This is a genomic window from Sphingomonas jejuensis, assembly GCF_011927695.1.
In the GTDB taxonomy this organism is placed as follows: domain Bacteria; phylum Pseudomonadota; class Alphaproteobacteria; order Sphingomonadales; family Sphingomonadaceae; genus Sphingomonas_K; species Sphingomonas_K jejuensis.
Genome location: NZ_JAATJE010000001.1, coordinates 1834849 through 1878747, shown reverse-complemented (window position 1 = coordinate 1878747; position 43899 = coordinate 1834849). Strand labels below are relative to the sequence as shown.

The window sequence follows — 43899 nt, the reverse complement described above, 5'->3', positions numbered from 1 at the left end:
GACCCGATACGACAAGACCGCCGACAGCTTCCTCGGTTTCGTCCTCGTCGCTTCAATCCGCTTGTGGGTCAGGCACTTTGTCCACACCACCTAGTCGGTCCGCTAACTATTCCAAGATGACGAGATCGTTCGCAGCACCGCCCCAAGAACAGGCGGCAAGATTGGCGTCGAGACCCGCACCGTATCGCCCTACGGATCCCAGGGCTTCATTTCGCTGGTCTAGAACGGTTAGTTTTTCTCGCGCCGAACGATATTCCGCACAGGCGGTGTCCCGGTCGCCGGCGGCTCTGGCGATGTTCGCCATTGTGACGTGTGCCAGCACTAAGCGGTTCGACCGCGCGGGTGTCGGGTTTCGGCGCAGCACGTCTTGGTGCATCGCGATCACGCCGCGCTGGAGGGCGATGGCTTCGCTGTGCCGCCCGTCCGCGCTCAGCGCCTGAGACCGGGCCTGCTGCACGTTCGCGGCGAAGGCGCGCAGTCCATCGTCGTTGCTCTCGATTTGCAGCAGCCGGTCGAGGATGCTCGACGCCTGGTCGAGGAAGCGGCGCGCCTGTCCGGCGAGCGCGGGCGATTGGGTGGCGGAACTGTAGCCGACGTTGGCGTTCCAAGCCAAAGCATAGAGGATGTTGGGATCGCCGGGGTTCGCGCGCTCAGCTTCGCGAAAGAGCCTCTCGGCTTCCAATAGATCGGCCACCGCGTCATCGGGCTGGTCGAGGAAATAATGGTGGATGCCGCGATAGTAGCGTGCATAGGCGCGGTCGAGGGATGCGTCTGAGCTGTCCCGCATGGCCGCCGGCCATTCCGCGATTTCCGCTTCAAGAAGGTCGGACAGGCGCGGCATGTCGTCGAGCGAGGCGGTCAGCGTCGTCATGTCCAGTTCCGCCTTGCGGACATTCCGGCGCGCCATGTGCCAACGCCGGTCCCGTGCGGCGGACGGCACGGCGGCCAGAACGGCGTGCGCCTCGACGAGGCGCGCGGCGGCGGCGTCCGTCTTGGAGTCGATGTGCCCTAGGATCATCGCCAGCGACGCCTGGGCTTCGGCGAGGTCCGGCGCGGAAGGCTCTCGCAGGTCGCGGATCATGCCGATCGCGCGCTCCAGGTTGGCGCGGGCGCTTTCAATCTGGCCGAGATGCGGTCGGTCGGGAACGCCTTGGGCGCGGGCGAGCGCGATGAAGCCGCGTGCCGCCTCCAGCTTCAGCGCGTCGTCGGCGCCGGGCGAGGCGGCGAGCGCGGACAGATAGCGGCCGGCTTGCTCGGCCAAGTCGGCGCGCGCCTTGGTCGAGCCCGCGATGCGCTCCAGCTGGCTGTTGAGGTCGAAGATCATGTAGCCGGCCAGGGCGCGCACTTCCTCGAACCGCTGCTCCTCGGCGACACGGGCGCGCTCGGCGCGGCAGTAGGAGACCAGCGCGACGATCAGCGCGGCGAGGATCAGCGCCAGCGCGACGGCGGCGGCGGTGACGGGCCAGCGGTAGCGGCGCACGAATTTGCCGATCGCATAGCCCCGCCCGCCATTGCGGGCGGTGACGGTGCGGCCGGTGGCATGGCGGTCGAGATCGTCCATCAGCGCATCGACCGAGGCGTAACGATCGGCGGGGTCGAGCGCGGTGGCGGTGGCGATGATCGCCTTCAGGTCGGCGTCGGGCGCGTGGTCTTCCACCAGCACGTCGAGCAGGCGGCCCAGCGAAAAGACGTCGCTGAGCGTGGTGGCGCCGACGCCCGCCATGCGCTCGGGCGCGGCGAAGCCGGGCGTCAGGCTGAGGCCGGCGAGCGAGGGATAGGGCGAGGACGCCGCGCCGTCGCCGCCCTCCGCCTCGGGCGGCTTGGCGATGCCGAAGTCGATCAGGCGCGGCGCGCCATCGGCGGCGACCAGCACGTTGGACGGGGTGATGTCGCGGTGGACGATCAGATTCTGATGGGCGAAACGCACCGCGTCGCACACCTGACGGAACAGCGCGAGGCGCGCGGGGATGCCGAGCGAGTTGTCCGCCGCCCAGTCGGTGATCGGGCGGCCATCGACATATTCCATGACGATGTAGGGCTCGCCCCGCTCGGTCGCGCCGCCGTCGTGAAAGCGGGCGATGTTGGGATGGACGAGGTCGGCCAGCGTCTGCCGCTCGGCCAGGAACCGTTGGATCAGCGCGTCGGACAGGACGCCCGGTTTGACCAGCTTGATCGCGGCCTGATGGCGGAAGTCGTCGGATGCCCGCTCGCCGAGATAGACCGCGCCCATGCCGCCCTGGCCGATGCGGCGGACAATGCGATAGGCGCCGATCCGTTCGGGCAGCGGCGCGTCTACGCTGGCCTGCGCGCCGCCGGTGTGGACCGCGACGGACGCCGCCCGGTCGGCGGCGAACAGCGACAGGACGCGGTCGGCGAGAGCCTTGTCGGCGCCGGCCTGCTGCATGACCCAGGCTTCGCGGGCGGCGGCGGGAAGGTCCAGCGCCGCCTCGAACAGGGCGAGCGCGCGCTGATCGAGCGAACGGTCGGTCATTCCGGGCGCTCCTGCATGGCTTGCATCAGCCAGGCGCGGGTCGAGCGCCAGCGGCGCTTCACGGTTGGGGCGGACTGGCCGGTGACGGCGACGATCTCGTCGATCGTCATCCCGCCGAAATAGCGCATCTCGACGAGGCTCGCGCGGTCGCGGTCCCAGCCTTCGAGTTCGATGAGCGCGGCGTTGAGATCGAGCAAGTCCACCGGCGGCGCCTCGGCGCCCATGCCGGTGACGAGGGTCACGCGGTGATGGTCCCGCTTTTCCGTCAGACGCGCGCGGGCGTGATCGACCAGCACCTGCCGCATGACGCGCGCAGACAACGCCAGGAAGTGCGCCTTGTCGCGCCAATCGATCCGCTCCAGCGGGATCAGGCGCAGCACGGCCTCGTTGACCAGGTCGCCGCTGGACAGAGAGCTATGGCGCTCGCGGCGCAGGAGAGCGGCGGCGACGGTGCGAAGTTCGTCATGCGCCAGCGCGAACAGCCGGTCGCCCGCCGCCGCGTCGCCCGCCTGCCAGGCGTGCAGCAGTGCGCGGCTATCCTCGTCCCCGGCGATCCCGTCCCCGTCCCCCATAGTCGGGATGCTAGCGAGACGCGGGCCGCGCGGGAAGCTTTGGCGCAAACGCGGCATCGGGCGGGCGCTCATCGTGCGAGCCGGGCAAAGCAGAAGGTGGCGTCGTCGCGGCTGGGTCCGTCCGCCTTGTGCGCGAGCCATGTCGGCAGGGCGCCGGCTTCCACGGACGCCGCGCCGTAGGTGAAGGCTTCGCGACAGGCGAACGACTTCGACACGCCATCAGTCGAAACGGAGACGAAGTCCGGCGTCTCCTCGGCGATGTGGAGGCGAAAGCGCGACAGCGCGTCGGACTGGCACAGCGAATAGGTGCGCTCGCCGTCCAGACCGTCGTCGGGCAGCGGGCGAACGATCCGGCGCGCGCCGAAGCCGAGCAGCGCGTCGCCGTCGCCGATCTGGACCACGACCGTCCGGCGCCCATCGCCGGCGGCTGCGACCAAAGTCGCGCCGTAGGGGACCATTGGGCCGCCGCCCAGCCGGGCGGTCACCAGGTCGAGCAGATTGGGGTTGTCGGCGGCATAGGCGCGCACCGCGGTGCGCCAGTGGTCGAGGATGGATGTGGGGATCCGATGCGCGTCGGCGCCGTCGCGCGCCGCGATCCAGTCGGCCAGCACCGCCGCCGCCGCGTTCACCGCGAAGGCCGCGCCGATCGCGGAGCGATAGTGGATCGGGGAGCCGTGGCCGTCCGCCACGGCGATGACGAAGCAGTCGCCCTCGGTCCAGGCGTGGAAGGCGTCCTGATTGTCCTGCCCGGCGTCAGCGTGGCGCGCGCCACGCGCGGATGCGCCGGCGACGCGCCAGAAGGACGAGGTTTCCCGCGGCGCGACAGGGGTTGGGCGGCTCAGGGCGACGGTTGGACTCAAGCGAGTTACTCCAGCGCGCAAGTGCGCTCGACCCTGACAGGCGCGATCGTCGGTCAAAACGGATCACCCCAATGATCCGTTTTTTCAAAAATCACGCCTCTCTCAAATGACCCCCCGGTTTTCGCGGTGGTCAGGAGAGAGAAAGGAAGGATCGATGAACTTCGATGAACTGCCCCCGTCGCAGTCACACCGTCTGCTGCCGCTCGGCGAGAGCCGGATCGAGACGCGCGACGGCCAGCCCTGGCTGATCGTCACGGGCGAGGCGCCCTGCGCCAACATGGAGGTCGCCCTGCACCCCTACTTCTACATCGAGCGGCCCGACTGGTGGTCGATCGAGCTGGTGGGGAACGTGCCGGGCGGCTTTTGCCTTGAAGCGATCACGCCCTACACCGTCGCCCGACCGCTGCGCGGGATCACCGGCCACAAGGGCATCACCGTGGTCGGCGCCGACGAAACTCGCAACCACGCAATCCAGGACGACTGACGTCGCCCGATCGCATCTGCAAATCACAGGAGAGAGACATGACAAACAGTCACGATGCCGATGGCGGCTATTCCACCCGCAAAGTCGAAGGCGGCTTCGATCTGGAGTTCAACGGCAAGGTGGTGATGCACCTGCGTGGCGAAGACGGAAGCCTGACGGCACAGGCCCCGACCGGCCTCGCCTCGTCCGATGACGACAAACAGCGGTGTTTCGACAACTGCTTCGCGAACTCCGACCAGACGGCCGGTGCGGCGAAAGCCTGCGCGAAGAAATGCGGGCTGGAATAAATCCCGGAAACGCGGGGCTTTCGACGGGGTGCGAACTTTTTTTCGTGCCCCGTCATTTTTTTTGATCCGTTTTCCGATCGATCCCGCCTCTCCGGGGTGAGGCCGCATTTTCGCGGTTGGCGAAACCGCGTCCGGGCGGCGCAACAGGGAGAGAGACATGGGTCAGGGGATCGTCGCGGGGATCGCGCGGGCGCGGTCGGTTCGAGCGCGGATGCTGTTGGGCGGCGCGTCGGCGGTGGCGATGCTGGCGGCGGGGCTGGCGGCCAGCCCGGCGACGGCGCAGCAGGTCACGCCTGGAAGCGCGCAATGCCCCGTGGTCGATGGCGTTGTGACGTGCAGCGGCGATATCCGCAGCGGCTTCAACAGTGGTTTCAACGATTCTCTTCGGCGCTTCGTATTCCGCGACTTGACCCAACCAATTCAGCCGCCCAATCGTGCCAACGGCATCACGATCAATTCCTCGCGTCCGGATGTCGAACTCGATTCATCGGTTCGAGTAGATATCAATAAGACACTCCGCGAGTCCGGCTACGTCAGCGCTCTCTACTTGGGAGGTGGGGCCAACACGGTCTTGAACAACGGCTCGCTGACAGCAAGGGGTTTCGGAGACACGGTAGGGATCTACGTGAATGGCCGGAGCCGGGTCGGTCAGCCACTCGCGATCGTCAACAATGGTACGATCGATCTCCGGACTACTGCGGGAGATAGCGGGACCACCAACTACTTGAACTACGGAATCCTAGCCGAGCAGGCTGAATCTCTCACAATCCGCAATGCTGGTCTGATTGATGTTGCGGGAGTGCGTGGAAGCGCTGGCATCCGGGTTACCGACAACGACCTTGGCACCTCAATCCCGTCAGTCCTTATTGAAAATACGGGGACGATCCGCAGGGCAGATTTGGATTTTGCTTGGAACGCCTCGATACGAGATGAGAATCCCGACGCGATCGCAATCGTTCTTCCGTTCTTCAACGATGTAACAATTCGAAACTCCGGCAGGATCGAAGGCGGTGAAATTCTTGTCCAACGAATCGACCGAAGCGGCACTGCGACTACTGCCAACGGCAGGATTTCGATTGATAACAGCGGTGACTTGATAAATTCAAGAATCTTGGTGGAGGACGCCAATGAACTCAACCGGCGGCGTGTTCAGAATTACGATATTCAGATAACGAACACAGGAACGATTGAGAATGGGGGGATAAACTTCCTGCACACATTCCGAGCGGAGGGGAGTGATCTGAACGTCCGCATTTTGAATGACGGGAACATCACTAATCGCCCTAGTACCGGATTATTTGGTCCGGCTGGCTCGACCCAGCAAGCCATCTTTGTCAACACTGAGGCGTCGTCTATATCCGATCCGCGCGAAAACGTGGAAGTTATAAATCGCGGAAACATCACGATATTCCCTACGGCGCAAGGCACGTCCAATATTTCGAGTGCGGTTGATTTACGTGTTCTAGGGAATCTATCGCTGCTGAATGAAGGTTCCATCAATAGTGGGAGTAATCCAGCAGTTCTGGCAGCCGCTTTTGGCCAGAACAGCCTCGTCAAGGTTTTAAACCGAGGTTCCATAGATACTAACGGCGGCGATTCGGCGTTTTACGGCTTGCAAGCCTCATCACGAGCCGGAACCGTTGATCTTTCCAACAGCGGCACAATCAGCATCGCTAGCACCCGAGCCAAGCCCCGTATGTTCGACGGTGACGTGGATGGCACCCGCTATACATTCTACTATGGGCCGAGCGGTCGAGCAGGCCTGAGCGCATTGAGTCAGGTAGATATAGCCCTTCAGTCCGATGGCGACATCACAGTGGCGGGCGCTGATAGTGCAGGAATTTATTTCAAGTCTATCAGTTATAGCGAAGCGAATTATCAGGATTTCCTGAGCAGAGGAAATTTGCCAGCTGGCTATTCGCGAGACGCAGATTTAGGAAGCATCGTTTCAGTTAACGTCACGCGAAACATCACCGCTTCCGGAAATGCTTCATTCGGCATATTCGGAGTGCTTGGGCTTTCGCAAGATAGGCCCAATTTTGCGAGGGGAGAGTTCGCAGTTGATAACGATGGAACCTCAAGCGTAATCGCGGTTGCGCCCGGCGTGACCATCACTGGAGGCAGCGGCATGGGGTCCGGCATCTACATAATGGGTGCTGGTAAGATGACGTTGAATAATCAAGGTTCCATCGCGAGCGCGGGCAGCGCCGGCACCGGCGGCGTGCTAATCGGCGATACTCTGTTCTCCGGGGATGCTACGACACCGGGAGAATTTTTCGTCGCTCCTAACCTCCGCCTGCACCTAGTCGACAGCGTCAACACCGGCAGCATCATCTCGACCGGCGGCTATGGCGTTCGTGTCGCCAATGGTGGTTTGCTAAACTTCCGCAACGACGGTCTGATCCGGGGCGGTGAAGGTTCGATCGGCGCCAGCCATACCAGCCAGATCGTCAACGGCGGATCGGGGATTCTGGACGGCCGCATCGCGCTGAATGGCGCGGGAAGCGTGCTGACAAATCACGGAGCGATCCAGGTTTCGTCGCCCGGCTTCGTCTCGCACACGATCAACGGTGACTATACACAGAGCGCGAGCGGCCTGCTGTCGCTACGCTCCGGTGCGGGCGGGCGCGATACGTTCAACGTCACCGGGGATATGGTGTTCGACGGCCAGCTGAGGCTGGCTCTTGGAGCACCGTCCAGTTCGGCGCTCATCAATGTCGGGGGCAACCTGACGCTGGGCGGCACGCTTTCCGTCACGGACGCGGGCGGGTTCGGTGACGGCGTGTATCGCATCTTCAACTATGGCGGCACGCTGACCGACAACGGCATGACGCTCGGGCCGCTTCCGGCAGGGGCGAACGGCAACATCCAGACGGTGTTCGCCGGACAGGTCAACCTGGTGGTCGGGCGCGGCCTCCAGTTCTGGGATGGGGGCAACACCACCGCGAACCTGGCCGTCGATGGCGGATCGGGCGTCTGGAACAACACCACGACCAACTGGACGCGCAGCGAAGGCGATGTGAACGAGGCGTGGCAGGGTCGCGGCGCGGTTTTCCAAGGAACGGCGGGCACCGTGACGATCGCGCCCGAGGGCGTGTCGGCCAGCGGCCTCCAGTTCGCGGTGAACGGCTACACCCTGACGGGCGGTGTGCTGACGCTGGCGACCCCAGCTTCCGTGCGCGTCGGCGACGGCAGCGCGGCCGGGGCTTCGATGAGCGCCACCATCGCCAGCGTCATCGCGGGCACGTCCGGTCTCGATAAGACCGACTTCGGCACGCTGATCTTGTCGGGCACGAACACCTATACGGGCGGCACGACCGTCAGCAGCGGTGTTTTGCAGGTGTCGCGCGACGCCAACCTAGGCGCGGCCTCGGGAGGGGTCACGCTGAACGGCGGCACACTGCGATTCAGCGCGGAGGGCAGCTCGGCGCGAAACTTCACCGCCGGGGCATTGGGCGGCACGCTGGAGAACGGCAACGCCCTGCTGCTGTCCGGCGTGATCGACGGCGCGGGCGCGTTCCGCAAGATCGGCGCGGGCAACCTGATCCTGACCGGCGACAGCTCCGGGTTCGGCGGCACGTTCAACCTGACCGCCGGGGCGATGCGGCTGGACGGTCAGCTTGGCGGGACGCTGAACGTCGCCTCCGGCACGCGGCTGAGCGGCGCGGGGACGCTGCGGAACGCGGTGATCTCCGGCACGGTGAACCCCGGCACGGGCAACGGCATCGGCACGTTGAACGCCAGCGGCAACGTGACGTTCGCGGCGGGCTCGACCTATGAGGTCGACGTCACCGTGGACGGGCGCGCCGACCGGCTGAACGTGACGGGCACGGCGACGCTCCAAGGCGGCAACGTCTCGGCGTTGTTCCAGGGCACGAACAACGATGCCTGCGGGGCATCGATCACCTCGACGATCCTGACCGCGCAGGGGGGGATCAGCGGCACGTTCGCGGGGGTCAGCACCAACTACGCCTTCCTGACCCCGACCCTGAGCTACGACGCCAACAACGTGCGGCTGACGCTGGCGCGCAACGCCGCCACCTTCACCGAGCGCGGCGTGACGGCGAACCAGCAGTCGAGCGCGGCGGCGGCGGAGCGGCTGGGCTGCGGGAACGCGGTCTACAACGCGATCATCCCGCTGGAGGTCGACACGGCGCGCTACGCCTTCGATCAGCTGTCGGGCGAAGCGCACGCCAGCGCGCGCAGCGGCCTGCTCGACGACAGCCGCTTCTTCCGCGACGCCATGCTGGCGCCGGGCGAACGTCGCGGCGCCTGGGGCAACGTCTACGGCTCGTGGGGCCGGATGGACGGCGACGGCAACGCCGCGCAGGTCAAGCGCGACGGGACCGGCCTGTTCGCCGGCGTCGACGTGCCGCTGGGCGAGACGTTCTCGGCCGGGATCGGCGGCGGCTACAGCCGTTCCGACTATGCCGTCGCCGACCGCGTGTCGTCGGCGGAGGTCGAGAGCTGGCACCTGGGCGCGCGCGTCGGCGTGCAGGCGGGCGGGTTCGACCTGTCGGCCGGCGCGGCGATGGCGTGGCACAGCTTCGACATGGAGCGGGCGATCGTCTTCCCCGGCTTCAGCGAGACCGCCTCGTCCCGCTATGACGGCGAGACGCGTCAGGCGTTCGGCCGCGTGGGCTATGCGATGCGCCTGAGCGACGCGACGGCGGTCGAGCCGTTCGCCGAGGTCGCGTGGGTCGAGGTCAAGACCGACGCCTTCGCCGAGACCGGCGGCGCGGCGGCGCTGTCGGGCCGGGCGGAGACGGACGACGCGGTGTTCACGACGCTAGGCGCGCGCGGATCGACGCAGGTCGGCGGGCTGAGCCTGTCGGGCCGGCTGGGCTGGCGTCACGCCTTCGATCTCGATCCGGCGCGGAGCCGCGTGTCGTTCGCGGGCGGCGACGCCTTCACCGTCACCGGCGCGCCGATCGCCGAGGACGCGCTGGTGGTGGACGCCGGGGCCGAGTTCACCTTCGGCCGGGGCGCCCGCCTGAGCGTCGGCTACAGCGGCCAGATGGGCGACGGCGTCCGCGATCACGGCGCACGCGCGATGCTGCGTGTTCCGTTCTGAGGAAAGGACGGCCGCTCGGCCGTGAAATGAGCGATGCCCTTTGATATCCGCCAGCTTCGTTACGCGATCGCGGCGGCCAATCATGGGAGCCTCTACAAGGCGGCCCGCGCGCTGGACGTCGAGCAATCGACGCTCAGCCGCGGCATCCTCCGGCTGGAACGATCGCTGGGCGCGCCGATCTTCAATCGCTCGCGGGCCGGCGTGACGCTCACTCACGCCGGCATCGCCTTCATTCAAAGCGCGACGCCGCTGGTCACGTTGAGCGATCGGCTCGTGGCGATCATGCGATCCGCCGGTCAAGGCCGGCTCGGCGGGCTGATGCTGGGGCACAATGGGTCGATGTCGGCCGGCAACCTGCGCGCCACCCTGCTCGGCTGGCGCGACGCGAACCCCGACGTGGACGTGGATGGGGTCGAGGCCGATCGGAGCGTGCTGCTCGCCGGGCTGGACACCGGCGAAATCGACGTGGCGATCCTGATGGGCGCGGCCGCGCACAACGGTTTCCGGTGCGAACCGCTGTGGAGCGAGCGCGTCCTTGTCGCCCTCCCCGCCAGCCATCGACTGGCCGAGCGCGACATCGTGCAATGGACGGATCTTCGCGGTGAACAGTTCCTGTTCACCGTCGCCGACCCGGGACCGGAGAAGCGCGACATCCTTCTCGGTAAGCTGGGCTCATCGGGCTGCACGCCCGCGATCCGGATGCACCGCGCCAGCCGCGAGACCATCCTTAGCATCCTGGGCGGCACGACGGCGGTGACGCTGGTTTGCGAGAGTTCGACGGGGGCACGCTATCCCGATGTCGTCTATCGCCCGATCGACGGCGAGCAAGGCCAGGCCCTGATTGGTTATTCGGGATGTTGGCGCGACGACAACGCCAATCCCGCGCTGCGCCGGTTCCTCCAGTTCATCAAAAATCGCTACGCGCTGTCTTTTGAGATCGCGTCACGAATGAGGTAAAATGGCGGGCGTCATTTGGAGTGCATCCGATGCAGAACAGTAAAGCCGTCATCGTTGCCGCGATCGTCTGTCTCATCGTTGGTTTCACCGCTGGGTTCGTTCTTCGCCCGGTCATCGCACCGCCGACCGCGACCGGCGAACGCGCGCCCGGCGTCGTCAGCGCGTCGGCGTCGAGATCGTCGGAGCCACGAGGCGTCCAGTATTTCGAGGCCAACATCGAGGAGGCGCGGCGCGTCGTTGCGGGCTGCACCCACGGCTCGATCCGGGGCGGCGAGTGTGCGAACGCCGAACAGGCCATCGTCACCGTCGACTCCGCCGAGCGGCGTCGACGTTTCTTCGATCGGTAGTCCGTCGCACTCAGCCGCTTTGCGGTCGGCGATTGCGGACGAAGCCTCGATCGCTGCCCATGAACCGCGTCAGCATCGGTGCGATCAGCTTCTCCGGCGGGATCGCGTCACCGCCGGATTCCGCTGCCAGCGCCGCCGCATAGGCGGTGAGGTCACGGTGGACGTCGGCGGGCAGTTCGACCGTGATCTTCACCGGACGGTCATCGACCAGCGGCCCGAGTTTCAGCTTGGTCATCGCGGCGTTCCTATCGGTTCGAGAATGAGGTCGCGGGTGATGAGCACGCGCAAGGGGTGGCCGGGACGGATAGTGAGCGTCGGCTGCACGTTGAGCTGCCGCCCGACTACTTGCTGGCCGGTCTGATTGATCGTGTCCTGAGAGCCTCGGCGCAGCGCCCGGATCAGGTCGTCGTCGCTGTCGCCGCCGAGTTCCGTTCCAACGCCGAGCAGCGTCGAGATGGCTGCGGCGCGCAGAAGGCGTCCCCAATGCTGGTTCACTCGGTCCTGTAATCCGGTGTAACCCGAAGCGTCGGTCGCGGACTGACGCTCCAGCGTGATCGAGCGTCCATCGGGCAGGATCAGCCGATCCCAGGCCAGCAAGACGCGGCTCTGCCCAGCGTCGATCTGGCTGTCATATTCGCCGATCAGGCGCGCGCCTTGGGGGATCAGCAAGATGCGGCCAGTCGGGCTGTCATAGACGTTCTGCGTCACCTGCGCGGTGATCTGCCCCGGCAAATCGGAGCGGATGCCGGTGATGAGCGCGGCAGGGATGATGCTGCCGGCCTGCACGATGTTCGGAGATGCCGGAGCGCGCAGCCGCTCGGCACTGACCGTCTCACGATTTGTAGGCCGCGACATGAAACCTCCACCCGGCGTGGTGGTCTGATTGGATGCGCTGCTCGATTGCGCGGCTTGAAGGCTAGCGAGGTCAAGGGCTCCGCCGGGTGACACCTGCTGGGGGTACCCGGCTCCGCTGCCAGACAGAAAAACGCTGCTGGTGCGTGCGGCGTCGCGCTCTTGCTGGGCACGCTGCATGGCCGCTTCTCGTGCTTGCGCGGCAGGGTCGGCCTGCACGGTCTCGCCGCCGATAGGCGGCACCGGCACCTCCTCGCCGCGCTGCTGGGCGGACAGGATCGGCCCACCGAGGTCGCCGGGAAGCGGCGGGCCGAGGCGGGGCGCCTGCGCGTAGTCGCTTGGTCCCGATGTGATGGTCTCCGCCGTGGCCCGCCCCTCGGTGTTGTAGAGTTCTTCGGTTTGGCGCTCTCCGGCCGGGGTGAGCGCGTAGATGAGCGACCCGCCGATCCCGAGGCCGGCGGCGACGCCCAGCACCGTCAACGCCCTGCGTGACAGGCGCATGACCGAAGGCGGATCGCCGCGAAGCTGAAACGGGCGAGGATCGGCCGGCGGCTCCGGCGCATCTTCCGCGACGCTGGGGAAGTCAGTGTCGGTCACGACCGCCCCCTCCGGCCCTCGTCGCGCACGATGCGGACGCGCTGTGCGCCGCGTCGGTCGCCCAGGCGTAGTTCGGCGACCTCGAAACGGCGGTCCACCACCATGTAGCGACCCTGAACGCGGTAGTTGACGAGTTCGGCGTCACCGGCCGCGCTGGTGATGAACAGCGGCGGCATCTCCCCCTCGGAGATCCCAGCCGCAAACTCGATGAACACCTGTCGCCCATCATCGAACACGCGGACGGGCCGCCACGGCGCCCGGTCGCCCTCGATGCGATAGCCGAAGTTCAATGCGGCCGGATCGATGCCGGCCGCGACCGGCTGGGCCGCAACGGCCGCCTCGCTGGCCGCGCGCAGGGCGATGAGCTGATCTTGCGGATAGGTCCAGGATACCGACGCCATATAGGTCGAGGGCGTCGCGCGCAGTTCCAGATGATAGGTCCGGCGATCGGTGTTGATGACCAGGTTCGTGGACAGGTCGGGGCGGGTCGGCTTGACGAGAATGTGGACCCGCGCGGTCGCGCCCGTGCCGCTGATCGTGTCCCCAATGATCCAGCGGACGGTGTCTCCGGCCGCGACCGGACCCGGCCCAACAAGCTGCTCGCCTTCCTGCAAGGCGATGTCCGTCACCTGCCCCGGCGCGGTATAGACCTGATAGAGCGCGCCCTCGGTCCAGTGATATTGCTGGATGGCGTTGAGGAAGCCGTCGCGCACGGGCTGGACGCGCGCGGCGTCGTTCGCCGCGCCGATCCGCCGACGCGGGTCTGACGCCTCCGGCGTCCGACTGGCGGTCGCCGGTGCGGGCATGAGCTGGCCCGGCAGCGGGAGCGGCTCCGCGATCACGACCACCTCGACAGGGCGCGACGGTTCGGCGGCGGGGATCGCCATGATTTCGAGCGGCGGGCTGGACGTGGCTGGCGAGGCCTTGGCGAACGCGGCGCAACCGCTGAGCACGGCGGCCGACGCCAAGACGATGGCCTTGCTGGCCGGACGATGCGTCATTGGGAAAGCTCCTTTGACCAGTTGAGGGCGTTGACGAACACGCCGAGCGGGTTCTTCCGCAGGGCGTCCGGGGTGCGAGGCGGCTGAACGACGACGGTGAGGATCGCGGACCATCGCTCGGTCGTGGTTAGCGTGCCGTCGGTGTAGCGACGCTCGGTCCAGGCGACGCGAAAGCTGTCGGGGGACGCGCGGATGACGCTCGATACGTCCACGGCGACCTGCACTCGTCCGACATTGGCGAACGGGTCGTTGGCGCGGGCATGATCGTTCAACGCGATGGCCCCACGATCCGTGGTGAAGTCGTAGGCCCGTAGCCAGTTTTGCCGAACGACGACGGGATCGGCGGACAGCCCGCGAACCTGTTCGATGAACCGGGCGAGGTGGAACGCGATCTGCGCGTCGGTCGGTCGGTAGCCAGCCTCGGCAGGCGCGACCGCCTGGGCCTCGCCGAGCTGATCGACCTGCACGACCCACGGCACGATATGTCCCCGCGCCGATTGCCAGACCAAGCCGCCAGCCAGCGCGCCGGACAGCGCGAGCGTGCCGAAAAAGGCCAGACGCCAGTTGCGCGCCTGCACGCGGGCGGAGCCGATCCGATCGTCCCAAGCCTGCGCGGCGCGCTGATAGGGCGTCACCGGCTCGGGCGTCTGGCCGTAACGGAGAGAGGGACGTCGAAACATCGGACTTAATCCTTTTGGCTGAGATCGACCGACGCGCCGCTGCCGCCGCCGTCGCCGGAGCGCAGCGTGTGGGCGGCGGTGGTCGCACTGTGGGTCATGGACTGGCGGCGCTTCATCGCGGCCGCCCAGCCTGGCGCACCGGCGGACGCGGTGTCAGCCGGAGTTGAAGCGGGCGCCGACGCGCCGCCGGTGATGCTGCCGCCCGTCGCTGAAACCGCCGCCCGCGCACCGGAGCGGTGGCTGTCCTTCAAGGACGACGCCGCGCGGCGCAGCGGCGAAGCGGCGGCGCCCATCGCGGCCGAGCCGACACCGCCTGCGCCGCCGGCCACGGCGGACGCCCCGGTCTTGCCCGCCGATCCGAGCGCGTAGGCGCTCTGCGCGCCGCCGGCGGCGAAGGCGGCGCCTCGCGCCGTTCCAGCCGCCGCGCCGGCAATGGCTCCCGCGCCAAGCCGAGCGGCGGCGACCCCGCCGACCAAGGCGCCGCCAGCGGCGAGCGCGGCCCCGGCGGCGGCGCCTGCTCCGAGCGCGGGACCGCCCGAGACGATGCCGTTGGCGACGCCAGGACCGAAGATGGCGAGGCCAAGCAGGCTGAGCGCGGCCAAGGCGATCGCCATCACCTGTTCCATGTTCGGCTCCGCACCGACCGCAGCATTGGTGAACTGGCTGAAGAGGGTCGTGCCGATCCCGGTGATGACGGCCAACACCAGCACCTTGATTCCGCTGGAGACGACGTGCCCGAGCACACGCTCCGCCATGAAGGCCGTCTTGTTGAAGAAGGCGAACGGCAGAAGGACGAAGCCGGCCAACGTGACCAGCTTGAACTCGATCAACGTCACGAACACCTGGATGGCGATGATGAAGAAGGCGAGGACGACGATCACCCAGGCCAGCAGTAGAAGCAGGATTTGGACGAAGTTGGTGAACAGTCCGATCGGGCCGATCAGTTCCTCCGTCGCCGCGAGCATCGGGTCGGCTGCATCGAGGCCAGTGGCCGCGATCATTCCGGGCCGCATGAAGTCCGCGATCGTCATCGCGCTGCCGCTCGCTTGAAGACCGAGGCCCGCGAAGCTCTGGAACACGATCGTCGCCAGCGTGCCGAAGTTGCCGATGATGAAGGCGAAGACGCCGATGTAGAGCGTCTTCTTCACCAGCCGCTGGATCACGTCCTCATCGGCGCCCCAGGCCCAGAACAGACCAGCGATGGTGAGATCGATGGCGATCAGGGTGGTCGACAGGAACGCGACCTCCCCGCCCAGCAAACCAAACCCGCTGTCGATGTAGTTGCCGAACACACCCAGGATGGTGTCGATGACGCCGGTGTCGTTCATGGCAGTATCTCCCGCCCGAAGAAGCGGCGGCGTTTGGCTTCCCAGGCCGCCTCGCATCCGCTGTCGGGCATGGTGATGGTGCGGCAGCGGCGAAGATCGACGGCGGGCGTTTCCAACGCCGCCGCGACCGGCGCGGACGCGGGCGCGACGGGTTGCGCGGGCCGGGTCACGGACACGATCGCCACCGTGAGCATGAACCCGGCCAGCGTAGCGACGCTGGCGATCTTTGCCGTGCGTCCCATGTCAGTTGCGCGTGCGGAAGCGGCGGAACCGCTCGCGGCCCTCGGCTTCGATCGCGGCCTGGCGCGCCGACTCCAGCGCCTGCGCTCGGCCCTGCGCGGCCAGCAGGGCTGTTAGATCGGCGAGCTGCTGGGCTTGAAGGGCCACAAGCTGATTACCGGCTTGGGCCGCTTGCAGAGCGCCTTCGGCGGACTGGCTCGCGCCGACCAGCCGATCGAGCGTCGCGCGCGAGCCGTCGATATTGCCGACGACGCCGGCCTGAACGCGAAGCGCGTCCTCGAACGCCCCCACGCTGTCGGCCCACCGCGCATTGGCGTTGGCGACCATCTGGGCGTGGCTCCCGGTCAGCGCCGAACCCCGGTAGCGGCCCTCGAACGCCTGGCGAACCTGCTGCACATCATAGGCGATCCGCTGCGCCTCGCCGAGAAGCTGCTGAGTGCGCTGGACCTGCTGCTGGAGCTGGCGCAGTTCGCTCATCGGCAGGGAGGCGAGATTGCGCGCCTGGTTGGTCAGGCTCGCGGCTTGCTGCTGGATTTGCTGGACCTGATTGTTGATCTGCTGGAGGGATCGCGCGGCCGTCAGCACGTTTTGGGCATAGTTGCTGGGGTCGTAGACGACGCCGCCAAGTTGCGCGTGGGCGGGCGTCGCCACGGTCAGTCCGATCCCGCCGCTGATGGCGATCACGCTCGCCATGACGGCGGCCCGGAGGATGTTGGTGGTCATTGGTCAGTCTCCTGCTGGCTGGGGAGTAGAAGATCGATCGCCCAGGCGGAGCCGCGATGGCGCAGCCACTCGGCCGCGAAACCGGCCGGACCGTGCTCGTTGACGATGTCGGCGATGCGAAGCTGGTCCGCCTTCGAGGAGGCGGCGGCGAAAGCGAGCGCGACTTCGCCCAGGCCCAGCTCAAACAGCCGGTTTCCGTGGCGCGACTGACAGTAATAATCCCGCTTGGGCGTGGCCCGGCTGAGGATTTCGATCTGCCGCTCGGTCAGGCCGAACCGCTCGTAGATCGCCGCGATCTGCGGCTCGGCGGCCCGATCATTTGGGAGGAAGATGCGGGTGGGGCAGGACTCGATGATCGCCGGCGCGATGCTTGACGTCTCGATGTCCGCCAGGCTCTGCGTGGCGAAAACCACGCTGGCGTTTTTCTTACGCAGCGTTTTCAGCCATTCGCGAAGCTGTTGCGCGAAGCCGGGACTGTCGAGCACCAGCCAGCCCTCATCGATGATGATGAGCGTGGGCGAGCCGTCGAGGCGGTCGCCAATGCGATGGAAGAGATAGGACAGGACGGCCGCCGCCGACGCGGCGCCGACCAGCCCCTCCGTCTCGAACGCCTGCACGACCGCATCGCCGATCCGCTCGGCCTCCGCGTCCAGCAGCCGGCCCCAGGCCCCGCCGACGCAATAGGGCGCGAGCGCCTGTTTCAGCGTCTGGTCCTGCAACAGCACGGCGAGGCCGGTCAGGGTGCGTTCGGCAACCGGCGCGGACGCCAGCGACCCCAACGCGGACCACAGACGATCCTTCGCCAACGGGTCCACCGTGACGCCCTCGGACACGATGATCGTCGCCAGCCAGTCGGCGGCCCAGGCGCGCTCGGCCGGCTCGTCGATGCGGGCGAGCGGCTGCAGCTGCACGCCGTCTTCCGCGTCGTCGGCAAGCATCCCGCCGAGATCCTGCCAGTCGCCTCCCATGCCGATCGCCGCCGCCCGGATCGATCCGCCGAAGTCGAAGGCGAAAACCTGCGCCTCGCGATAGCGGCGGAACTGCATCGCCATCAGCGCCAGAAGGACCGATTTGCCCGCCCCGGTCGGGCCGACGATGAGCGTGTGGCCGACATCGCCGACGTGAAGGGAAAACCGGAACGGGGTCGAACCTTCGGTCTTGCCGTAGAGCAAGGGGGGAGCACCGAAATATCCGTCCCGTTCCGGCCCCGCCCATACAGCTGACAGGGGGATCAGGTGGGCGAGATTGAGGGTGGAGATCGGGGGCTGACGGACGTTGGCGTAGGTCTGGCCGGGAAGGCTTCCCAACCACGCCTCGATCGCGTTCATGCCTTCGGGGATCACGGTGAAGTCGCGTCCCTGAATGATTTTCTCCACCAAGCGGAGTTTCTCGGCCGCAATGGCCGGATCGCGGTCCCAGACCGTCACCGTGGCGGTGACATAGGCCATGCCCGCATAGTCGGCGCCCAGCTCCTGCAAGGCCAGGTCGGCGTCGGCCGCCTTGTTCGAGGCGTCGCTGTCGAGCAGCGTGGATGCCTCGTTCGTCATCACCTCCTTCAAGATGGCGGCGACCGATTTGCGCTTGGCGAACCACTGGCGACGGATGCGCGAGAGCAACTTCGTGGCGTCGACCTTGTCGAGCATGATCGCGCGGGTGGACCAGCGATACTCGAAGGCCAGCCGGTTCAACTCGTCGAGCACGCCGGGGAAGGTGACGCTCGGAAGGCCGATGATGGTGAGAGTGCGAAGATGTTGATCGCCCAGCCGCGGCTCCAGCCCGCCGGCCAGCGGCTCGTCGGCGAGCAGCGCGTCGAGGTGCATCGGCGTCTCGGGCATCCGCACACGCTGGCGCCGGGTGGACACGGTGCTGTGGAGGTAGGTCAGCGTCTCGGCGTCATCGAGCCAGCGGACTTCCGGCATGAAGCCCTCGACTAGATTGAGAAGCCGGCCGCTGCGGTCGATGAAGCCCGTGAGTGTTTCCCTGGGATCGACCCCCGGCGCCGACCGACCCTCGTAGAGCCAGCCCTCGGCGCGGGTGGCGTCTTCGGCGGGCGGCAACCAGACCAGGGTGAGAAAGTAGCGGCTCTCGAAATGCGCGCCTTCCTCGCGGAACTGCTCCCGCCGCTCGATATCGACCAGAGCCGAAACCGGGTCGGGGAAGCTGTCGGCCGGATAGTCGAGCGCGGGGATGCGCTGCGCCTCGACGAAGATGGCCCAGCCCGATCCGAGCCGACGCAAGGCGCTGTTGAGGCGGGCTGTCGTCGCGATCAGCTCGGACGGCGTCGCTGAATCGAGGTCGGGACCACGGAACCGTGCGGTCCGCTGGAACGAGCCGTCCTTGTTGAGCACGACGCCTTCGGCGGCCAGGGCCGCCCACGGCAGGAAGTCGGCGAGGTGCGCCGCCTTGCTGCGATATTCGCGCAGGCTCATCATGGCCGCATCCAGGTCGGGAAGCGGAGATGACGCCGGGCGACGTCGACGAACTGCGGGTCGCGGCGCGCGGCCCAGACCGAGACGGCGTGCCCGATCGCCCAGATGACGAGGCCGGCGATCCAGAGGCGCAGACCAAGACCGATCGCCCCGGCCAGCGTCCCGTTGACGATGGCGAGCGAGCGCGGCGCTCCGCCCAGCAGGATCGGCTCGGTCAGCGCCCGGTGGACGGGTGCATAGAAGCCGGCGATCGGTTCGGCGCCCGGCAGCATCAGACCAGCGCCCCGCCGCCGAAGCTGAAGAAGGAAAGGAAGAAGCTCGACGCCGCGAAGGCGATCGACAGGCCGAAGACGATCTGGATCAGGCGACGGAACCCGCCGCTCGTATCGCCGAACGCCAGCGTCAGTCCGGTGACGATGATGATGATGACGGCGATGATCTTGGCGACCGGCCCCTCGATGCTCTGAAGGATCGATTGCAGCGGCGCTTCCCAGGGCATCGACGAGCCGCCCGCGTGGGCGGGGACGGATATCGTCAATGCGATCAGGCTCGCGGTGGCCGCGAGCGTGGCGCGGCGAGCGCCACTGCGAAGGACGTGGATCATGGTTGGTCTCCGGTGTTGAGGGTTCCGAGTGACGTCAGTCGGTAGTCGCCGGTCGCCGGATCGAGACCTTCGACGCGAGCGAGTTCGATAAGGCGGCGGCCGCGAGCGTCCCGCGCCAGCACGGCCACCATGTCGATGGTCTCGGCGAGCAGAGCGCGCGGCACAGTGACGACGGCTTCCTGGATCAGCTGCTCCATGCGACGCAGCGCGCCCAGCGCCGTGCCGGCGTGGATCGTGCCGATGCCGCCGGGGTGTCCGGTTCCCCACGCCTTGAGGAGATCGAGCGCCTCGGCGCCGCGCACCTCGCCGATCGGGATGCGGTCCGGGCGGAGGCGAAGACTGGAGCGAACGAGGTCGGACAGCGATGCGACGCCGTCCTTCGTCCGCATCGCCACGAGGTTGGGCGAGGCGCATTGCAGCTCGCGCGTATCCTCGATCAAGACGATGCGGTCGGAGGTCTTCGCGACTTCGGCCAGCAGAGCATTGACCAGCGTCGTCTTGCCCGATCCGGTGCCGCCGGCCACCAGAATGTTCGCCCGGGTCTCGACGCCGTGGCGAAGCGTCTCGGCCTGGACGGGCAGCATGATCCCGCCCGCCACATAATCGTTCAGTGTGAACACGGCGACGGCGGGCTTGCGGATGGCGAAGGCGGGGCCTGCCACGACGGGCGGCAGCAGTCCCTCGAACCGCTCGCCGCCCTCGGGAAGTTCAGCGGAAACACGCGGCGCGCGGGCGTGAACCTCGACCCCGACATGGTGAGCGACCAAGCGAATGATGCGGTCGCCATCGGCGGCGCTCAGCACTTGGCCGGTCTCGCTTACGCCCTCGCCGAGGCGGTCCAGCCACAGACGGCCGTCCGGATTGAGCATCACCTCGACCACGGCCGGATCGTCCAGCCAGGCGGCGATCGACGATCCCAGCGCCGTCCGCAGCATCCGGGCGCCGCGCGACTGGTTCGCTTGGGATTTCGTGGAAGCGGTCACCGTCTTGGCCCCTGAGAGGAGCCGGACGGAAAGGCCGCCCGGCTGTCGGGGCACAGCAAGAGAGCCAGAAACGACGCCGTCGCAACAGTATTCGAGCGGCGTAGCAGCGGCGGCGGCAGATACGCCGCTGGCGTCGACTCATCGCCGCGGCAGCGCCGACGAAAAGTCTGTGACTCGGCCGGCCTTATCGAATCCCGCTGCTAGCCGGAGAGGTCGATGACGTTCGCTCTATCGGCTCGGCGGGGCCGGCGGAGAGGCGGGATCGCGCAGATGCGGATATTGCGTGTGGAACCGCTCCGTGGATTCCGGCGAACCGACGATCAGGATCTCGCCTGAACCACATTCGCGTCGAAGCGCCTGCTCCGCGACCGGATCGATCTCGGCGCTGGCAGGGCCGGCCCAGCTCATGTTCTCGCCGAGGCGCGCGAGCGTCTGACCACCTATCCGATCGCGCAGGATGAAAAAGCCTGCTGGATCGATGTCGAGTCCCACTTCGGCGTGAAACCAGGCGAGTTTGTCAGTCGGTTGCCCAGACTGCCCGGCGAAGAAACAGCCGTCGCGCAGTTCGACCCGACCGTAGAACAGCGCCTGGCGTTGCGGACCCGTCCGGGAGATGGACGCCGGCCATACGCGGATGGCGTCGCGGGCGTCCGGGCTTACGCCCGGAAGCGCCATCGCAGGCACGAAGCTCCAGCGGATATGACGCGGGACGTCCCACCCGCCGTGACGCACCCAGCGGTCGAACTCCTGTTCTGTCATTGAAGTATCGATCATCACGACCGGACTGTCCGGCCCGCCATCGGTCAAACCGTGGCCGAGCAGCGCGCCGCGTTCTCGCACCCGCGCCAGCCAGGCCTCCCCAATCACCTTGGCGTCCGAGGGTACAGGCGCCGTCGCATCGCGGGTTCGCCAAGCGCCGGCTTGCACCGCCCTCTTATTGAGCAACGCCGCGTAGTCCGGGGCAGGCGCGGAGGTCTGGGTGGCATATCGAGCAGATGCAGCATCGGATGCGCCACCGCCCCCCGTGCTGGCGGACGGCGAGCAGGCGGCGCACAGGACCAACAGCGGAAGCATCGGTTTCATAGGCGCCATCGTGAACGCCTGACACTTGCGGGCGGCTGAATTGCGGCACCACGCTGAAGCGACTAACCGCGCCGATCAACCTGCGTCGTCGTTCCGCTTGGGCCAGATGTCTTCGGGGATTTCGTCCATGAGGCTCGCCCCGCTGGCGTAGCGCCGTGCGAGTTTCTCGATGAAGCCGTCATAGCGTTTGCGGCCCTTGATCTGCGCTGCCGCCTGGTCGTCGTCGCTCAGCTGCGGCGTCGTCGCCAGCCAGAACCGCACGAACAGCGCCAGCGCCTCGGTCGTCAATCCGGTGTTGCGCTCCAGCCGCTGCACCTGTCGTGACAGGCGGTCGAGGCGACGTGTGAACGCCGCCTCCATGCGATCCGAGCCGTCCGGCGACATGTAGGAGGACACGGCCGCCTCCACGATCGCCGAGCGCGAGATGCGACGGCGGATCGCCAGCTCGTCGACCTGCTTCGCCAAGACCGGCGGAAAGTAGACGTTCAGCCTCGTCCGCATGGCATCCTCCTAGAGTTCAATTCCGTCGTCGGGATCGAGCGACGCCTGGCGCGCCAGACCCTGCATCCGGCGACGCATCGCCGCTTGGCGGGCGCTGTCGTCGGGTTCGTCGTCAACCACGGAAAACTCCTGCACCGGCGTCGGCTCGACCTCGGGGACGATGGCGACGTGCTCGGGCAGCTCGGGTTCTCGGCGCAGCCCGCCATTGGCCGCATCCTCCTGCGCGCGCACGATCCGCGCCACATCGTCAGGATCGGCGACGACGGCGCGACCGGTCCAGTCGTCCGGTCGGACGCGAACGACGGCGAGTGCCGGGGCATCCATGATCCGCTCGGCAAGCCGTCGATCCTGAAAATAGCGAGCCTTCTTCGCCCGGATCGGAGGGACGCCCGCGACCATCACGATCTCGTCGTCGGGCGGCAGCTGCATGACTTCGCCGGGGGTGAGCAACTGGCGCGCCGTTTCCGACCGCGAGACCATCAGATGACCGAGCCACGGCGACAGGCGGTGACCTGCATAGTTCTTCATCGCCCGCATTTCGGTCGCCGTGCCGAGCGCGTCCGACACCCGCTTGGCGGTGCGCTCGTCATTCGTGGCGAAGCTCACCCGGACATGGCAGTTGTCGAGGATGGCGTTGTTCGGGCCGTAGGCCTTCTCGATCTGATTGAGGCTCTGGGCGATGAGAAACGCCTTGAGGCGATATCCGGCCATGAACGCGAGGGCGGACTCGAAGAAGTCGAGACGACCGAGCGCGGGAAACTCGTCGAGCATCAGGAGCACACGCTGCCGGTCGCGCTTGGGCGTCAGTTCCTCGGTCAGCCGCCGGCCGATCTGATTGAGAATGAGGCGAATGAGCGGCTTGGTGCGCGAGATGTCGCTAGGCGGCACGACCAGGTAGAGTGTCGCCGGCCGCTCACCATCGACCAGATCCGATATGCGCCACTGGCAGGCGCGCGTGACCTGGGCCACGACAGGATCGCGGTAGAGGCCGAGAAACGACATGGCGGTGGACAGCACGCCCGATCGCTCATTGTCCGACTTGTTCAGCAGCTCGCGCGCGGCCGAGCCGACGACGGGATGGACGCCGGTGTCGCCCAGGTGCCGCGTCGCCATCATCGCGGCCAGCGTCTGCTCGATTGTGCGTGACGGATCGGACAGGAAGGACGCGACCCCGGCCAGGGTCTTGTCCGGTTCGGCGTAGAGCACATGGAGGATCGCGCCGACCAAGAGCGAGTGCGACGTCTTTTCCCAATGGTTGCGGCGCTCGAGCGAGCCTTCGGGATCGACCAGCACGTCGGCGACATTCTGGACGTCGCGCACTTCCCACTGACCGCGCCGCACTTCCAGCAGCGGATTGTAGGCGGCCGACGCGGCGTTGGTCGGATCGAAGAGCAGGACGCGGCCGTGCCGGGCGCGGAAGCCGGCGGTGAGCGTCCAGTTCTCGCCCTTGATGTCGTGGACGATCGCCGACCCGGCCCAGGTCAACAGCGAGGGGATCACAAGGCCCACGCCCTTCCCACTCCGGGTGGGCGCGAAGCACAACACATGCTCGGGGCCATCGTGACGCAGATAGTCCGCGCCCAGCTTCCCCAGCACCACGCCCTCCGCGCCGAGCAGCCCCGCCGCCCGCGCCTCGCGCGCGGTCGCCCAGCGCGCCGACCCGTAGGTTTCGGCGTTCTTCAATTCGCGCGCGCGCCAGACGGACATGGCGATGGCGACGATGATCGACGCAAAGCCGCCAGACACAGCGATGAACGCGCCGGTCTGGAAGATGTCGGGGGCGTAAGCGTCGAACGAGAACCACCACCAGAAGAAGGCGGGCGGCGGATAGACCCGCCATGCGCCGAGCATGAACCAGGGCGGCCCCAACTCGGATTGGTAGGCCAAGGCCGCCGCGGTCCATTGGGTCGCTCCCCAAATGCTGGTGAGGACGATCAGGAACACGATGATGACCTGACCCCAGAGTATGCGTGTCGCGGACATGCCAAGGCTCCTTCTGTTTAGCGGCCGAGGCCGCGATGGCGGCCGAGCGCGAAGTCGACGCCGCCGCCCGCGCGGACGACCCCCGTCACCTGCCGCCCCAGCCGCTGTTCGAGTCCGCTCGCCCAGGGGACCAATCGGAAGCCTAGGCCGTCGTCGATCATGGCGAAGCGGCCGGAGGTGAGCGCGAGGCGCTGGCGGACAACGCCGGCGATCTTCTCTCCAGCCGCCGCAGGTCGATAGGTCAGGCCGGTTTCACCGCCGATCCGCCTGGCGACGGCGTCCAGCTCGCGGCGCCGCAGCGTCTCGATCAGACCGCGCTCGAACACCGTCCGATCGCCGAACCGGCGGGCCAAGCCTTGGCTGACGAGGTGATCCGTTCGGGCGTCCATCGCCTTGCGGACTTCGCCGCCAAATCCGGTGTCGGCGACGCCCGCTCCGCGCTCGATCAGACGATGATCGAGCCACGTCGCGCCAGGGGCGTCGCGTTGCGCGGCGAGGTCGAGGTCGGATCGCGTGGCGAGGATCAGCGTGGGGGTGTCGGCGCCGGGGCGCTGGATCGCTCTCACCTCGACGATGCCGCCGAGCGCGGGGCTGTGCTCCAGCGCCTCGATGCCAGGGAGCCTGACATGGTGGGTGCGGCCGTCCGCGCCGTCGATCACCGCATAGGCGGCGCCCGTCAGCTCGTCGTGCAATCCCTTGTCGATCAACCGGCCGGCGATCGGCTTGGCGGGCGGGCCGGTGATCGTCGAATAGCTGTCTAGCGGCCGGTCGCGACCCTGCGCCTTCAAGGCGGCGCCGATGGTGCGGATGATGTCGCCGCGTGCGGACAGTTCGCGCAGCCGCATTTGCGCGGCGTCCGCGAGCGCCCACTGACCGGGTGCGCCCTGGGCGGCCAGACCCATTTTCTCCAGTCTCTGCAACCGTCCGATCATCAAGCGGCGAAGGCGCGGATCGTCCGGGCCGGGACGTTCCGGCCGAAGATCGATCACGCCGAGTTCGTCGGCGGCGCGCCGGATTTCGGTATCGAGCCGGGTCCAGCGTTCCGCCGACACTTCCCGGTCCAGCGCCCGCTGAACCTCATGCTCCGGCTTCGGTCCCAGCTCGGCGAAGGCTAGCTCCTCGGCGCGCGATCGCAGATTGTGGCTGATGTAATCGCGCGAAATGACGAGGTCGCCGCCCTGATCGGAGCGCCCTCGCACCAGCAGATGAACATGGGGATTATCGGTGTTCCAATGATCGACCGCGACCCAATCGAGCCGCGTTCCAAGGTCCGCCTCCATCTGGCGCATGAGGTCGCGGGTGTAGTCGCGCAGGTCGGTCAGCTCGGCCGCGTCCTCCGGCGACACGATCACCCTGAAATGATGCCGATCGTCCTTGCACCGCTCGGCGAAGCCGCGATCGTCGGCGCGATCTCCCTCTGCGTCGAACATGCGCGTCGGCGAGCCGTCGCGCGTGACGCCTTCGCGCTTGAGATAGGCGATGTGCGCCGACAGCGGCGCCATCCGCCGTCCCCCCCGGCTGCGGGTGGTGACGGGCAGCATCTTCACCATCACACGCCGGCCCGAACCGAACAGGCGATTGCGCGCGAACGCCGTGCGGCCCCGCCCAAAACTGGACTGGCTTCGACGAACACCATTGGCGCCGCCGCGCCGGCCGCCGCTGTGGATCGACGCAACGCGCAGCACCTCGGCGACCAGGCCGCGCGCGTTGCGGCCTTGAGACTTGCTGCGCTTGGCCTTGCCCGGCCGGACGCGGAACTCGCCGTCCTCGCTCATGGCCGGGCCGATTTCCGCCGAAACCTGCCCGTGGTGCCGTTCGGCGCGTTGATATTTTTGGCTTTTTCCTTCCGCGCGGCACGGGCGCCGACCGACGCCCCCGCGTGAAGCCACGGAAAAGCCCCGGCTTTTCGGCGAAACGGGGTGCGGCTTATATCTTGCCCTCGTCTGTCCCTGCCGTTTTCCTCCTCCTCCCCAGCCACTATGCTGCTTCGGACGGATGCAGGGGGCGACAGGCCGATCATTGCGGTCGGCCCGCGCGGGCGCGGGACACGAACAGCGTGTCGCGCGGCTCACTGGCGGACGGATCGGTAGCGCGAACATCGCCGGAGTCCAGGCCATCGGACTGCGGCTCAGACGCATCTTCGCCGTTGCTTGACCGCACATCAACGGCATCTGGAGCGGCGCTTGCGGTGCGGACGAACAGTGCGGCGCGGCGCCAGGCGAAGGGATCAGGTGGCGCGCTTACCGCCACCTCCACCGCGCCCGATCCGCCGGTGATCGGCGCGAGCTGGGCGAGATAGCCGACCGTCTCGGCAGGCAGCGGACGCCCGCGCGACACGAAGTCGTCATAGCGGCCCGGTCCCGCATTATAGGCCGCCAGCATCGCGCTGGCGTTGCCGTAGCGGTCGTGCATCTCGCGCAGATAGGCTGCGCCCGCCATGATGTTGTCGCGCACGTCGAACGGATCGGGGCCGAGGCTGTAGCGGGTGCGTAGGCCCGCCCAGGTCGCGGGCATGATCTGCATCAAGCCCATCGCCCCGGCGCGCGAGACGGCGCGGGCATTGCCGCCGCTCTCGACGCGCATCACCGCCCATATCCACGCCTCGGGGATGCCGAACCGCCGCGAGGCGTCGGCGACATGTGCGGCATAGGGATGGACGGCCGCCGATCGCGCGGCCGGCATCTCCTGCGCCATCACCGGGGCAGGCGGGCTGCCGGACAGCAGGAGGACGGCAAGCGCCAGCGCCGATCCGACTCCGTGCCGCCGCCAGCCTGCCAGCGTGCTCGCTGCGGTAAAGGGTGCGCGCGGAGCGCCGGCCTTCCGCCGCCCTTGACCTTCGCTGCGCGCCCCGGCCGGCCTGCGACCGAGCGGGACGGAGGGATGAGACGGTCTTCCCGCGAACAAAGGGATGAGGGTAAAGCGCACGGGCTCAGTCCTGCTCGCGCGACTTCGGTTGGCGGTTCCAGCGCAGCGACCAAGCCGACTTGTCGTTGCCGTTCTGGAACAGCGCGGCGCGTATCGGCTGCGCGAAGGCGGGATCGTCGATGCGCAGCGAGACGTAATCTCCGGCACGCTCGCCGCTCTCATTCCAGCCGGCGCCGATCTCCGGGCCTTCGCCCCCGTCGCCGCGATGGACGCGCCAGTCCGGCGCTTTGTCGGCATCGCTCGGCTCGGCCGGAACGATCGAGATGCGGATGTCGAGCGTCGCCGTCTCAATGATGCCTTCGTAGCCGTTGGCAGTGCGGAAGAAGCTGCCGATCTGCATGATGATCTCCTTTGGTTTGGCAGGCGGAAAAGCGGGTCAGCGCCAAGTGAGCGGCGCGGTCGGGGAGTCGCGGGTGAGGATCGGGACGGCGCGGCCGAGCACGGTCGAGGCGGGCAGCGGACCGAAATAGCGACCGTCCATGCTGTCGGCGTGGTCGGGGTTGAGCATCAGCAGCTCGCCGGCGCGCAGCGTGCGGCAGCCTTGCCAGACCGGCAGTGGGCGGCCCCGGCCGTCACGCTGCCGGGCGACGACGACGGGCCGCCCATCCACGCTCACGATGGCGCCAATCCTGCACACGCGCTGCCCGGGCTTGGCCACGACATGCTTCAACAGAGGCACTCGCTCGCCGAGATAGCCGCGCTCCGCCAGCCAGCGCGCCAGCGGCGCGGGCGGCGTCACGGCGACCAGCGCGCCGTGCGGCAGATCGGACAACGGCTCTATCCGATAGAACCCGATCGGCGCGCTCGCGCTGGCGTTCCAGACGAGGCGCGGAAGCGGGTCGAACACCGCCACGGCTGCGAACGACGCGCCGAACAGCGACGCGATAGAGACCGTCGCGATGGTCCATCCACGGCGCGTCATCCTTCGATCTCCCGACGTTTGAGCCAGGCGCGATGACGCTCCAGTGTGTAGGGACGCGGCTGATGCCCGGCGGCGATGCGGTTGTGGACGTGCCGCCAATGATCGGGCGCGGCGTCGCAGGGATCGACGCCGGCAGCCTCGGTCGCGTCGATCGCGGCGAGAACTTGGCTAACCTTCGGCCACCCCTCGATCTTGAGCAGGATGTCGCCGCCCGGCCGGACGAACGGCAGCGTCGTGAAGGGCTCCCCGGCGCCGACCGCACGCACGATGTCGATGCGCGAGCTGACCGTGCCGTAGTCGTTCGCCGCCCAGCGGACGAACGCAAAGATGGCGCCGGGACGGAAGCGGACGATGCGGCGGCGGCGGTCCACGATCTCGTCCACGGCGACGCGACCGAACCTGATCCAGTGCTCGATCCGCTTCTCGATCCACGTCACTTCGACGCGGGTCATGCCATCGTCGGACGGCTGGCGGTGGCGCATGGGGGACGGCGGGACGCTCATCGCCGGCTCCGGGCGATAGCCGAATCCGCGCGAGGCATGAGGTCGTCCTGCCCCGGATCGGAGGTCGAATGCTTGATGCCGATGTCGGCCCAGGCGCGCAGGTCATCGACGGAATAGACGACGCGGCCGCCGATCCGGCGGTAGGCCGGCCCGGTCCCGAAATAGCGGTGCTTTTCGAGAGTGCGGCCGGAAAGGCCGAGAAAGCGAGCGGCTTCCGGTGTTCGCAGGAAGCGGGGCGGCAAGTTGGCGGGCGTATCGGACAAGTGACGGCTCCTGCGGGCGGTGGCGGCAGGAGGCGTAATTGTCAGAATCGGCGCGGTCGGGTGGGGTATGAAGATGTGCGGCTGCACGGATGCGACCACCCCCTGCGGAGCATCGCCGGAAGGGCTCGGATCAGCGGATTCGGAGCAGTTTGCGGTAGTCGCCGTTCATCATGGCGATGCCGTCGCGGACCAGCCGCACGACGAATGAACGCGAGGCGGACATCTTCCAGTCGCTTGCAGATAGCTTGGTCGCATCCTCGCGCCCCAGCTCGGCCGCTATCTGGCGATAGGTCGCGCCGCAGTCGCGCAGGTCGAGCGCGCGCAGCATAAGGTCGAGGCGTGCCAGCCGGTAGGCGGTGAGCGGCCAGCCACGCGGCAGCGGCCCCGCCGCCCGGCCGAGCAGGCGACGTTGGAAGCGCAACAGACTTGCGATCCGCGTGAGGAAATCCTTGTCGAGCGGGATGACGGCGGCGAGCGGTTGGCCGGGCTGCGGATCGCGCAGCCACAGCCGATGCTCGCCGGCCGCATCGGCGACGATCACATGACGGCCTTCGATACCGGCCTCGTCCAAAAGTAGCGTGCCGATCGTGCGCGGATCGACTGCGGCCGCCGCCTCGAATCCGTCCGGCGCGGCGTCGAGTATGACCGTGACGGCAGTCAGCTCAGGCCGCCACGGAACCGGCTGCGAGAGGTTATCTGGCGCAGTGGCGAAAGGATAACCCCCATCGCCGCGCGAATGCCGCCTCGGCGGCTTTCTGCGTGACGGCGCCGACGGCGATGCGTTGCTGCATCTGCTCGTGTTCGGCGCGATAGGTGCGGTTTCGGCTTAAAAATTCGGCGGCTAAATCGGCGCGCCCGAGTGCGTCGGGCAGTCCGCCGACGCGCCGCTGGCGACGCCCTGGCGGCGTCGGCATTGCATTCTCCCAACCGCATAATGCGGATTTCAGGAGCGCAACATCTTCCGGTTGTCTTGGCCGGGATAGCGCAAAGGCCGCGCACAACCGTGCAGCGAAGGCGCCGCGAATAGGTCCGAATTGGACTTAAATCTTAACGGTTTAGCGGCCGATCTGAGCCGAGCAGATGCGCGTATCCGATTTCGGTCATCCATCGTGCGCGCGCAAGATGGCTTTCGTGCATAGTCCTCGCGCGATCAGGCTCGGTCGCCACGTCGATGCCGAAGATTACTGCGGCGATCTCCCGCCAATCGGCCCCGTCCGCTTCCGCATCTAGGAGGCGGAGGTAAGCGATTAGATGTCCCTCATCGTAGCTGGTGAGCTGTGAGGAATCGGGTGCTCGATCATCAAAACTGTTGTCGTCCATGATGCCCCCAAGTCTTCGCCACGTTAACTAATAGCCTCATGGCGAAGCATTTTCGATGCGCTTGCTCGGCATAACTGCGCGCGCAATCCGCATTGCTCGACGATCACTCATGGAGCTGCTGGTTTGCGGTGCGCCCCCGCAAACAGCTCCTAGACCCGTAGTCGGGGAGTTGGAAAACCGGAATATCTCGGTCCCTATGACCTTTAGCCCGGAAGCCTGTTGTATACGTCACAGGCTCCCCGACCATGTGGTCAAGGATGGCGGCGCCGTCACGGCCGGCGCCCAACCGAATATTCAGGGGTTTCCACGCCCCAGGCCGCCGCGTAGCGGCCCGTCGGCTTCATAGAATGAAGTGGCCGATTTGACCACCACCTGCGCGAGCCGGGCGTCAGCCCGGCGAGCACTATAGCGGCCGCGCGGACCTTGAGACGCGCGGCCGCCGCCGATCCGGCGCAGCGGATCGGCGCAAAAATAGCAAAGCCGCAGGGCCGGAAACTCCGGCCCTGCGGCGGTTCGGATCATGCTGCTTTGAGACGCTGCATCCCTTCGGCCAGCGTCCAGAGCGCGCGATTGAGCGTCACGTTCTGGTCGATGCCGTTGATGGCGCGCGTCTGGCTGCGGCGGATACGACCTTCGGCGTTGCGCTTGCGGCCCTGCAATCCGCCCCGCACGACATTCTCCTGAATGACGTTGAACGTGGTCCACAGGCTGCGGTCCACATCCTCGCGGCGGCGCGGTTCGATGATCTGTTCGGGGCGGACAGGGCTTTCGTCATCGCCATAGCGGGCAACAAGGCTGACCTCGCCGAGCAAGCGCTGCTCGTCCTCGGAAAGCTGGATCGCCTTCATCGACTCGCTGGCGTCGATCAGCCGGGGGAAGTCTTCGGCGACGGTGAACACGCCCTCGATAATGTCGTGCTCAATGTTGCCCTTGTGCGGCACGCGGACCTCCTCGAACCGCTCGCCCGCGATCATGGAATTGGTGCAGACGAAACGCAGCATCCCCGCGAACATCTGATAGGCAGACGTGCCATCGTGGCTGTTCACGATGATGACTTCGGCGGCCTCCGGTTTGCCGATTCCGTCATCCCGGCGAAGGCGCAGCATGTGCTTGGCGTGGCCGTGGCGCGAACCGTCGCGCGGCACCGACTGCACCGCGAAGAACGGCGACCATCCTTCCCGGCGCAGCCCCTCCACGATGTCGATGGTGGGGACATAGACGTAGCGATCCGAACGGCTGTCGTGTGCCTCGCGGGCGAAGATCGAAGGGACGTGCCGATAGAGCGCCTCGTTGTCGAGCGGCTCCAGGCCGCTGATCTGATGGGCGTTCCGGCCGAACCGGGTGGCAAGCTGATAGTGCATTTTGGCCTCCTTGGGCTTGGGTTTCCGCGCAGCGGAGCGCCGCGCTGAAACCCTGCCCGTCGGCGAGACCGGGGGTGCAACCGGAGTGGGCGGCTTCGCGGGGAACCGGCTGCACGGAACGCGAAGCGTGGAGGAAGCTGGGCGGAAGCCGCTCCGGAGGGCGCTGGGGGCGGCGCCCCAAGCAACTATCGAGGCAGGAATTGACTCGCTGTCTCGGAGATCAGTTGCAAGGCAGTTCCGCTAAGCGGCTCAGTGCGTGACAGGTCAGAGCGGAAATGGACTTGGCTAACCTCATGCGGCACACCGCCCCGGATCGCGGGCACCGTCGCCAAGTCGTAGAAGCGGAGCGAAGCGAGCGCCAAGCGGTCATCGAACCGCGCGCCCATCGCGGTCGGCAGGCTCTCACCCAGCGACTCAGCGATGGTTTCCTGAACCTTCAGGATCAGATCGTCACGGCCTGCCAGTGCAGCCTCGATCGCGGCAACGAGTTCGCGCAGCGATTGCCCCCCGCCGCTCCCTTCGATGAAAAGCGAGGCGAGTAGCCCGATCGTCCCTGTTGGCGGCTGGCATTGCTCAGCGGAAAGGTGATGAGCGCGCAGCCGCTCCGCTGACGCTTTCACGTCAAGGCGCACGTTGCCAACTGAAAAGTCGAAGCGGTCGATGTCGGAGCTTCGCCAAGCCGCGACCGATGCCTCCACGTTCCGGCTGACCGCGATCAGGAAGAGTTCGCCGAGCAGTCCGTTGAGCGAGCGTGATGCCGGGCGCGCCAGTCGCCGGAACAGTTCGATCAAGCGCTGAACCACCTGCACGATGTCATGCAGGGAGGGGATTGGCCCCAAGATGCGAAGGATCGTGCTGCACACATGCAGGAAATACGCCTGCGCCTGGGCGTCGTGCGAGGTGCATGTGATGACGGATAGCAACTCCTCGCGCTGCTCTCCGTCTACCGGGTGGATACGATGCCGGTTGCCGAAGCGGGCCTCAAGCATCGCCAGCCGCACAGGCGCATGGAAAACACCGGCAGCACTGCCAAGCAGCAGGCTTGGTTGCCCGGCAGCGTTGCGACCCACGTAGTGACGTTCATAGCCCGGGATCGCCCGCACCCTGAACGACCCCTCGTCCGCGCCATGCGCAAGAGGCTCGATCGAGGCCAGCAACTCGGCGAGAGAAACGTCAGTCATCCTGCTCGCGCTGGTGCTGCGAGACCCAATCCACTTCCAACCGCCGTGGAATCCAGATGGCGATGATGGGCACGTTCTCAACGACCACGGTGTCGCCGCGACGAAGCTGGAGAGTGTGGAGTTGGATCGTCACAGTATCGTCGTCGCGGAAGGCCGCATCGCCGGGATAGCTATACCCGCCCGACGCCAGCCGCGTCGCGCCCTGGAACAACTCGTTGATTTTGCCATTGGCGTCGATGGCACGGGAGCGGGCAAACTCGGGGCTGACATGGTAGATGGTGCATTGCTCGTCACCATTGTCCTCCAGCGCCTTGGAAAGCTGGAGCATCAGGCCGACGAGATTGCGTGAGTCCGACGCGCCCGTGACCCTGAACGGCACGATTAGGTCGCTGACGACCTGTGCAAGAGAAAGGCCACGAGCCACCTTGTGCCGCTGCGCAGGCTCTCGACCGGCAAGATCAGGATCAGCCGTAAGCGGGACGCCTGCGAGGAACTGCGCGGTCGTTGCGCGGTTCGCATCCAGCACCTCCTCAGGGGCTTCCGCGACGCCGGGATAGAACCATTGATCGGAATAATTGCCCCGCACGTAGTCGTAGTTAATGACATTGCGCCGGCACGCCTGAAGATCGGGCGAGAGGACGAATGCGCGCTTCCACGCGCTAAGAGGCTGGCCGCTGCGTTGCACGTCCTGAAGCTGTCGGCGCATGTCTTCCTCATGTGCCACATAGTCCTCAAAGGCGTTGAGGGCGTCCTGCTCAAGGTAGATACGGCAGAAGCCTAGATATCTCTGCTTGTAGCCGAAGAAGCGACCGCGCTGCTGCACCGTGTCGGCATTGCCCATGCCGGGGCCGCGGGGCATATAAGTGACGGTTAAGCCCTCGACGGTGAACCCGCGATCCATCGCCTGTCCGCCAACCAGTATCCAGCCGTAGGACTGGCTCCAGTCTATCTCAGGCGTTTGGCCCGCGCGCGCGTTGACCTGCTCAATCTTAGTCTTGCGGAACGCCCTTGGAAGCCGCCTTGCCAAGTCGTCGAATGAAGGCAGGCCATCCACCGTATCGGTAAGTTCGCCGTAATCCCGCCGAAACTCATCCAACAAGTCCTGCTTGTCGGCATCGCCATCGGGCAACTCCAGCACCCGCTGCCAATCGTCGAACATTGCGCTGATCCATCGCCAGTATTCAGCGTGGGAGTCCGTCCGCTGCGATGGATGGACAAGCATGGACCGGCGCGGATTGCGGGCGCTCTGACCTTCAACGAGTCCGGCCGCTACCCCGAGCAGGAAGACGCGCAGCGCTTCGCAAAGCGGCTCGGGCGGATCAGTAAGGGGATTGTCGTCCGTCGAGATATCTAGCGGGTCGATCACCCTGATGAGCGGCATGTTACCGGAGAAGAAGGCTTGTCCGCCCACATATCCGGTGCCCGGCTCCAACACCTCAACGAAGCCCGGCGAGAGCGCGTCGATGATGTTGATGAGCAGTGGTGCCTGGGGGGTGGCGGTATATTGCAGGAAGGTATGGTGCGGGATCGCATCCCGCACATCGAGCAAGCGCTGATACGTCGGGCTCTGCCGCTGCTGCCGGACAAGTGTGTTCAGGCTTGCTTGATCGGCCTCGTCGTCGATGATGAGGGTTGGCACGCCGGAAAGGTCGAGATGGCGTAGCAGACCCAATAGCTTGCGAAGCCAGCTATGGTTCTTCATCACGGTGATGAGAACGGTTGCTCGCTCGCTTTGCGCAACATCAGGATCGGACCATTCGGCCAGGGTCTGCTGGATATGCCGCCGGTTGGTCTCGTTGTCGGCAGGATTGGTGTAGAGCTTCCATTGGAGCGATCCCTCGATCTCCTCAATCTGGAGATCCTTGCGGAGACGGTCGGTGGATTGCTTGAGCAGCAGTTTCGATATGCCCGCCACCACGATGACGAGTTGGAACCCGTTGTCGCGCGCGAGCGCCATGACGGTCGTGAACGATAAGGTCTTGCCGCTCTGGACATAGCCCACGACGAGGCCGGTTTCGCTGCCCGAATCGGCCTGCGGATCGACAGCTTTCGATAGAATTGATGCGGCGGAACTCAGGACTGCATCCTTCGCGTCCTGGCTTTCGTGAGCAAGCTTCCTGAAGACTAGCTCCCTCGCTTCCTCGCCGATGTGAGGATTCCAGTTGGCACCCGGCTGGCGCGGGGGATCAAGGGGAGTGACTACTGCTGATCCACTGGACATTTCTCAACCTATGGCTTGGCGAGAGCTGCGCGCAACAGCTCATTCAGGTTCCGGCGAATGGTGCCTGCCTGCTTTAGGCCGACGCCACGCGCCAGCTTCTCCGAAAGAGCCAAGCCTGCCGCGACGCGAAGCAGGGCTTCCACACCGTCAGGATCAGTTTGCGCGAAGCTGACCATGAATGGGTGAATGAGTGAGAGCCTAATCTCAAGCACCTGCACGCCGTCCTGCCGGGCAGGCTGGTCGCTCACCGCCAGCCAGTCCGCCTGCGCGGGATCATTCGTCAGTTCGATCTGAAGCAGCCATTTCTGGTCGCGGAAATGGATAGCCAACTCGCGCTTCGCTAAGGACGGTTCAGGCTCCAATGGAGCCTCGCGCGTTTCGACCGGCTGCTCGCTCGCGAGGCCCGGCAATGCGCCGGGCAAGGTCGCCTGCATGGCCTCGACCGTCCTGGCGATGGCTTTTTGGGCGGCGTCGGCGAGTTCGTTGCGGGGAGCCTGAACGCGGTGCAGATCGGCCTGCCGGAGAAGGGGCAGGTCGTCGCTATCAAGCTCCTCCCGCAGCAGTTCAAGGAATGGTCGCTCATTCTCGTCCCAGCGAAAGCCGTCCTTGGTATGGCTGACCTCGAACCCTTCAAGGTGAAGCTCGCCAAAGAGCCTCCGCCAGCGGAAGTTGCCCGGCTGGCCGAAGATATACGCGGGCCGGTATCCCTCATCGCCGCTGCCTTCGATCAGCCTGCCGCGCCGGAAAAGCGCGAAGCCCGAACGGTTGGTGTTCATCGGGTCCATGAGGGCGGCAAAGCCATGAGCCGAGAGGCCGCCGCCGAGATCAAAGCTGATCTCCCGCCGCCACAGCTTGGGCCCGTCTTCCGGCTTGCGAACGTAAGGGGCAGTGAGGATGCGCGGGGAGACATAGTTGAGAGGATCGCCGTTCAAGCGAAGCTCGAGCAGGCCATCGCGCAGATAAACCCGGTATATGTCGGTCAGGTGATCCTTGATCTTGGAGACCGTGCGCCCGGTCGGAAGATGGTAGGGCTGCTCAAGGACGACCTCGGTGAAGTGAGCGCTCGCCTTGATGGGAGCGGCTTCAATCTCCAACTCCTCGATCTCGTCACGAACGATCTTCGCAACGTCGAATCTCACCATACGTCCCATCGGATCGCCGAGGGCTTTGGTGCGCACGGACCAGCGCGGCGCGAACCAGCAGGCTGCGCTTTTCATCCCCATGCCGAACTCGGATAACCCCCCACGTTCCGGCGGGATCGCAGCGGGACGGAAAGCGCGGGGGAAGTCCTGCAAGGCTATGCCTGCGGCATTGTCACGGATGATGATGCGCGACGGCGCCGCCTGCTCGACGATGATCTCCACCTTCAGCCGGAAATCCGGGCCATGCAGGGCCTCCAGCCGGTCCTTGTTGACGAGGTAGCTCTGAACCGCGTTGTCCACGAACTCGGCCAAGGCGAACCATGTCTTGTAGTTCAGGTGCCGCAGGATGGAGAGAACGCTGACGCCCGGCCGGATTGCGACGGCCGTGATCTCCTCGGTCGCGCTTGTCTCAGGCTGCAAGGCTATCCTCCTCCTCCCGAGCGCCTGTCATAGGCTCTGCTGTGCCTGATTCAGCGGGAGGAAGGAGCAGGACCGTAGCCACGGCGGCGATGACGTCCACGTTGACGGCATTGCCGAGCGCCTTGTGAGCGGCGGTCTGGCTATCGGGCAGATTGGGCAGCTTTCCCATGCTTTGGAGTCGCGCGCATTCACGCATGGTCATATAGCGGCGCTCCCACGGGATCACCGGCACCTGGCTTGTCGTCAGGGCCACCAGCGAGGGAGCGGCGGTCGGGCGCTTTGCGCGTATCCCCGATGCCCGGAACTGGATGACCGCCTGCCACAGGTCACGCGGCCCGCCTTTCCAATTCCACTCCAGCTTCTGGAAGCTCGGGGCAAACTCCTTGATCCGGGGAAGCCAAGGATCAATCACCGCCTTATGGCGCTTATAAAAGTCGCGATTCTGGCGAATGAACTGCTGCTTCCAATCCGGGAAGCGCTTGCCTTCGTCCCGCGCGTATGCGGGCAAGGCTGCCTTGACCTCGTCGGCCCCAAGCCCCTTCAAGGAGCATCCAAGCGCCCCCTTGAAGGACGCAATCTCAGCAAAGCCAAGCTCGTGCGGCGTCATATCCCGATACGGGTAGGTTGCTCCGAACTCCATTGCCCAAATAGGGAATGAGGGGAGTTCCTCCTCCTTCGGCAATTGGGCGATCAACCCCTGCCATGTCTCAAGATATTCAATGAATTTCGGACCAAGCTTCCGGGCTTCCTCCGGGTTCTCGTCAAGGACACTCTTGATGTTGATTTCATCGGGACGATGGGTAGCGGTCGGCCATGAGAAGTGATCCAGTCCGCCCCGCGCGCCAACAATGATAGCGCGCTCTCGCACCTGTGGAACGCCGAACATATGGGGTGATAGCTTCCCGAGATCGACCTTGTATTCAAGCGCTTCCAGCCTGCCTTTGATCTTCTCCCACGTCTTGCCTTCATCGTGCCGTATCAGGTTCGGCACGTTTTCAATCAGCAGATAGGCCGGCTTATGGGTATCAAGGATCGTTAGAACGTAGTCGAAAAGATCGCCCCACTGAGGACAATCGAAACCGAGTTGGTCGCCCGCTTTCGAGAAGGGTTGGCAAGGAAAGCCTGCACACAGAATGTCATGCGGCGGCACTTCTGCATGGGCTTCGCGAATATCGCCATGAGGACGAATATCGAAGTTCTTTTTGTAAAGGTCTGCGAGCGCAGGATCGAGTTCGGACGCAAACACGCATGTGTGCCCAAGACGCTCCAATGCTTGGTGAAAACCGCCAAGTCCCGCGAACAGGTCAATGAAGCGCAGCCCCGCCATAGATTAATCGTCCAGCGGAAAAGTGAGTTGCCGTGCGGCGTGCCGCTCTAGTAGGTTCTTAACTGCAACGTTCACAACATATTGCAGTTTTAGTGCCGGACGGTGGCTTTCGGCGATAGCGCGCAGAGTGTTGTAATCATCGTTGTCGAGAGACACGGTGAATCGCTTTTGTTGCTTCGCCTTCGCCACTGTGCACCTCTTTGCACCATTCTGCACCAATGCCTGCCTATTGTCGATTGATTTCGCATCACGGCGGGACGGGCCGAGGTTTAGCGCGTCGTCACGGCCAGGCGCTGGACCGGCATATCGGATATGATGATTGCCCGATAATATCGGCACGCTGCGCAATGCGCCCCGATGCCATCCGATTGGCCGTTTAGTTCAACCCGTGAGGCGCCCCCGCTCCGGTGGAGCGGGGGCGCCGCTGAGGTCAGCGAGACCAGATGAGCGCGTATTCGCCGGCGGTGTCGGTCTCCGACAAGGTGGCGTAGATCGGCGCCGGGAAGGTCGGATCGTCGAACTTGACCGAGATGTAGTCGCGTTCTTGGCGGCTGGTCTTCTTCCAACCTGCGCCGCATTCGACCGTCCCGATCAGAAGCCGGTAGTTGGGCGCCTTGTCGCCTTCGATGCCGATGGGGCGGAGGGTCGCCTTGAGCTTGAGGGTCGCGGTGGTGATGGTGCCGGTGAAGGTGCCGTTGTCCGCCTGGGTGAAGGTGCCGATGATCGCCATTTCGAAGTTCCTTTCGCTTTCGGACCGCGACTGCCGCGGCCTCGATGGCGATCGGTGAAGCGGGGATGATCGGACGCGCACCGCTTGCGGCCGCAGCGCAGCGGAGGATGGCGGCGCGCGGCTTATTTGCTTCGCGATGCAAAGCCGAAGGCGGCGGAAAAAAGTCGCGCGGCGACGTTGCGCCAGGCCGAGCAAGGCGAAGCCGGCCCCGGTTAGATCAAGCCAATCGAGAGGCCATGCGGTCGCGCCGATGCGAGGATGGAATGCTATGGCGGCCCCACACTGCCGAACCCATACGGCGTATCCGGCCGAACCAGCTCGAACCGGGTCCGCTCTCAGCGCCCGAACCCCGTCACACTGACATAAGACGGCAAACCGGCAGCGCGCCACCCAAGACGGAAGGCGGGGCCTGTCAGCGCCACGGTGGAAGATCCTGACCGCTTGGATGCGAGCTTATCGCCAACCGCGACCCCACCCACGGGATGGGTGAACACTCTGTCGAACTGGCATCGCGCGACGCCCTCTCTGAGCAGATCGCCACGCGCGCCCGCGCCGCTGAGTGACGGGCGCAGCGGAGCCGACGCCAAGCGGCCGCGCCCGGTTAGGGGCGCGGCCGCAAATTTTCTTGGGTTCCGAAGGAAAGCCGGGACCGCTTGCGCGGCCCCGGCCCATTCCCGCTATTCAGCGGCGACGGCGTAGGCGTCTTGCTCGTCCGCGTCCTGCGGCTCGAACGCTTCGGCCTCGACGGTCGCGGGCTGCTCCGTTTCCGCCTTCGGCGTCCGCAGCACGGTGGGAAGCCAGCCGATCCCGGCCAGAAGCTGCTCGGCAGCCTGCGCCATGTCCGGCTTCTTCATGTCCGCGATACGGCGGGCGGCGTCCTCGGACACGCCTTCGGCGACGGCCTCCACGATATGGGCCTTGGTGACGCGGCCAAGGTAGCTGTCCACGGTCGGGGTCCAGTCCTTGGTCACGTCCAGCGCCAACGCAGTCGCCAGCCTGTCCGCCGTTTGCAGCGTCCGAGGCTTGCGGTCCCACGGCAACCGCAGGGCGTTGACGGTGCGGGACGCGCAATGCGCCAGCAGCGCCAGCCGCTTCTCGTCGTCCAGCCCGACGATGAAGCCCCACAGGTCCGCCACGTCGCGCGGCATCCGTTCGGCCCAAGCCTCGTGCTGCTCGCTCGACCGCGCCGCCAAGGGCGTATCCTCGATCCCGTCCGCATGACTGCCAAGGGGCGTCACGGTCGGGCGGACCTCAAGGCAACCCGCCTCCGCATAGCTGTAGAACAGTTGCGCGGTGAGCGTGTGGGTCAGCGCGATCAACGCCATGTCGGGTTGGTCGGCCAAGGCCACGCGAAGCGCCAGCGTCCGATAGGCGGACAGGTCGCGGGTGAGGCTGTCGGAAATCGGCTTGCCCGGTTCCTCGTCCTCCTCGACGTCCTGCACGTCCTCGTCGCCGTCCTCCGGCTGCTCATCCTCCCCGGCCTGCGGGTCGGTCGCGTCGCCTTCGGCGTTCGGTTCGGGCTGCGGGTCCGCCTGCGCCTCGTCCTCGAGACGGACGAAACCGCGCTCGACCCTGACGCTGCCGTCATGGTGAAGCACCACGAACGCGCCGCCATGCGCGATCACGTTGCCGTCGTAGGCGGACCGCCTCTCGGAAATGGCGTCGATTTCGTCGGACACCGCCTCCAGCTTTGCCGCCACGTCCTCGGGCATTTCGTCATAGGACGAATAGCCTTCGGCAAGCTCGTCATGCTCGGTGGACAGCGCCTCCAGCCGCGCCTCGTCCTCGTCGGACAGGGGAACCGACTGCGGATAGAAGCGCCGCATCCCGTGGGCGTGGGGATAGTCGATATGCGCCTCGGCCCATTTCCAGCCCTCGGCCTGCACCTGCTCGGCAACCTCCCGCAGCTTCTCGGCGGCGAGCGTGTCGAGCAAGCCCGCATCCTCGAAGAACCCGCCCCGGTCCTCGCTGAACAGGTCGCGGATGATGTTGCCGCCCGCCTCGACATAGGCATCCGCCCCGACGAACACCGCGCGCCGATCATCGCCGGGCACATTGTTCGCGGTCATGTCGCGCCGGATGATCCACGGCTCGCGGTTGTGATGCAGATTCTCGAAAACCTGCTCCTGCCGCGAATGGTCCTCGGTGATCGCGAAGGCCATCAACTGGTCCAGCGTAAGGCCATCCTCCCGATAGACCTGCAACAGCTTGGGCGACACGGCACCAAGGCGAAGCCGCTGCTTCACCACGCCCGCCGAGACGCCAAACCGCGCGCCGATCTCCTGCGCGCCCCAACCTTTGTCGTTGGAAAGCTCCGCGAACCGCTCGAACTGATCGGCGGGGTGCATCGGCGTCCGGGTCACGTTCTCGTCCAGACTGATCTCGGACGGGTCGTTCTGCGTATCCAGCCAGCAGCGGACAGGTTCCGATTTCTTGATCTGCTTGCGCTTGGCGCGCAGCAGCATCGCCAGCCTGCGGCCTTCGCCAGCGGTGACGAGATAATAGCCGGTCGGCGTCCCGTCCTCCTTGGTCTCCGGCTCCACGACAAGGTTCTGGATCAGCCCCTTGTGCTGGATCGAAGCGGCCAGCGCCTCGATAGCGGCTTCCCCGTGCGGCACCTTGCGGGCATTGCGCGGCGACTTCTTGAGCTTGGCGAGCGGCACGAAAATCTCGACCCCCGACACCGGCTCCACGGCTGCGGTTTGACTAGCAGCGTTCATCACAGTTCTCCTTCTAAAACCACACACACCCCGGAATGGGGTGGGCGGCGAAAGAGCGACCGGCAGGCCCGCCGACGGAGCCGGGCAGCATCCGTAAGGACCGGAACGAAGAGGAGGTAAGCGCGGCACGCGCGTTGCGGCCCGGCGCGGCGGGCCTAAAGGGAAGCGACGCCCACCCCATCGACGGGGAGTGCAACGACCAAAAGCGATCGGGCCGGCGCACCCTGGCCCGATCTCCGCAGCATGGAAGAACCGCAATCCGCGCGGCGGATTGACCGATGGGCGCCAGAGCGCCCTAGGCCAGTCCGGTCGTCACCCGCATGGGACGAGACCCGTCAGGGGCTCGGTCGAAGCGCAGCGGAGATAGGGCGGCGGTCCCGCAGGGAGGCGCCAACCCTGACCTTGAAATTTTCATCACCATCGACTAATATGCAGTCATTGACTTATGGAGATCAACATGGCGGTCATGACGATCCGAAACATCGACGATGCAATCAAAAATCGGCTGCGGCTGCGCGCTGCGATGCACGGCCGTTCGATGGAAGACGAAGCCCGCGACATCTTGCGCTCGGCGCTCTCGACCGAAATCCCACGCCCTCGCAATCTGGGCCAGGCCATCAACGAGCGCTTCGGCGAGTTGGGCGGCGTCGATCTGCCTGACGTTCCGCGCGAGGCGATCCGGCTGCCCGTGGACTTCGGCGAATGATCGTCCTCGACACCAACGTCATTTCCGAGCTGATGCGACGCGAGCCTGACCCGCAAGTCATGGCGTGGATAGCCGATCAGCCTATGGCGGGCGTGTTCACGACGAGTTTGACGCAGGCGGAAATCTTCTACGGGCTGGCGCTGCTTCCCGAGGGACGCCGCCGCGATGACCTGCTGGCGGCCGCGCGTCCGATGTTCGAGGTCGATCTGGCCGGGCGTGTCTTGCCGTTCGATACCGACGCAGCCAGCGCCTATCCCGAGATTGCCGCCGGGCGGAAACAGGGCGGCAAGCCGATCAGCCAGATCGACGCGCAGATTGCCGCCATCGTGCGCTCGCGCGGCGCGCGGCTGGCGACTCGCAATGTGCGTGACTTCGCCGAGTGCGGGATAACGGTCGTCGATCCGTGGGGCAAAGCATGACGCCCGCCGCCGCACATCCCTATCTGCGCTACGCCGGGATGGAGCCTTTGTGCGCGGCGCAGCGGCAAGGCAGCTTGGCGGGATGGCCCTTCCTCGCAAAGTCCGTCGCCGCACGCCTCGTCGCTGGGCCGAGTGCCCGGATGACCTGCACGACTATGCCAATCCCGTCGCACCGCGCCGGGTGTCGCGCCGGGCGTGCGCCGATGACGGGCCGATCGTCGTCACCGACGACTGGCCGGAGCAAGTTCCGATCGGCGACGCCGAGTTGCGCGCGATCGAAGGCCACATGCGGCAAGAGCTGGACAAGCTGTTCGGACCGCTGCCGTGAAGTGAGGAGTGAAGCGTCATGACCAGCGCCGCGTTGCGACAGGATGAGCATGAGGCGTCGGTCGCCGCGACCGCCCGCGCGGCGCTCTACCTGCGCGTCTCGACCGGCCGCCAAGCCGACAGTGACTTGTCCATCCCCGACCAGCGCCGCCAGATTGAAGGCTATTGCCTGTCGCGCGGCTGGGAGGTTGCGGCGGAGTTCGTCGAGCCGGGCAACACGGCGACCGATGATCGTCGCCCCGCTTTCCAGGCGATGATCGACGCGGCGATGGTCAAGCCGCCGACGTTTAACGTCATTCTCGTCCACAGCTTCTCGCGGTTCTTTCGCGACCAGTTCCAGTTTGAGTTCTACGTTCGCAAGCTGGCGAAGAACGGCGTGCGGCTGATCTCCATCACGCAGGATTTAGGCGACGATCCGATGAGCGTGATGATGCGTCAGATCATGACGCTGTTCGATGAGTATCAGTCGAAGGAGAACGGCAAGCATACCCTTCGCGCGATGAAGGAGAACGCGCGGCAAGGCTTCTGGAACGGCGCTCGCGCGCCGATCGGCTATCGCGTCGTTGCGGCCGGGGAGCGCGGGGCAAAGATCAAGAAGAAGCTGGAGGTCGATCCGCTCCAGGCCGAGACGGTGCGGCGCATCTACCGCATGGCGCTCAATGGCGTCGACAATCGCGGCCCGATGGGTCTCAAGTCGATCGCCACATGGCTCAACGAGAACAACATCCGCACCCGCGACGGCGGGCGCTGGGGCTTGGGCGCGGTGCATCAGGTGCTCACCCGCACGACCTATATCGGCCAGCACCGCTTCAACACCCGCGACCACAAGACGAGGACGCCGAAGCCGGAGAGCGAGCACGCCGTCATGGAAGTGCCGCCGATCGTCTCTGAGGCCGAGTTCGAGGCCGTCCAGCGCTCGCTCAAGGCGCGCAGTCCGAAGATGATGCCGCCGATGGCGGTAGGCGGCCCGACGCTGCTCACGGGCATCTGTTTCTGCGCGTGCTGCGGCGGCGCGATGACGCTGCGCACCGGCACCAGCAGCGTCGGGCGAGAGTATCGTTATTACACCTGCTCGACGAAGGCGCGGCAGGGTGCGACCGGCTGTCCCGGCATCACCGTGCCGATGGACCGGCTCAATGAGGCCGTGGTCGATCATCTCGAAGCCCGGTTGCTCGACCCGGCGCGGCTCGAAGCTCTGATGGATCAGATCCTCGAACGGCGCGACGAGTGGGTGAACCAGCGCCGCGAGCATGTGGCCGATCTTGAACGGCGTGCGACCGAGGCCGAAGCGAAGCTCAAGCGCCTCTATGATGCGATCGAGAACGGCGTCATCGAC

44 protein-coding genes and 1 pseudogene (1 of these 45 only partly in view) are annotated in these 43899 nt (G+C 66.3%); 10 read left to right on the top strand and 35 right to left on the bottom strand.

The genetic code is table 11. The annotated features are described in order from the left end of the window. Nucleotides 1-94, top strand: a pseudogene (locus tag GGR88_RS09465) (IS5 family transposase); the annotation flags it as partial. A gap of 12 nt (nt 95-106) precedes the next feature. Here the strand turns inward: GGR88_RS09465 and GGR88_RS09460 are convergent. From GGR88_RS09460 to GGR88_RS09450, 3 genes are all read right to left on the bottom strand, one after another. Next, nucleotides 107-2491 (bottom strand): serine/threonine protein kinase, encoded by a 2385-nt coding sequence (locus tag GGR88_RS09460; RefSeq protein WP_167954240.1) that lies wholly within the window; start codon nt 2489-2491, stop codon nt 107-109. After that, on the bottom strand, nt 2488-3063 hold the full coding sequence (locus GGR88_RS09455; RefSeq protein WP_045811929.1) for an ECF-type sigma factor: 576 nt from the start codon (nt 3061-3063) through the stop codon (nt 2488-2490). The genes GGR88_RS09460 and GGR88_RS09455 overlap by 4 nt, the downstream gene beginning before the upstream one ends. Before the next feature lie 68 nt (nt 3064-3131). After that, a complete protein-coding gene (locus GGR88_RS09450) occupies nt 3132-3923 on the bottom strand; it encodes a protein phosphatase 2C domain-containing protein (RefSeq protein WP_167954239.1) in 792 nt (263 codons plus the stop codon). Between the two features lie 154 nt (nt 3924-4077). On the opposite strand from GGR88_RS09450, the gene GGR88_RS09445 reads away from it, so the two are divergent. The 5 genes from GGR88_RS09445 to GGR88_RS09425 all read left to right on the top strand — a co-directional run bounded on the left by GGR88_RS09445 (nt 4078) and on the right by GGR88_RS09425 (nt 11072). Beyond that, nucleotides 4078-4407, top strand: coding sequence for a hypothetical protein (locus GGR88_RS09445; RefSeq protein WP_167954238.1), 330 nt, complete (start codon nt 4078-4080; stop codon nt 4405-4407). A 38-nt stretch (nt 4408-4445) separates the two neighbouring features. Further along, entirely contained in the window at nt 4446-4694 is a 249-nt protein-coding gene (locus tag GGR88_RS09440; protein WP_167954237.1) for a hypothetical protein, read from the top strand. Nucleotides 4695-4851: 157 nt separating this feature from the next. Then, nucleotides 4852-9768 (top strand): autotransporter domain-containing protein, encoded by a 4917-nt coding sequence (locus GGR88_RS09435; RefSeq protein ID WP_167954236.1) that lies wholly within the window; start codon nt 4852-4854, stop codon nt 9766-9768. Between the two features lie 33 nt (nt 9769-9801). After that, entirely contained in the window at nt 9802-10725 is a 924-nt protein-coding gene (locus tag GGR88_RS09430) for a LysR family transcriptional regulator (protein ID WP_167954235.1), read from the top strand. A gap of 29 nt (nt 10726-10754) precedes the next feature. Further along, on the top strand, nt 10755-11072 hold the full coding sequence (locus GGR88_RS09425; RefSeq protein WP_167954483.1) for a hypothetical protein: 318 nt from the start codon (nt 10755-10757) through the stop codon (nt 11070-11072). Nucleotides 11073-11082: 10 nt separating this feature from the next. Here the strand turns inward: GGR88_RS09425 and GGR88_RS09420 are convergent, their stop codons facing one another. From GGR88_RS09420 to GGR88_RS09265, 32 genes are all read right to left on the bottom strand, one after another. Beyond that, nucleotides 11083-11307, bottom strand: coding sequence for a DUF2274 domain-containing protein (locus GGR88_RS09420; RefSeq protein WP_167954234.1), 225 nt, complete (start codon nt 11305-11307; stop codon nt 11083-11085). Next, the gene (locus tag GGR88_RS09415; protein WP_265150693.1) at nt 11304-12521 is read right to left on the bottom strand and encodes a TraB/TrbI/VirB10 family type IV secretion system protein; all 1218 of its coding nucleotides are present in this window, start codon (nt 12519-12521) and stop codon (nt 11304-11306) included. The genes GGR88_RS09420 and GGR88_RS09415 overlap by 4 nt, the downstream gene beginning before the upstream one ends. Beyond that, nucleotides 12518-13522 (bottom strand): P-type conjugative transfer protein TrbG, encoded by a 1005-nt coding sequence (gene trbG, locus GGR88_RS09410; protein WP_167954233.1) that lies wholly within the window; start codon nt 13520-13522, stop codon nt 12518-12520. Before trbG ends, GGR88_RS09415 begins: the two co-directional genes overlap by 4 nt. Next, nucleotides 13519-14202 (bottom strand): conjugal transfer protein TrbF, encoded by a 684-nt coding sequence (gene trbF, locus GGR88_RS09405; protein ID WP_167954232.1) that lies wholly within the window; start codon nt 14200-14202, stop codon nt 13519-13521. Before trbF ends, trbG begins: the two co-directional genes overlap by 4 nt. 5 nt (nt 14203-14207) lie before the next feature. Then, nucleotides 14208-15530: a P-type conjugative transfer protein TrbL gene (gene trbL / locus GGR88_RS09400; RefSeq protein WP_167954231.1), complete on the bottom strand. Its 1323-nt coding sequence runs from the start codon at nt 15528-15530 to the stop codon at nt 14208-14210. After that, nucleotides 15527-15772, bottom strand: coding sequence for a putative entry exclusion protein TrbK-alt (gene trbK-alt / locus GGR88_RS09395; protein WP_167954230.1), 246 nt, complete (start codon nt 15770-15772; stop codon nt 15527-15529). Before trbK-alt ends, trbL begins: the two co-directional genes overlap by 4 nt. A 1-nt stretch (nt 15773) precedes the next feature. Then, the gene (trbJ, locus tag GGR88_RS09390) at nt 15774-16493 is read right to left on the bottom strand and encodes a P-type conjugative transfer protein TrbJ (protein WP_167954229.1); all 720 of its coding nucleotides are present in this window, start codon (nt 16491-16493) and stop codon (nt 15774-15776) included. After that, entirely contained in the window at nt 16490-18925 is a 2436-nt protein-coding gene (trbE, locus tag GGR88_RS09385; protein WP_167954228.1) for a conjugal transfer protein TrbE, read from the bottom strand. Before trbE ends, trbJ begins: the two co-directional genes overlap by 4 nt. Next, a complete protein-coding gene (locus GGR88_RS09380; RefSeq protein WP_167954227.1) occupies nt 18922-19194 on the bottom strand; it encodes a VirB3 family type IV secretion system protein in 273 nt (90 codons plus the stop codon). Before GGR88_RS09380 ends, trbE begins: the two co-directional genes overlap by 4 nt. After that, nucleotides 19194-19526: a TrbC/VirB2 family type IV secretion system protein gene (locus tag GGR88_RS09375; RefSeq protein WP_167954226.1), complete on the bottom strand. Its 333-nt coding sequence runs from the start codon at nt 19524-19526 to the stop codon at nt 19194-19196. Before GGR88_RS09375 ends, GGR88_RS09380 begins: the two co-directional genes overlap by 1 nt. Beyond that, nucleotides 19523-20461 carry a P-type conjugative transfer ATPase TrbB gene (gene trbB, locus GGR88_RS09370; protein ID WP_167954481.1) on the bottom strand — a complete coding sequence of 313 codons (939 nt, stop codon included), beginning with the start codon at nt 20459-20461 and terminating at the stop codon, nt 19523-19525. The genes GGR88_RS09375 and trbB overlap by 4 nt, the downstream gene beginning before the upstream one ends. Before the next feature lie 276 nt (nt 20462-20737). Further along, entirely contained in the window at nt 20738-21583 is an 846-nt protein-coding gene (locus GGR88_RS09365) for a hypothetical protein (protein ID WP_167954225.1), read from the bottom strand. An 84-nt stretch (nt 21584-21667) separates the two neighbouring features. Continuing rightward, nucleotides 21668-22093 carry a ribbon-helix-helix domain-containing protein gene (locus GGR88_RS09360; RefSeq protein WP_167954224.1) on the bottom strand — a complete coding sequence of 142 codons (426 nt, stop codon included), beginning with the start codon at nt 22091-22093 and terminating at the stop codon, nt 21668-21670. A gap of 9 nt (nt 22094-22102) precedes the next feature. Then, complete coding sequence (locus tag GGR88_RS09355) at nt 22103-24076, bottom strand: conjugal transfer protein TraG (RefSeq protein ID WP_167954223.1); 1974 nt, start codon at nt 24074-24076, stop codon at nt 22103-22105. A 17-nt stretch (nt 24077-24093) separates the two neighbouring features. After that, on the bottom strand, nt 24094-25851 hold the full coding sequence (locus GGR88_RS09350) for a relaxase/mobilization nuclease domain-containing protein (RefSeq protein WP_167954222.1): 1758 nt from the start codon (nt 25849-25851) through the stop codon (nt 24094-24096). Between the two features lie 241 nt (nt 25852-26092). Continuing rightward, entirely contained in the window at nt 26093-26770 is a 678-nt protein-coding gene (locus GGR88_RS09345; RefSeq protein WP_209023233.1) for a lytic transglycosylase domain-containing protein, read from the bottom strand. Nucleotides 26771-27005: 235 nt separating this feature from the next. Then, nucleotides 27006-27341, bottom strand: a complete 336-nt coding sequence (locus GGR88_RS09340; RefSeq protein WP_209023232.1) for a DUF736 domain-containing protein — start codon at nt 27339-27341, stop codon at nt 27006-27008. Nucleotides 27342-27377: 36 nt separating this feature from the next. Then, nucleotides 27378-27923, bottom strand: a complete 546-nt coding sequence (locus GGR88_RS09335; RefSeq protein ID WP_167954220.1) for a S26 family signal peptidase — start codon at nt 27921-27923, stop codon at nt 27378-27380. Then, nucleotides 27920-28426, bottom strand: a complete 507-nt coding sequence (locus GGR88_RS09330) for a DUF2840 domain-containing protein (RefSeq protein WP_167954219.1) — start codon at nt 28424-28426, stop codon at nt 27920-27922. Before GGR88_RS09330 ends, GGR88_RS09335 begins: the two co-directional genes overlap by 4 nt. Continuing rightward, complete coding sequence (locus GGR88_RS09325; protein ID WP_167954218.1) at nt 28423-28689, bottom strand: helix-turn-helix transcriptional regulator; 267 nt, start codon at nt 28687-28689, stop codon at nt 28423-28425. The genes GGR88_RS09330 and GGR88_RS09325 overlap by 4 nt, the downstream gene beginning before the upstream one ends. Before the next feature lie 130 nt (nt 28690-28819). Continuing rightward, nucleotides 28820-29332, bottom strand: coding sequence for a DUF2285 domain-containing protein (locus GGR88_RS09320; protein WP_425338479.1), 513 nt, complete (start codon nt 29330-29332; stop codon nt 28820-28822). Nucleotides 29333-29381: 49 nt separating this feature from the next. Next, nucleotides 29382-29603 (bottom strand): transcriptional regulator domain-containing protein, encoded by a 222-nt coding sequence (locus tag GGR88_RS09315; protein WP_167954217.1) that lies wholly within the window; start codon nt 29601-29603, stop codon nt 29382-29384. Nucleotides 29604-29736: 133 nt separating this feature from the next. After that, nucleotides 29737-30009: a DNA -binding domain-containing protein gene (locus GGR88_RS09310; RefSeq protein WP_167954216.1), complete on the bottom strand. Its 273-nt coding sequence runs from the start codon at nt 30007-30009 to the stop codon at nt 29737-29739. 294 nt (nt 30010-30303) lie between these two features. Beyond that, a complete protein-coding gene (locus GGR88_RS09305) occupies nt 30304-30531 on the bottom strand; it encodes a hypothetical protein (RefSeq protein ID WP_167954215.1) in 228 nt (75 codons plus the stop codon). Next, a complete protein-coding gene (locus tag GGR88_RS09300) occupies nt 30528-31370 on the bottom strand; it encodes a DUF932 domain-containing protein (protein ID WP_167954214.1) in 843 nt (280 codons plus the stop codon). The genes GGR88_RS09305 and GGR88_RS09300 overlap by 4 nt, the downstream gene beginning before the upstream one ends. A 185-nt stretch (nt 31371-31555) precedes the next feature. Continuing rightward, entirely contained in the window at nt 31556-32551 is a 996-nt protein-coding gene (locus tag GGR88_RS09295) for a PD-(D/E)XK motif protein (RefSeq protein WP_167954213.1), read from the bottom strand. Continuing rightward, complete coding sequence (locus GGR88_RS09290) at nt 32544-34772, bottom strand: Z1 domain-containing protein (protein ID WP_167954212.1); 2229 nt, start codon at nt 34770-34772, stop codon at nt 32544-32546. The genes GGR88_RS09295 and GGR88_RS09290 overlap by 8 nt, the downstream gene beginning before the upstream one ends. 8 nt (nt 34773-34780) lie before the next feature. After that, nucleotides 34781-36334, bottom strand: a complete 1554-nt coding sequence (locus GGR88_RS09285; protein ID WP_167954211.1) for an ATP-binding protein — start codon at nt 36332-36334, stop codon at nt 34781-34783. Beyond that, a complete protein-coding gene (locus tag GGR88_RS09280) occupies nt 36324-37661 on the bottom strand; it encodes a DNA cytosine methyltransferase (protein ID WP_167954210.1) in 1338 nt (445 codons plus the stop codon). Before GGR88_RS09280 ends, GGR88_RS09285 begins: the two co-directional genes overlap by 11 nt. 3 nt (nt 37662-37664) lie before the next feature. Further along, nucleotides 37665-37850, bottom strand: coding sequence for a hypothetical protein (locus tag GGR88_RS09275; RefSeq protein ID WP_167954209.1), 186 nt, complete (start codon nt 37848-37850; stop codon nt 37665-37667). A 241-nt stretch (nt 37851-38091) separates the two neighbouring features. Beyond that, nucleotides 38092-38391, bottom strand: coding sequence for a DUF736 domain-containing protein (locus tag GGR88_RS09270; protein WP_167954208.1), 300 nt, complete (start codon nt 38389-38391; stop codon nt 38092-38094). Nucleotides 38392-39068: 677 nt separating this feature from the next. Further along, nucleotides 39069-41111 (bottom strand): ParB/RepB/Spo0J family partition protein, encoded by a 2043-nt coding sequence (locus GGR88_RS09265; protein WP_167954207.1) that lies wholly within the window; start codon nt 41109-41111, stop codon nt 39069-39071. Between the two features lie 445 nt (nt 41112-41556). Here GGR88_RS09265 and GGR88_RS09260 point away from each other — a divergent pair, with 445 nt between their 5' ends. The 4 genes in view from GGR88_RS09260 to GGR88_RS09245 are tightly spaced (at most 49 nt apart) and all read left to right on the top strand, a layout consistent with a single transcriptional unit that may run on beyond the window. Next, nucleotides 41557-41817 (top strand): FitA-like ribbon-helix-helix domain-containing protein, encoded by a 261-nt coding sequence (locus tag GGR88_RS09260; RefSeq protein WP_167954206.1) that lies wholly within the window; start codon nt 41557-41559, stop codon nt 41815-41817. After that, nucleotides 41814-42236, top strand: coding sequence for a type II toxin-antitoxin system VapC family toxin (locus tag GGR88_RS09255; RefSeq protein ID WP_167954205.1), 423 nt, complete (start codon nt 41814-41816; stop codon nt 42234-42236). The genes GGR88_RS09260 and GGR88_RS09255 overlap by 4 nt, the downstream gene beginning before the upstream one ends. Nucleotides 42237-42285: 49 nt before the next feature. Next, nucleotides 42286-42564 carry a hypothetical protein gene (locus tag GGR88_RS09250; protein ID WP_209023230.1) on the top strand — a complete coding sequence of 93 codons (279 nt, stop codon included), beginning with the start codon at nt 42286-42288 and terminating at the stop codon, nt 42562-42564. A gap of 18 nt (nt 42565-42582) precedes the next feature. Then, nucleotides 42583-43899 carry the 5' portion of a recombinase family protein gene (locus GGR88_RS09245; RefSeq protein ID WP_167954477.1) on the top strand. Its footprint extends 381 nt past the window's final position, so the window shows 1317 of its 1698 coding nt (coding positions 1-1317); its start codon is at nt 42583-42585; the stop codon falls past the right edge of the window.

Bases quoted from the DNA above. Each gene is read 5' to 3' on its own strand.
- GGR88_RS09460 (WP_167954240.1), bottom strand. From the start codon at position 2,491: ATGACCGACCGTTCGCTCGATCAGCGCGCGCTCGCCCTGTTCGAGGCG.
- GGR88_RS09455 (WP_045811929.1), bottom strand. From the start codon at position 3,063: ATGGGGGACGGGGACGGGATCGCCGGGGACGAGGATAGCCGCGCACTG.
- GGR88_RS09445 (WP_167954238.1), top strand. From the start codon at position 4,078: ATGAACTTCGATGAACTGCCCCCGTCGCAGTCACACCGTCTGCTGCCG.
- GGR88_RS09440 (WP_167954237.1), top strand. From the start codon at position 4,446: ATGACAAACAGTCACGATGCCGATGGCGGCTATTCCACCCGCAAAGTC.
- GGR88_RS09435 (WP_167954236.1), top strand. From the start codon at position 4,852: ATGGGTCAGGGGATCGTCGCGGGGATCGCGCGGGCGCGGTCGGTTCGA.
- GGR88_RS09430 (WP_167954235.1), top strand. From the start codon at position 9,802: ATGCCCTTTGATATCCGCCAGCTTCGTTACGCGATCGCGGCGGCCAAT.
- GGR88_RS09425 (WP_167954483.1), top strand. From the start codon at position 10,755: ATGCAGAACAGTAAAGCCGTCATCGTTGCCGCGATCGTCTGTCTCATC.
- GGR88_RS09420 (WP_167954234.1), bottom strand. From the start codon at position 11,307: ATGACCAAGCTGAAACTCGGGCCGCTGGTCGATGACCGTCCGGTGAAG.
- trbG (WP_167954233.1), bottom strand. From the start codon at position 13,522: ATGACGCATCGTCCGGCCAGCAAGGCCATCGTCTTGGCGTCGGCCGCC.
- trbF (WP_167954232.1), bottom strand. From the start codon at position 14,202: ATGTTTCGACGTCCCTCTCTCCGTTACGGCCAGACGCCCGAGCCGGTG.
- trbL (WP_167954231.1), bottom strand. From the start codon at position 15,530: ATGAACGACACCGGCGTCATCGACACCATCCTGGGTGTGTTCGGCAAC.
- trbK-alt (WP_167954230.1), bottom strand. From the start codon at position 15,772: ATGGGACGCACGGCAAAGATCGCCAGCGTCGCTACGCTGGCCGGGTTC.
- trbJ (WP_167954229.1), bottom strand. From the start codon at position 16,493: ATGACCACCAACATCCTCCGGGCCGCCGTCATGGCGAGCGTGATCGCC.
- trbE (WP_167954228.1), bottom strand. From the start codon at position 18,925: ATGATGAGCCTGCGCGAATATCGCAGCAAGGCGGCGCACCTCGCCGAC.
- GGR88_RS09380 (WP_167954227.1), bottom strand. From the start codon at position 19,194: ATGCTGCCGGGCGCCGAACCGATCGCCGGCTTCTATGCACCCGTCCAC.
- GGR88_RS09375 (WP_167954226.1), bottom strand. From the start codon at position 19,526: ATGATCCACGTCCTTCGCAGTGGCGCTCGCCGCGCCACGCTCGCGGCC.
- trbB (WP_167954481.1), bottom strand. From the start codon at position 20,461: ATGCTGCGGACGGCGCTGGGATCGTCGATCGCCGCCTGGCTGGACGAT.
- GGR88_RS09365 (WP_167954225.1), bottom strand. From the start codon at position 21,583: ATGCTTCCGCTGTTGGTCCTGTGCGCCGCCTGCTCGCCGTCCGCCAGC.
- GGR88_RS09360 (WP_167954224.1), bottom strand. From the start codon at position 22,093: ATGCGGACGAGGCTGAACGTCTACTTTCCGCCGGTCTTGGCGAAGCAG.
- GGR88_RS09355 (WP_167954223.1), bottom strand. From the start codon at position 24,076: ATGTCCGCGACACGCATACTCTGGGGTCAGGTCATCATCGTGTTCCTG.
- GGR88_RS09350 (WP_167954222.1), bottom strand. From the start codon at position 25,851: ATGAGCGAGGACGGCGAGTTCCGCGTCCGGCCGGGCAAGGCCAAGCGC.
- GGR88_RS09345 (WP_209023233.1), bottom strand. From the start codon at position 26,770: ATGGCGCAGGAGATGCCGGCCGCGCGATCGGCGGCCGTCCATCCCTAT.
- GGR88_RS09340 (WP_209023232.1), bottom strand. From the start codon at position 27,341: ATGCAGATCGGCAGCTTCTTCCGCACTGCCAACGGCTACGAAGGCATC.
- GGR88_RS09335 (WP_167954220.1), bottom strand. From the start codon at position 27,923: ATGACGCGCCGTGGATGGACCATCGCGACGGTCTCTATCGCGTCGCTG.
- GGR88_RS09330 (WP_167954219.1), bottom strand. From the start codon at position 28,426: ATGAGCGTCCCGCCGTCCCCCATGCGCCACCGCCAGCCGTCCGACGAT.
- GGR88_RS09315 (WP_167954217.1), bottom strand. From the start codon at position 29,603: ATGCCGACGCCGCCAGGGCGTCGCCAGCGGCGCGTCGGCGGACTGCCC.
- GGR88_RS09310 (WP_167954216.1), bottom strand. From the start codon at position 30,009: ATGGACGACAACAGTTTTGATGATCGAGCACCCGATTCCTCACAGCTC.
- GGR88_RS09305 (WP_167954215.1), bottom strand. From the start codon at position 30,531: ATGATCCGAACCGCCGCAGGGCCGGAGTTTCCGGCCCTGCGGCTTTGC.
- GGR88_RS09300 (WP_167954214.1), bottom strand. From the start codon at position 31,370: ATGCACTATCAGCTTGCCACCCGGTTCGGCCGGAACGCCCATCAGATC.
- GGR88_RS09295 (WP_167954213.1), bottom strand. From the start codon at position 32,551: ATGACTGACGTTTCTCTCGCCGAGTTGCTGGCCTCGATCGAGCCTCTT.
- GGR88_RS09290 (WP_167954212.1), bottom strand. From the start codon at position 34,772: ATGTCCAGTGGATCAGCAGTAGTCACTCCCCTTGATCCCCCGCGCCAG.
- GGR88_RS09280 (WP_167954210.1), bottom strand. From the start codon at position 37,661: ATGGCGGGGCTGCGCTTCATTGACCTGTTCGCGGGACTTGGCGGTTTT.
- GGR88_RS09270 (WP_167954208.1), bottom strand. From the start codon at position 38,391: ATGGCGATCATCGGCACCTTCACCCAGGCGGACAACGGCACCTTCACC.
- GGR88_RS09265 (WP_167954207.1), bottom strand. From the start codon at position 41,111: ATGAACGCTGCTAGTCAAACCGCAGCCGTGGAGCCGGTGTCGGGGGTC.
- GGR88_RS09260 (WP_167954206.1), top strand. From the start codon at position 41,557: ATGGAGATCAACATGGCGGTCATGACGATCCGAAACATCGACGATGCA.
- GGR88_RS09255 (WP_167954205.1), top strand. From the start codon at position 41,814: ATGATCGTCCTCGACACCAACGTCATTTCCGAGCTGATGCGACGCGAG.